Genomic DNA, 47657 nt, shown 5'->3' on the forward strand with positions numbered 1-47657 from the left:
GCAGGATCGGGCCTTTGCCGGCTCATCTTCGCGACCGACCGATGCAACTGTTCACCGCCGACGCTTACCAAGCCCCGCTGGCCGCCCGTTTTGAGGCCCTGGCCCTCGCCCTCCGCGAGTGGGTGCCTGAGGGGCGACTCGAACACATCGGTTCCTCGGCCGTACCGGGTGCAGTGTCTAAAGGCGATCTGGACGTTTGTCTGATCGTGGCCGCCGCGGCTCATGCCGATACCGTGGCCCGGCTGCTGGCCCAGGGCTACACCGAGCAACGCGACACCTTGCGCACGCCCGAGCTGTGCATGCTCAATGCGCCGCAGCAGGCGCCCGAGCATGCAGTCCAGGTGGTGGCAGCGGGCTCGAAGTTCGAGGACTTTCTGCGCTTCCGCGATGCCTTGCGGGCCGACCCAGCCCTGGTCGAGCAGTACAACCTCGTCAAGCGGCGCTCGGTCGGCCTCGGCGAACATGGCTACCGTGAGGCCAAGAGCCGGTTCATTGTCAGCGTGCTCGAGGCCGCGGAGCCCAGCGCAGACCTCTGAGGCGCTACCGCTCGGCTGAGGGGGCAAAACCGGCCTGCAAATCGGCTACGCTTGCGCCTCCATTGAATCGAGACGCCCATGCAAGCCGTACTGCACAGCGACGAGGAAGCCAGCGGCGAAACCCTGACCGCCTGTCTGGAGGTGGCGCGCGCCCAGGCCCAGGCCGATCTCAGCCTGGGCTTTGCCGCCGCCACCCGCGCCTGGGAAATCGCCAGCAGCCAGGGCCAGTTCAGCGAGTACCTGGAAGCCGGCCGCTGGCGCTGCTTCTACCTGTACCGGCGCGGCGAGATGGTCGAGATGCTGAGCGCCGCCCAGCACCTGATGCCGCTGTTCCGCGAGCAGGGCAACAGCGCTTCCCTGTGCGAGCTGCTGCGCTGGATGGCGTTTTCGGCTGCCGAGCAGGGGGACTTCGAATCGGCCCTGGCCCATGTCAATGAAACCTTGGCGCGGGCCCGCGAGCTGGCCGACCCCAAGCTGGTTGCGCTGGCCCTGAACGCCGTCGGTGCCGTGCTCGAACGCATGGGCGACCCCTGGCAGGCCGAACGCTTGATGAACGAAGCGGCCGCCCTGGTGGGCGAGCAGGCCGGCGCGGCCGAGCGCCTGATTGCCCACAACAACCTCGCCACCGTGGGCCTGAGTCACTTCAAGCTTTTGCGCCACAGCGAGAGCGCCGAGCAGCGCCGCGAGGGCCAGGATGCGCTCTCGCGCGCACTGCAGCACACGGTGGCAGCGCGCCCCCATGCCCTGGCGATTGGCGAGCGCTTTGTGCTGGCCATCAGCGACAGCAACCGTGGCGAGATCCTGCTGCACCTGGGCCGCTTGGAGGAGGCCGAGGCCGTCTTGCATGAAGCCCTGGCCGATATCGATGCCCATGGCTATCCGGCGCTTGGCTGGCGCGCCCGCTGTTCCCTGGCTGAGCTGCAGCTGGCGCGCGGCGACGCCGCGGCCGCTCAGCAAGCCTTGGCCACCATCCTGCTGGAGTCGGAGGGCCGGGCGCTCAGCGAGCTGCGCATCCGCCTGCACCATGCCGCTTATCGGGCGGCGCAGATGCAGGGTGAGGCCAGCTTGGCCCTGCGCCACCTGGAGCAGCACCTGTCGCTGATGCGTGGCCGCGCCGTCGCACAGCTGGCCGCCCAGGCTCGCTTCTTTGTCACCCGGGTCGAGGCCGAGCGCTCGCTGGAAGAGCGCCGCCCGGCGACTCAGGGCCTGGCCGAGCAACGTGCCTTGGCCGAGCCGGCCGAACCCGAAGACGCGTCCTGGCGCGACCCCCTGACCGGCTTGGGCAACCGCCTGTGCATGGCGGCGCGCATGCCGGCCCTGGTGCGCGCGGCCGAGTTGACCGCGGCACCGCTGACCCTGGCCTTGATCGATGTCGACCGTTTCACCGCCCTGACCCGCCAGCACGGCCTGGACGTGGGCAACCAGGTGCTGCAGGTGCTGGCGCAGATGCTGCGCGACAACACCCGCGCGCGCGACCTGCTGCTGCGCCTGGCGGACGACCAAATTCTGGTCGCCTTGCCCGACACCGTGGCTGACCGCGCCGTCGAGGTCTGTGAGCGCCTGCGCATGGCGGTGGAGCAGTACCCCTGGGCTCAGCTGGCCGAGGGCCTGGACGTGACCCTGAGCATCGGCCTGGCCAATGCGCCGCCCTATGCCACCGACTTGCTGGTGGCGCGGGCCGAGAGCGCGATGTACCGCGCCAAGCACCTGGGCCGCAACCGCGTCGCCTTGGCTTGAGGCGAGGTTCAGGCGTCCAACGCCTGCACCACATTGCGGCCCTGCGCCTTGGCCTGGTACATGGCGCGGTCGGCGCGGCTGAGCACGCTGTCGGCGCTGGGGTCCGAGGCTTCGGCCTCGGCGATACCGAAGCTGGCCGTCAAGGGCCAGTCCTTGCCTTGCCAGCTGAACTGGCTTTCCTCAAGGTTCAGGCGCATGCGTTCGGCCACCAAGGCGGCGCCGGCGATGTCGGTCAGGGGCAGCAGCACGCAGAACTCCTCGCCGCCCAAACGGCCGAGCACATCGACCTCGCGCACGCAGGGCTTGAGTACCTCGACCAGGCGCAGCAGCGCGGCGTCACCGGCGGCATGGCCGAGGCTGTCGTTGAGTTGCTTGAAGCGGTCCATGTCGATCATCACCAGGGCATAGGGCTTGCCGCGCTGCAGGCGGGCGTGCTCGGTGTCGATGGCCTCGCTGAGGGCGCGCCGGTTCAGCACATCGGTCAGCGGGTCGTGGCGGGTCAGGCGCTGGATGCGGCGGATCAGCTTGGCCAGGATCAGAAAGGCCATGGTGGCGTTGAGCACCAGATTCATGGCCAGCAAGGACCAGAGCCAGGCGATATTGAAATCGCCCGAGCCCAGGATGTCGGTGTTGTTGCCGGGCAGGAGCAGGGACTCCAGCAGCCGGCCCAGCAGCAAGATGCTGATCAGGAACAGCGGGCCCGAGAGCAGCAAGGACATCTGCACTGACACGCGCTGGCGCAGCGCCCACCAGGTGTCCAGGCTGGCCATCAGGGCCAAGGCGAACAGGCTGGCGAACACGCAGCGGGTTTCCATGCGCATGTCACCGGTATAGGGCAGCGTGGCCAGCACCGCCGCGCCGATCAGCAGGACCGCCAAGGCGCTGCGCCAGGCCAGCGGCTGCCGCACCAGGGTCGGCAGCACCGTTCGCAGCACCGCGAGCGAAGCAATCGACAGCACGTCCGAGGCCCAGAAAGTAAGCAGGTTCGGCGCCGTGCTGCGCAGTGCGTGCAGGCTCAGCGAGACCGCCAGCAGGGCATTGACCGCCGCCAGCCCGAAGGAGGCGCGCGGCGCCAGTCGGGCGCCTTGCGCCATTACCGCCCAGAACACGCTGGCCACGCCAAACTCCAGCACCGTGGCGGCCAAGAGGGTCAGGGCATCGGTGGGCGTGTTGCTGATCATGGCTTGAGCACCCGTCCCAGGGCAGCGCCGGGCTCGGCGACGCAGATGCGGTCGCGCCCTTCGGATTTGGCCCGGTAGACCAGCCAGTCCGCCAGGGCCAAGCTGTGTTCGCCCTGCGGGTCGCCACTTTGGCAGGGCGCCACGCCGAAGCTGGCGCTCAACTTCAGGGGCTGCTCGCGCCAGACCAGAGGGCTGCGCCGCAAGGCCTCGCACATGCGCTGCGCCACCCGGCTGGCGTCGGCCAAGGAGGTGTGCGGCAGCAGCACGCAGAACTCCTCGCCACCGAGGCGGCCGAGGCGGTCGAGGTCGCGCATATTGGCGCGCAGCACACCCACCAGATGCAGCAGGGCGGCATCGCCGGCGGCGTGACCGTGGCTGTCGTTGATGCGTTTGAAGTGATCGACATCGAGCACCACCAGGCAGTGACTCTGGCCCCGCTCGGCCTGGGCCTGCAGGGTCTGCAATTCGCTGCCCAGGGCGCGCCGGTTCAAGGCATCGGTCAGCGGGTCGCGCAAGGTCATGTAGCGGATGCGGTCGATCAGCCGCGTCACGACGATGCCGACCAGGCCGATGCCGATGGCCAGGGTCAGCAGCAGATAGGCCCAGGCCAGCCAAGCGCTGGCGTGGTCGCCTTGCACAAAGAAGGGTCGCTGCTCGTTCATCCACAGCAGCGAGACGCTGCGGCCCAGCAACATGGCCGCCAGCAGCAGATAGGGCAGCAGCAGAAAGCGCCGGACCCCGTCGGTCAGGGTGGCGCGACCGCCGGTGTGCACGTCCTTCGCGGCCAGCAAGGTCAGCAAACCCATGCCGGCCGAAGTGGCGGCCAGGGCCGCGGCGCTGCGGCCGCTGGCGTTACCGGCCAGCATGGCCAAGGTGGCCAGGCCGGCGACACTGCCAATGTCCAGCCAGCGCATGCGCAGCCGCATCATGCGGCGTATGCCTAGGGCCATCAGGGTGAAGCCGAGCAGGCTCAGGAGTTTCTGCAACCAGCCCTGCAGCACATCCGGCCACCAGGCCTGGCAATCGAGGCAGAGCAGGGCCGGAATGATGGCGAAATAGGCCGCCGCCAGCAGCAGGGCCGCGGTCGGGGCGATGCGGAACACCCGCGACATGATCAGCCAGACCAGTGCCATGAAGCCGTGGAAGGCGGCACTCACTTGCAGCAGGGTATTGGCATCGAACAGCGACATCGACAGCTCAGAACGGCAAGTGAGGGGCAGCAGGCATGGCCTGCCTCATGATCGCTGAGCCCTGCGGTCGACACAATGGCCCGGCCGCCGAAACTGTGGCCGATTCGCCCGCCTGTTTCAGCGCCGCTCGACCACGAGCGCTTTCAGGTCGCGGGCGGTTCTGAGTTGCTCGGCGGTGCGGCGGGCGTCCTCGCGCGAGGCATAGGGGCCCGCCTGCAGGCGGTGCAGCCCGCTGTCCTTGAAGACCGCCAGCAGGGGCGCCAGCCAGCCCAGCTCCGCCAACAAATCGCGGCGCATGGCCTCGGCGCCGTCCAGGCGCGAGAAGGCACCGAGCTGCACCCAGAAACCGCGCGCGGCGGCTTTGGGGGCCGGTGGCAGTGGCGCTTCCGCCGCAGGCAGGCTGGCCTGGGCAATTTGCTGGGTGGTTTCCTGGGTTGCGGCACCGGCCGCGGCGTAGACCGGTTCCTGGTCCGGCATCGCGGGCGCTTCGGGCGGGCGCTGGCGCTGCCAGGCGCCGCTGCGGATGTCTTCGAAAGTGATGCGCTCCACTTCGACCGGACTCACCCCTCGCAGGATGTCGAGCTTGAGCGCGGCCGTGTAGCTGAGGTCGATGATGCGGCCGCGGTGAAAGGGGCCGCGGTCATTGATGCGCACCAGCACTTCGCGGCCATTGGCCGGATTGCGCACCCGGGCATAGCCGGGGATGGGGATGGTCGCGTGGGCGCCGGTCATGGCGTACATGTTGTAGATCTCGCCGCTGGAGGTGGGCTTGCCGTGGAATTTCTTGCCATACCAGGAGGCCAGGCCGCGTTCGACCAGGGGCAGGTCTTCGGTCATGGGCTCGTAGCGTTGGCCGAAGACCTCGTAGGGTTTGTTGGGCCCGCCCTTGCGGACCGGCTCCAGCTTGGGCGTGGCATCGGGCACCTGGGCCAAGCCGGGCGGGATGATGGCTTCTGGGCCATCTCGTTCGATGCCGCTGGGTGCCGGAGTGGCGCGGGGCTTGGGCTCGCCGGTGCCGGACGGGCCGCTGGCGCAGCCGAAGAGGCTGGCCAGGCTGCAGGCGGAGAGGAGGTGAAGGAGTGCAGAAGGACGCGTTGGCGCCGAGGGGCGTATCGACATGGCCGCCACCCTACACACCGGCGACCGGATTGCCAAGTGCGCAGCAGCGCCGCGACGCCGCCCGGTCGTATGCTTGGCAACCTCACAAGGCAATGCAGGACCTCCCGACATGAGCTTCAGCTACATCTTCCCCCCGGCCGAACAGCCCAGCGTGGCGGTGCGCGGCAGCAGCGCGCGCTATGCCGTCAGCCGCATCTTCTGCGTCGGCCGCAACTACGCCGCCCATGCGCGCGAGATGGGCTCCGACCCCGACCGCGAGCCGCCCTTCTACTTCAGCAAGCCGGCCAGCGCCCTGGTACCTTCGGGCTCCACCGTGCCCTATCCGCCCGGCACGCAGAACTACCACTATGAGATGGAGTTGGTGATCGCCATTGGCGCACCGGTGTTCAAGGTCACGCCAGAAGTGGCGCGCGCCGCCGTCTGGGCCTATGCCGCCGGCCTGGACATGACGCGCCGTGACCTGCAGGCCGAGGCCAAGGCCAATGGCCGGCCTTGGGACACGGCCAAGGGCTTTGAGCAATCGGCCGTCATCACCGAGCTGGTGCGCGTCAGCGACACCGGCGTGCTGCAAGCGGGCGCCATCACCCTGGCCGTCAACGGCGTGCAGAAGCAGCGCGGCGACATCGCCGACATGATCTGGAGCGTGCCCGAGATCGTCGCCAACCTCTCGCAGTTCTACCACCTGCAGCCGGGCGACCTGATCTACACCGGCACGCCGGACGGCGTCGGTGCCGTGCGGCCCGGCGATGAGATCAGCGGCCATATCGACGGCCTGCCGGCCCTGAGCCTGCGCATCGGTGAGCCCGACTAGACTCTCGGTCTTTGTATTTGCCGGAAGCCGCCCGCCATGTTTGACCACAACGAGACCCTGGACCAAGCCCGCCAGCGCAATGTGCGCGACGCCCTGTTCGAGGATGTCGGCGTGTGCGACTGGACGGCCCAACTGGTGCCGGCCGGCCGGCGCGTCAAAGCCCATGTGCGGGTGCGTGAGGACGCGGTGCTGTGCGGCCGCGATTGGTTCGAGGCGGTGTTTGCCGCCCTCGACCCGAGCAGCCGCATCGAATGGCTGTACGCGGAAGGCGCGCGCATGGCCGCCGACACCTTGGTGTGCCAGATTGAAGCAGACGGCCGCCTGCTGCTGACGGCCGAGCGCCCGGCGCTGAACTTTCTGCAACTGCTCTCGGCCACCGCGACGCTGACCCGCGCCCATGTCGACGCCATCGCCGGCGCCAGCAGCAACCCGCGCGGCTGTGTGGTGCTGGACACGCGCAAGACCCTGCCCGGTCTGCGCCTGGCGCAAAAGTACGCGGTCCGCGTGGGCGGCGGGGCCAACCAGCGCCTCGCGCTGTATCACGGCATCCTGATCAAGGAAAACCACATCGCCGCGGCCGGCGGCGTGTCCGAGGCCTTGCGTGCCGCCCAGGCGCTGAACGCTGGGGTGGACATCCAGATCGAGGTCGAATCCCTGGCCGAGCTGCAGGAGGCCCTGGCCGCCGGCGCCGTCAGCGTGCTGCTGGATAACTTCAGCGAGGCCGAGATGATCGAGGCGGTGCGCCTCAATGCCGGCCGTGCGCTTTTGGAAGTCTCGGGCGGCGTGGCCTTGGATCAGCTGCGCTGGATCGCCGCCACCGGCGTGGACCGCATCTCGATCGGCCGCCTGACCAAGGACATCAAGGCCGTGGACTTCTCGATGCGGGTGGACGGCCCCGTCTGACTGGGGCGCACGTGGCTGGCTGGCCCCGTGTTTTCCCATCCCCCCCGTTTTTGCGGATCCCAGGTCTTTTCCACTGCGATATTCTTGCTTCACAGACCGCGGCTGTTTTGCCGCAGTGACGGGTGGCGCGGGACGCAAGCGACCCCGACACCTTCCGACAGAGAAAGAAGGGCTCCGGCATGAAATTCTCGACCTTGGCCTTCGCGGCCGTATTGGCCCTGGCAGGTGGCGCGGCACAGGCCGCCACCTACAACCTCGGTGACATCACCGCCACGGGCGCGCAGCAAAATTCGGCGACCTTCGCCAACGGCGTCAGCTTCAGCGATACCTGGAACTTCACGCTGAGCAGCTACAGCGATGTGTCGGTGCTGATCAGCGCCAACTTCTCGCGCCCCGAGTTCGCCTTCAGCAACTTCCAGGCGACCGTCAGCGGCGGCAACCTGCCCGGCGCTGTACCCCTGAACCTGACCGCGGGCAATTCCTTCCAGATCCTGGAGGGCGCGGGCGACGCCATCGCCGGCAACTACAGCATCACCGTCAGTGGTGTCTCCAACCGCAACAACAGCCTCTACACCTTCGGCATCGACGTGACGCCGGTGCCCGAGCCCAGCAGCTATGCCTTGCTGATGGCGGGCCTGGGTGTGGTCGGCTTCATGGCCAGGCGCAGCCGCAAGGTCTGAACCAGGCCCGGGTGGGCCCAGCACAAAGAAAAGAAAAAGCGGGCAGAGCCCGCTTTTTCATGGCTGAAAGGCGTTCGCGTCGGCTCAGGCGAAGCGGAACACCGCCACCGATTGCGCCAGCTTCTCGGCATGGAACTTGAGGCTCTCGGCCGCGGCCGCGGTCTGCTCGACCAGGGCTGCGTTTTGCTGCGTGCCGGCGTCGATGCTGGACACGGAGGCGTTGATCTGGGAGATGTCCCGGCTCTGGGTTTCGGCCGCCTGGGTGACCTGGGCGATGCGGGCCGAGACCTGGCGGACCTCGTCGACGATGCGTTCCATCGATGCACCGGCTTCGTTGACCAGGCGGTTGCCCACCTCGACCCGTTCGACCGAGTTGTTGATCATGGATTTGATCTCGCGCGCGGCCTGGGTGCTGCGCTGGGCCAGCTGCCTCACCTCGCTGGCCACCACGGCAAAGCCCCGCCCCTGTTCCCCCGCGCGGGCCGCCTCGACCGCGGCATTGAGCGCCAGGATATTGGTCTGAAAGGCAATGCCGTCGATGACGCCGATGATCTCGGCGATCTTGTGGCTGGCGCCGGCGATCTCGTTCATGGTGTGCACGACCTGCTGCACATGCTGGCCACCTTGCTCGGCCACGCTGCGCGCCGAGTCGGCCATTTGAGTGGCGGAACGTGAGTGCTCGGCCGCCTCACGAATCGATCCGGTCATCTGCTCCATGGCCGCGGCAGTCTGCTGCAGCGAGGAGGACTGTTGCTCGGTGCGGCCGCTGAGGCTCTGGTTGCCGACGCTGATCTCCTGCGCAGCCAGGCTCATGCTTTGCACCGCTTGGGCGATACCGCTGGCCAGCTGCGCCAGCGAAAGGCGGGTGTGCTCCAGCTTGTCCATCACGCTGCCCGGCCGGCCCTGCAGCGGCACGCTGAAGTCACCCTGGGCCAGGGCTTGGCAGACCCGCATGAGCTCCTGCGGTTCGGCGCCAAGCTGGCGGCTGATGCGGCGTGCCACCCAGAGGCTGATGGCGATCGAGGCGCTGGCCAGCAGCAGCAGGCCGAGGACGATGCCGGCGCGCGACTGCCGGGCCTCGCGGATGGCGGCTTCGGCCTGGGCCCGCATCTGCTGCGCTTCCTGGTTGACCAGCTGGCGCTGCTGCGCCGTGACCTGGTTCAGGGCCAGCTGTGCGGGCCGGACCTTTTCGACCACCAGTGCTTTGACGTCGTCAAAGCGGCCTTCGTCGATCATGCCGGGCAGCTGGCGCGTCAGCGCCTCCATGGTGGCCGTGCCGGCCTTGAGCTGGGCCCATTGGGCCGCCTGCTCGGGCGTCCAGGGGCTCTGGTCCAGCTGGGCGGCCAATGCTCCCAGTGCGTCGGCCTGGGCTTTCAGCTCGGCCTGCAGCTGGGCTTGGACCTTGATGTCCTCGTTGATGGCCAGGTCGCGCACGGTGATGGCGCGGCCCAGGTTGTTGGCCTCAAGACTGGACACCGAGGCCAGCTTGGCCACCAGGTCTTGGGTGGCCGCTTGCAGCTGTTCGCTGAGGGCGTGCACCTGCCACAAGGCCACGCCTGCCAGAGCCGACAGGCTCAGGATGACGGCGGCGAAGGCGGCGAGCAGCGTGCGTTGGATCGTGATCTCTTTTTTCATTTGAACTCCCTGGATCCGAACGGGCTGCGGGGCGCTATTGCAGGAACAGCTTTTTGGCCTCCGTGCTGAGCAGGTAGTCGAGTACTTTGCGCACCTCCGGTGTGGGCTCACCGACCGTCACCAGCCCCAGGGGGCGCGACAGCGCTGGCGCCTTCAATTCCTTGATCTTGCCCTTGGCCGATTCGGCCGTGCCCGAGCCGACATAGCCGATGGCGGCCTTGTCGCGCGCCACCTCGGCCAGTTCGGCGGCGCTGGTGCGAAGCTCTTTGGCGCCGCTGGCGAAGGCCTGGCCGGCCAGCAACTGCTTTTCCAGCACGCCGCGCGTGCCCGAGCCGGGCGCGCCGGTCACGACCAGCACGGCCAGGTCGGGGCCGCCGACCTCTTTCCAGTTCTGCAGCTTGCCGCTGAGCAGGCCGCGCAGCTGTTCGCGGCTCAGCTCCTTCACCGGGTTGTCGTTGTGAACAATGGGCACGAGCTGATCGGTCAGCAGGGTGTGCAGCTTCAGGCCCGCGGGCGCGGCCACGCTGCCGGCCTTTTTGGCGTCGTCCACGGCCTCGTCCAGCGAGGCCGACACGGCCGCCACCTTGACCTTGCCGTCGAACAGCATCTGCATGCCTTTGCCGGTGCCCACCGACAGCATCTTCAGTTCGATGCCTGTGGCCTCACGCAGCTTGGCCTGGCTGGGCTCGACGATGGACTTGGCCACGGTGGACGAGCCGGCCACTTCCACGACCTGCGCTTGGGCAGTCGAGAGCGCCAGGAAGAGCGCGACAGGCAGGGCGGATGCCAGGCGCATGCCCAGCTTGAGTTGAAGTGCAGACAGCATGCAAAGTCCTCAGAGTGGGGCAAACAAAGGGCGCAGGCCGGAGCGGCGAGGTGTGCGCAATGACACCCATGCCGCGACCTGCGAGCCATTCTTTGGACGCTCTGTGACACAACCGTGACAAGCGCTGGCGCGCGGCCACGATTTACTTGCTTTTGAAGCCTGGGGCTGTGTTTTCAGCCTGGTTCCCGCTCTCGGATCCTTGCTGTCGGTCGCTTCAGGACAGGCCGGCGTACAGCTCGGCGAACTCCAGCGTCAGCTTGTGACGCGGGTCCAGATGGACCATGGGGCGAGAGAGTTCGTGCGACTCCTTGATCTTGACGCTGGCGCTCAAGTAAGGCGTTAGCACCGGCAGGCCTTCGTCGATCAAGGCTTGCACCGTGCGCTGGGGCAGGGCGGCGCGGGCCTGGAACTGGTTGACGATGATGCCCTCGACCTGCAACTCGCGGTTGTGGTCGGCCTGGATTTCCTTGACGTTGTCGAGCAGCTCATAGAGCGCGCGGCGCGAGAACTCGTCGCAATCGAAGGGGATCAGGCAACTCTGGGCCGCGATCAGGGCCGAGCGGGTGTAGAAATTCAGCGAGGGCGGGGTGTCGATCCAGATCTCGTCATAGTCCTCGCTCAGCTCGGCCAGGGCGTCGCGCAGCTTGTAGATCTTGTAGCGGCTCTCGAGCTTGCTGTGCAGTTCGTCCAGCGCCGCGCTGGCTGGCATCAGATGCAGATTGTCCCAGGGCGTGGCGACGATGAAGTCGCTGGTCTTTGGGCTGCGCACGCTGAACTTGAGCGTGGTTTCGAAGAACTCGGCCGCGCCGGCTTGTTCCTCGTCGGCGGCGTCGCCGATCAGGTAGCGGCTGGAATTGGCCTGTCGGTCCAAATCCACCAGCAGGGTGCGCCGGCCTTGGTGCGCGGCCATGGCGGCCAGATTGGCGGTGATGGTCGATTTGCCGACTCCGCCTTTTTGATTGAACACAACACGGCGCATCAGGGACCCCTGCTTGTTGGCGATGGCCATATTGTGCACTGCAGCAAAGTGTGCCGAAAGCGGCTCGCTTCATGGCGCCAGCAACGCCGTACCCCCGCACCCAGGGGGCAACCGGTAGGCGGCCGGTCCGCCACTGGTGCATCACATCAAGCTGTCACAGGCCCTGGACACACTGGCGCCGCGCTTGGGGGCTGGCCCCTGCTTGCGCCCCCTGGCCCAGGCGACCGGGCCCCCACCACTCCACCAGGCAGAACATGAAATCAGCTCGTCCCTTCTCCGCTCCTTCCGCCCTGAGCGCCTTGGTCGCCCTCCTGGCCTTCGCCAGTGCACCGGCCCAGGCCCAGCTCAAGATCACCGAAGTCTCGGCCTGGTCTAGCGGCAATTCCGCCTATGGCGCCGACTGGTTTGAACTGACGAACTTCGGCAATAGCGCCCTGAGCTTGGTCGGCTGGACCATGGACGACAACTCCAACGGCACGGCCAAAGTGGCCCTGACCGGCATCACCAGCATTGGCGCGGGCGAGTCGGTGATCTTCACCGAGAAAGCAGTCACGGCCAGCTTTCTGAACACTTGGTTTGCGGCCCAGGCGCCAGCGGGCCTGCAGATCGGCTTGTATGTGGGGGCCGGCGTGGGCCTCAGTACCGGCGGCGACGCGGTCAATGTGTTCGACACCAGCGGCGCTTTGCAAGCCCGAGTGGAATTCGGCGCTTCCGGCACAGCAGCGCCGCTTCGGACCTTCGACAACGCGGCCGGCCTGAACAACAGCCCCATCAGCCAACTCAGCGTGGTCGGCGTCAACGGCGCCTTCCTCTCGGCCGATGGTCAGGAGATCGGCTCACCCGGCCTGATCGCCGCTGCCGTGCCGGAACCCGAAAGCTATGCCTTGATGCTGGCCGGTTTGGGCCTGCTGGCCGCCGTCGCACGCAAGCGCTCGCGCTGATAGCCAGCCCGCCTCGCCCGCTCACAGTCACGGACTTCTCATCCTTATGAAAATCAAACACTTGCTTCTCGCGATGCTCGCCGCCTCTTGCGGCCTGGCTCAAGCCGGCAACAGCCTCAACCTCGCCAACTACCAGGTCAAAGCCAGCTATGCACTGGACCTGCTCGGTGGCACGACAGCAGGCCAGATCTCCGGCTTGGAAGCGTCGGCTGTCAGCTATGCCCGCGACCGCGGCACTCTGTTTTACGTAGGCGATGAAGGCAGCGGCGTGGTCGAGATCTCGCTGACCGGCCAGACCCTGGGCAAGATGGCCTTCAACTGGAGCGGCACCGGCAGCACCAAGCACGACACCGAAGGCCTGGCCTATCTGGGTGACGGCGTGCTGGCCCTGAGCGAAGAGCGCCTGCAGGATGTTTACCGCTTCAGCTTTGTCGATGGCGGCAGCGCCCAGTTGAAGAACGCCTTTGTCTCGATTGCCAACAATGCGGTCGGCAACAACGGCATCGAAGGCCTGGCCTACGACGCCCGCAATGGCGGCAGCTTCATCACCGTCAAGCAGCAGACACCGCAAAACCTGCTGATCGGCAGCCTGAGCTTCGCCGCGGCCACCGGCAACCCGCCGTCCACCTCGGGCGATGGCTCCACCCCGCCGGGCGGCGGTGTGGCCGCCATGAGCAGCCTGTTCGACCCGAGCAGCTTGGGCCTGAGTACGCTGTCGGATGTGGCCAGCCTATCGGGCGTGGACAGCCTGACCGGCACGGCCGGCGCAGACAACCTGCTTTTGCTCAGCCTGGGCTCACGCAAGCTGGTCGAGGTCAACCGCCAGGGTCAGGTCTTGAGCAGCTTCGATCTCAGCAATGTGCTGCCGAACAACGGCATCGAAGGTGTGACCATCGACGAGAATGGCACCATCTACCTGGTCGCCGAACAGGATCAGACTGGTTCGGCCCTTCCGGGCGTCAAGTCCCAGCTGATCGTGCTGACGGCCATGGCGCCTGTGCCGGAACCAAGCAGCTACGCCTTGATGGCCCTGGGCCTGGTGGGCCTGCTGGGCGCGGTCAAGCGTCGTCGCGACGCTTGATGCCTTGATGTGATGTGAATGGGGGGCTGCGGGAGCAGCGCCCCGGAATGTGCCGCCTTAGAGTTTGCGATTTTTTGTAGCGAGCGGCTGTCAGGCTAGGCTGAGCCCGGACGGATCCAGTCCTGAGGACTGGATCTGACTGGCGAAGGACTCGGCCTCTGGCCGAGGCGGACGGAGCGCAGGAACCGGAACGTACTTTCTGTACGTGAGGATTCCGACAACGAAGTTGCGGCGAGACTCATATTCGCAGAGCGAATGTGATGTCGGAGCCAACACCGGACCAACGACGGATGACAGTCGCGCAGTAAAAAAGGCGCGAACTCTTAAATGCGGTAGCCGATCCAGGCCAGGGCGGTGCTACCCGCGCCGATGAACAGGGCGGCGGCCACCCACAGCGATCTCAGCACCCGGCGCGGCCGGCGTTCCGACGCGCTCCAGACGGGCAGGTCGGGCAGGTCTTCGGCAAAGGCCTCGCTGCGGTAGAGAAAACTGGGGGCGGTGGGACCGCTGGTGTTCATGGCTGGCTCCTGGCTTCAGCGTCGCTGGGGTGTTGTGGACTCAAATATCGCCGCTTGTGGCCGGTCTGCCATTCCTCATGCGGGTTTGATTTGTTTCAAAACTTGTCAAACTGCACGCATTGCCGGCACCCAGCGGCCAAGTCGGAGGCAAGACCTGCCCCCACAAGGTGCGCCAACTGCACCGTTGCAGGGCCAAGAAGGCAAATTTCGATACCGGGCGGCGCAGCTCACGCGTCCGCGACAATCGGGGCTGAGTCATCCCCTCGAAACAACAAAAAGGACCGAGCAACATGGGCGCACAGTGGAAAGCAAAGCACAAGGACCTGGCGTCCAATGCCAAAGGGCAGATCTTCGGCAAGCTGTCCAAGGAAATCCAGTTGGCCGCCAAGAGCGGTGCCGACGTTGACCTGAACCCGCGACTGCGCATGGTGGTCGAGCAGGCTCGCAAGGCCTCGATGCCGCGCGAGACTCTGGAGCGTGCGATCAAGAAGGGCGCCGGCTTGCTCGGCGACGCGGTGCACTACGAGCGCGTCACATACGAAGGCTTTGCCCCGCACCGCGTGCCGGTGATCGTCGAATGCCTGACCGACAACGTCAACCGCACCGTGTCTGAGATCCGCGTGCTGTTTCGCAAGGGCCAGCTCGGCGCGGCCGGTTCTGTGTCCTGGGACTTCAGCTATCTGGGACTGATCGAGGCGAACCCGGCCCAAGCAGGCGCTGATGCCGAACTCGCCGCCATCGAGGCCGGCGCCCAGGACTTCGAGCTCGGCGAGGCGGATGAAGATGGCGAAGTGGCTCCCACGGTCTTCCTCAGCGATGCGGCCGATCTGGACCTGGTCTGCCGTGCCCTGCCGCAGCATGGCTTCAATGTCGTCTCGGCCAAGCTGGGTTATCGGCCCAAGAACACGGTCAGCCTGAGCGGTGCCGAGCTGGAAGAGGTCGAGGCTTTTCTGGCCGCCATTGATGCGCACGATGATGTGCAAGAGGTCTACGTCGGCCTGGCGGGTTGACGCCGCTTGAGGCTCCCGGCTCTCAGGCAAACCAGTCTTCGTCTGGGAGCTTGGCGAACACCCGCTTCAAACCTTCGCCCCAGCCGCGGCGCAGCTTGTTGAAGTAGGGGTCGTCGGCGGTGACGCGGTGCGGTGCGGCCGGCGCGAAGCTGTTGGCGCGGTAGAGCAGCATGTCGATGGGCAGGCCGACCGAGAGGTTGCTGCGTATGGTCGAGTCAAACGAGATCAGCGTGCACTTGGCCGCTTCCTTCAGCGAGGTGCCGGTGTTGATGACGCGGTCGATGATAGGCTTGCCGTACTTGGACTCACCGATCTGGAAGTAGGGCGTGTCTTCGCAGGCTTCGATGAAGTTGCCCTGGGCGTAGACATGGAAAAGCCGAGGCTCCTCGCCGCGGATCTGGCCGCCGACGATGAAGTTGCCGCCGAAGTCCACGCCCTGGCCCAGGCTTTGCGAATTGGCGTCGCGGGCGACGATTTCCTTGACCGTGCGCCCCACCAGTTCGGCCACGTCGTACATGGACTTGCGGTTCAGCAGGTGCTCACCTTCATGCTCCAGGCGCTGCCGCAGCAAGCTGATCACGCTCTGCGTGGTGGCCAGGTTGCCGGCGCTCAGCAGCACGATCAGGCGCTCTTCCGGCGCTTCGAAGACATTCATCTTGCGGAAGGTGGCGATGTGGTCGACGCCCGCATTGGTGCGCGAGTCCGAGGCGAACAAGAGGCCGGCGTCGAGACGCATGGCAACGCAGTAGGTCATGGGGCAGCCGGGGGAATGTTAGGTTCAGGAGCACGGGAGCGCTGCGATTATCTCCGCTGCTTTTGCGCCCCGCCGCCGCTCATTGCTGAGGCGCCGGCGCGACCGACACCTGCACATTGGCTCGCAAGGCCTCGCTGCCGCCACCCAAGCGCATGCCGCGTACCGGGCAGGCGTCCAGGTAGTCGGCACCGATGGCCAGCTGGACATAGCGGCCGCCGGCCAGGCATTGGTTGCTGACATCAAAGCCCAACCAGCCGCCGCCCTCGGCGGCGCTGCCTGGCAGGCGCACCTCGGCCCAGGCGTGGCTGGCCACATGTTCGGTGTCCGCCGCCAGATAGCCGCTGACATAACGCGTTGGCACGCCGAGCAGGCGGGCGCAGGTGGCGAAGACCTGGGCATGGTCCTGGCAGACGCCCAGGCGCGCGGCAAAGGCCTCGGCGGCCGGCGTGGCGGCGTCGGTCGAGCCGGGGGTGTAGGGCATGTGGACGGCCAAGGCCTGCAGCATGGCCATCAAGCCGTCGCGCGCGTCGGCCGCCACGGCGGCCGCGTGGGCCGCAGCAAAGTCACGCAAGGCGGCATCTGCCTGGGTCAGGGGCGAGTCGCGCAGGAACACCTCGGGCGGGAAGCGGCCGTCCTGTGGGTCGGGCGTCGGCGGGCTGTCGTCGGTCTCGACCACGCCGCGAGCGTAGAGGTGGATTTCGCTGTGCGGCCGGTCCAGGGCCAGCACATGCATGACATTGCCGTAGGCGTCCAGGCATCGGCTGGCCGCGCCCGGCAGGCTCAGGTCCCAGCTGAGCACCTTCTGCCGCGCACCCTCGCTCGGCGTCAGACGCAGATACTGGGTGCTCCGCTGCACGGGGTGCTGGTAGCGGTAGACCGTTTCGTGGTGGATGGCGAGGTGCATGGTGGTGAGTGGTGACTGGTGACTGGTGAGTCGTGAATCGTGAATCGTGAATCGTGAATGGGTGGTGGTGAGTGGTTCGCTGAACATGCGTGACCTGGCAGTCAGCCGATCACGATTCACGACTCACCAGTCACGATTCACGATATCCCCTGGCATCAGTTCGCCTCCAAATACGCCGCACGAATCGCATCGCTGAGCTCGGCCGACTCCTGCAGAAAGCCGGTCAGCCAGCGGTGCACGCCGGTGGCGAGGATTTCGCCGACCTCACCATACTCCAGGCTCAGGGCCAGGCGGCCGGCCAGTTGCTTGACCTGGCGGCCGGCGTCCAGCGAGCCGCTGCGGGCCTCGATCTGCGGCAGGATGGCGCGGATCTCGTCGCAGCAGGCGCGCAGCGAGCGCGGCACATCGGGGCGCAGGATCAGCAGCTCGGTCACGCGCCGGCTGTCCAGCGCGTCGCGGTAGACGGCGTGGTAGGCCTCGAAGGCCGAGAGCGAGCGCAGCAGCGCGCTCCAGGCGTAGAAATCAGGCGCGCTTTCTTGCGGCACATCCACGGGCATCAGGCTGTCGACCGCCGGCTCGATCAGCTGCGACTTCACATCGAGCAGGCGGGCGGTGTTGTCGGCCCGTTCGATGAAGGTGCCCAGGCGGATGAAGCAGTAGGCATCGTTGCGCTGCAAGGTGCCGTAGGTGGCGCCGCGGAACAGGTGCGAGCGCTCCTTCACCCAGTCGAAGAAGCTGGAGACGCTGGCGATGCCGCGCTTGGGGAACTCGCGTCCTTCCAGCCAGGTGCTGTTGATGGCCTCCCACATCTCGGCGGTGATCTGGCCGCGCACCGCATGGGCGTTCTCGCGCGCCGAGCGCAGGCAGCTGAGCACCGAGGCCGGGTTGTCCAGGTCCAGGGCCATGAAGTTGAACAGGCGCTCGGCCTCCAGCGGTTGCTGGCTGGCGGTGAAGGCTTCCAGCGTGCCGGTGACGGCCAGCGGTGCCGCCAACTCGGTCATGGCGCCACGCGACTGAGGCAGCAGGGACAGGGAATGGGTGACGTCCAGCATGCGCACGAGGTTTTCGGCGCGCTCGACATAGCGGCTCATCCAGTAGAGCTGGGCGGCGGTTCTAGACAGCATGGTGGGCTTCTCGGTGAATCATGGCTGCAGCGAACAATTCGGGACGCAGAGTGCGCAGAGCTGCGCAAAGAGCGCAGAGGTCGCTTCGCGCTCCTTGCACTTCCCCTGTGTTCTCAGCGACTCTCTGCGGCTCTCTGCGAGCTCTGCGGTCAGGAATTTGGGCTGTGTCCTCATCGATCAGGCCTCCAGGATCCAGGTGTCTTTGGTTCCGCCACCCTGGGACGAATTGACCACCAGGGAGCCTTGCTTCAAGGCCACGCGGGTCAGGCCGCCGGCCACCATATTGACCTCGCGGCCGGTCAGTACGAAGGGCCGCAGGTCGATGTGGCGCGGCGCGATGCCGGCCTCGACGAAGGTCGGGCAGCTGGACAGGCAGAGGGTGGGCTGGGCGATGTAGTTGGCCGGGTTGGACTTGACCCGTTCCTTGAATTCGGCCACTTCGGCCGCCGTCGAGGCCGGGCCGACCAGCATGCCGTAGCCGCCGGCGCCATGCACTTCTTTCACCACCAGCTCGGCCATGTGGTTCAGCACATGGTCGAGATCGGCCGGCTTGCGGCATTGCCAGGTCGGCACGTTGTGCAGGATGGGCTCTTCGCCGAGGTAGAAGCGGATCATGTCCGGCACATAGGGGTAGATGGACTTGTCGTCCGCCACGCCGGTGCCGATGGCATTGGCCAGGATCAGGTGACCCTGCTTGTAGACGGACAAGAGGCCCGGAACGCCTAACATCGAATCGGCACGGAAGGCGAGCGGGTCGAGGAAGGCATCGTCGATGCGGCGGTAGATCACGTCCACCCGCTTGGGGCCGACCGTGGTGCGCATGTAGAGAAACTCGTCCTTGACGAACAGGTCCTGGCCTTCAACCAGCTCCACACCCATCTGCTGGGCCAGGAATGCATGCTCGAAGTAGGCGCTGTTGAAGGGCCCCGGTGTCAGCACCACCACGGTCGGGTTCTCGGCCACCGAGGCATGGCGCAAGGTGTTGAGCAGCAGGGTGGGGTAGTGGGCCACCGGCGCCACCGGGTATTTGGCGAACAGCTCGGGGAAGAGCCGCATCATCATCTTGCGGTTTTCCAGCATATAGCTGACGCCGCTGGGCACGCGCAGGTTGTCTTCCAGCACGTAGTAGCCGCCGTCGGAGTGGCGGATCAGGTCGACGCCGGTGATGTGGGCATAGATGCCATGCGGCAGATCCAGGCCCTGCATGGCCGGCTGGTACTGGGCGTTGGCGAAGACCTGCTCGGCCGGCACCAGGCCGGCTTTGACGATCTCATGGTCGTGATAGATGTCCCAGAGGAAGCGGTTCAGTGCATTGACGCGCTGGCGCAGGCCGGCTTCCAGCATGCGCCACTCCTCCGCCGGCACGATGCGGGGCACGGTGTCGAAGGGGATCAGGCGCTCCGCGCCGGCCTCGTCACCGTAGACGGCGAAGGTGATGCCGACCTTGTGGAAGAGCAGGTCGGCCTCGGCCCGTTTCTTGGACAGGGCCTCGGGGGTCTGGGCATGCAACCAGTGCGCGAAGGACTGGTAATGCGGCCGCAGGGCGCCGCTGGGCAGCAGCATCTCGTCGTAATGGCCCGGGGCGGGCAGGGTGAGGGCGTGCATGGTGTCTCCGTGGCCAGTGCTGGCGATGAATGCAAGGGCTGTGCCTGATCCGGCTTGCGGCGCTGCTGCGGCCTGCTCCGGCCCAGCATGAACCTGTTTGGTGCCGGGCGCCAGCGAGACCGGTTTTGGTGCATCTGCCTTGCGACAGATTGGTGCGCGGCTGGCGATATGCTTGCCGCGCCAGCCGCGGGCTGGCTGTCCATCAGTCGGGGAGCGTCGTCGCATGCGCATGTCATTGAAGTCAGTTTTCGGCTCTGGGGCTCTGGTCCTTGTGCTGGCGATCTCGGCCGGACCTTCGAGTGCCCAGGCGCTGGCGGCGGACGCGGCGGCCTCGGCGGCGCCGACCCACGCACCGGTGCAGATCCTGAATCGCCGCATCGCCGAGTACCGTGCGCCGTTTTTGGGCGTCAGCCCTGCCGAGCGGGCGCGCCGCACCCATCTCTATATGAACGAGGTGCTGGCCCGTTCGGGGGCCGGCGTGGTGCTGGTGCGCAAGGAGGGCCAGGGTCAGGTCTTGATGCTGGACGGTGAGATGGCCTTGATCCTGACGCCCGAGGATGTCGACGTGGCCAGTGGCGCCACGCTCGACAGCACCGTGGCCCATGCCAAACGGCAGCTGGAGCTCTTGATTGCCGAGACGCGCGAAAGCCGTGACCAGTCGCGCCTCTGGCACGCTGCTCTGATCAGCTTGGCGGCCAGCCTGGTGTTTGCCGCCCTGGTGTGGGCGGTGCGGCGCGGCCAGCACGCGCTTGATGCCCGCCTGGCCGCCCAGATGGCGCAGCGCAGTGGTGCCTTGCACCTGGCTGGCACGCCGCTGCTGCAGCGGGACAAGCTCTTGAGCTTCAGCCACTGGCTGGTGATGGGCCTGAGCTGGAGTCTGATTGCCCTGCTCAGCTACCAGTGGCTGAGCCTGGTGCTGAGCCAGTTCCCCTACACACGCCCCTGGGGCGAGCAACTCAGCGCCTACCTTCTCCAGGTGCTGGTGAAGATCGGCGGCGGCATATTGCGCGCCTTGCCCGACCTCTTCATCGCCCTGATTATTTTTGGCATGGCGCGTGCGGCGACCGGCATGCTCAAGCCGGTGTTCGACCGCATCGAGACCGGTGAGGCCAGCCTGGGCTGGATGGACCGCGACACGGTGCGGCCCTCGCGCCGCATCATCAACACCGGCATCTGGTTGTTTGCTCTGGTGATGGCCTATCCCTACTTGCCCGGCTCGGGCAGCGAGGCTTTCAAGGGCATGTCGGTGCTGCTGGGTCTGATGATTTCATTGGGCGCCTCCAGCATCGTCGGCCAGGGTGCCAGCGGTCTGATCCTGATGTTTTCGCGGACCATACGTGTTGGGGAATATGTGCGGGTGCAGGAGCATGAGGGCACCATCACCGAACTGGGCATGTTCACCACCCGCATCCGCACCGGCCTGGGGGAGGAGCTGACCCTGCCCAATTCCCTGGTCATGGGCTCGGTCACCAAGAACTATTCCCGTGCCGTTCATGGCAGCGGTTATGTGGTCGACACCACGGTGACGATCGGCTATGACACGCCCTGGCGCCAGGTCGAGGCCATGTTGCTGGAAGCGACGCGCCGCACACCGGGCGTGCTCGACATGCCGCCGGCGCGGGTGTTCCAGACCGCCTTGTCGGATTTCTACCCGGAGTACCGCCTGGTCTGCCAGGCCGTGCCCAGCCAGCCACGCCCGCGTGCCGAGGTGCTCAGCAATCTGCACGCCCACATCCAAGATGTGTTCAACGAGTACGGCGTGCAGATCATGTCGCCGCACTACCGCAGCGACCCGGCCAGCCCCAAGTTCGTGCCGCGCAGCGCCTGGTTCAGCGCGCCGGCTAAATCCGAGCCCAGGCCTTAGGTGGCCTGAATGCCGCGTGGCTCGTCCTGCAGCACGCTGTAGATGGTGTCGTCGTCACTGACCAACAGCTGGCGCGCCAGGCGCTGGCGGCCCAGACTCAGCGCAGCGCCGACGGCCACCAGCAGGGTGACGCCATAGAGGCCCATGAAGCCGGGATAGAGCAAGACGATGGCCAGGGGCTTGGCCACGCCCAGGAAAGCCGCGAACAGCCAGGAGGCGCTGCTGATACCGCCCAGCAGCGCCGGCAGGCCGGCGGCCTTTTGTGGCTCCTCCTGAGGCGAGGCCAGCAGGGGGAAGGCCCAGCGGTGCAGGGCCCAACCATTGAGAGTCAGCACCAGCACCACGCTGAGCTTGGCCAGCAGCTTGGGCTTGTCCAGCATGACGGCCGGGTCGAAGCCGGTGTCGATGCCGATCAGCCCCAGGCCGGAGATCCACAGTGCCAGCAAGGCCCAGCTGACCACGCGCGTGGATTTCTGCAAGAGCAGCCGATCGACACGCTTGGGCATGAAGATGGCGACATCGCCAAGAACCACGCCGGCAGCTGCAGCAAAGCAGGCCAGCACATGGGTGTAAAGCGCAAACAAGCGCAGCAAGGCCGATGTTTCAAGCAGTTCCACGTACGACGTCCTCTCTATCGTGCTGAAAAGTCCGGTGGGTGCGCAGGGCGCTGGACCCCAAAAAACCGTGACTTTGATCACACTTTGTGGGCGCGAGTCTAAGTTCGCTCTGTGACACCCGCATATCAGGGCTTGCCAGGGGTGTCAGATGTTGCTATAGCGCCGCCTGCAAATATCGATCAAGTGAAAAATCTGCTTGACGCCGTCGATTACATAAGTAAACATTAGCCATCGTTTACAAAAGTAATCAATCCTCATGAGCCCGCCAGACCAAGCCGCGACGACGAGTATTTCCGAGGCCGAAGCCCAGGTGATGGAGGTGCTCTGGCAGCGCCATCCTCAGAGCACGGATGAGATCGCTCAAGCCCTGGTCGAGCGCCAGGACTGGCAGCTGGCCACCATCAAGACCCTCGTCAACCGCCTGTTCAACAAAGGCGCCATCAGCGCCGAGAAAGACGGCCGCCGCTATCTCTACAGCCCCGTGCTGCAGCGCGAGACCTGGCTCAGCGCGCAGAGCATGGGTTTGCTGGACCGACTGTTTCAGGGGCGCCTGACCCCGCTGGTTGCGCACTTCTCGGCCCAGCGCAAGCTCGATGCCGCCGAGTTGAAGGCGCTCAAGCAGCTGATCCAGGACTATGAAAATGACTGAGGCCCAAGACCTGAGTTCGGTGTCCACGTGGCTGTTGCACGGGCTGGGCGTGCAAACGCTGATGCTCAGCGGCGTGGTCTTGCTGCTGTGGCTGCTTCGGCCGGCAATGCTGTGGCTACTTGGCGCCGGTGCCAGCTATGCGGCCTGGCTGGCCCTGCCCTTGGTCTTGCTGGCGCAGGCCCTGCCCAGTTCCGAGGCATGGAGTCCGACCGTGGTGCTGCGCCTGAAGGCCCAGGCCTTGGGTACCTGGAGCGAGGCTTTACCGGCATGGGCTGGCCTGCCCGAGGGCGCCGCAGCCGGCGCGAGCTTGGGGCTGCCAGCTTGGCTGTGCCTGATCTGGTTGCTCGGAACCCTGCTGTGCCTGGGCCTGCTGGCCCTGCGCCATGCCCAGCTGCTGCGGCGGCTGCGCTTTGATGCAACGACGGGTTGCTGGCGCTCGCCGGCCGGCACCGGCCCGGCCCTGGTGGGGCTTTTGCGTCCGCGCCTGTGTCTGGCCGAGGATTTCGAGGCCTGCTTCAGCCCGGCCGAGCAGGCCTTGATCTTGGCCCACGAGGGTGTGCACCTGAGCCGGCGCGACAACCTCAGCCAGCTGCTGGCCAGTCTGCTCTGCTGCCTGCACTGGTTCAACCCCCTGGCCTGGTGGGGCCTGCGCCGCCTGCGTGCCGATCAGGAGCTGGCTTGCGATGCCCGCGTGCTCCTGCAGCAACCGCGCAGCGCCTTGGCGCTCTACGCCAGCGCTTTGCTCAAGGCCCAAGACCTGCAGTCCCTGACGCCGAATTCCCATGGCAGTACCTTGGCCTGTAGCTGGCAGGCCCAACACCCTTTGCTGGAGAGAGTTCATATGCTGAAAGACCACCACCGCCTGCCCCAGTGGCGACGCCGCCTGGCCCTGGCCCTGACCTTGGGGCTCAGCCTCGGCAGCGCCGGCCTGGTTCATGCCCTGAAACCCACGCCGGCTCCGGTGGCCACGAAGCCGACCGTTCCACCGGTGCAGGAGGGCTATCACTTGGTGGAGACCGATGTGGACTTGAGTGTCAATGGCGAGTTGCGTCGAGCGCTGCGGGTGACGTCCTACCAGTCCAAGTCCAACTTCTTCTTCAGTAAAAAAGCAGGCGAGAAGACCGAGGAGGATGTTTGGATGATTCGTCTGGAACCCACGACCATGGCCGATGACAAGTTCCGCTTGGACTTGGTCATCCTGCGTAGCGATTCCAGCGTGCCCTATGCCTCGGGCGAGGATTGGCACGGCAATCTGCGAGTGGTTGCAAAACCGGCCCTGATCGTCAAGGCCGGCGAGCCGGCCCGCATCGAAGTCAACGACGACAAGGATGGCCAGGTGCTGCGCCTGGATATCAACAGTCATTGGGTTGTCGCTGAGAGCCTGACGATCCTCAAACAGGTGATCGATCGCCCTCAGCCCTGAGTACCTTGCGTCAGGCCCTCAGCCGCTGATGAATGCCGCCCCCAGTGAAGCGCGTGGCTTGGATGGCAAGGCCTTGGTGCCGGCTTTGATCCAAGCCTGCAGGCTGGCGCCGAGGCTGTCCAGTGGATGGCCGCCGGGCAGCGTGGCGGGGCGCCGTGCGAGGGCGCGTTCCAAGCTGGCTTGGGCAGCCTGGGTCTCGCCTTGCAGCAGCTGGGTGTAGGCCAGGTCCAGATGGGCCGACCAGTTGAAGGCGCTGGCCGGGTCGGTGCTGGCTTCCAGTGCGGTCACGCGCTTGTCCTGCAAGCTGCGACTGCGGCTCAGTTCGCCTTGGGCGCGAGCGAGTTGCGCTTCCACCATCAGCAGGCGCGACTTGCCATGGGCTTCACGCCGGTCGCTGGCTTCGATGGACTGCATGCAAAGCTCGGCCAGCGCAGCCTCGTCATAGGCCAAGGCCAGCTCAGCCAAGTCCAGGGCGATGCCGCTGCGCTGTCGGGCGGTGAGGGCGCTGTTCTGGCGCAGCCGATCAAGCAAGTGCATCAGTTCCTGCCTTAGCGGAGCCGGCATGGCCTGCTCGCCGCGCAGCTTGTGCATCCCCGCAGACTGCAATTGGTGGCGGGTCTGGGCCAGCAAAGCCATGCTGAGCAGGCGCAGCTGTGAGCTTTCGGGCCAGGCCTTCTCGTGCGCGGCTTTGTCGATCAAGGCCTGCAGCTCGCTGTGCGCCTCGCCGTACTGGCCACGTGCCAGGAAGTACTCGTTGATGAAGCTGCGATGCTCCAGAAAGCTCAGGGCATTGCCCGGCCCCAGCACGCGGTTCATGTCTTCCACCAGGGTGCGGTGGGTGCTGAGCGCACCCTCGAACTGGTTCAGGCGCAGCAGGTCGGTCAAGTGGTTCTGGCGGATGACCAGCATCTGCATGGCCAGCTTGGGGTCGCTCGTGCCCCAAAGGTCGCGTGTACCTTCCAGCGCGGCCAGTGCCTCGCGCGGCCGGCCTTGCTCATTGCGCAGCACGCGCAGATTGTTCAGATAGTCGGCGCGCTCCAAGGCGCCACCCGGGTGCAGGCGCTGCTGCAGGGCGCCGCTCTGGGTCAGGATGCGTTCGGCGTCATCCAAGCGGCCCAGGTGCATGGCGTTCGCGGCCAGCACTTGCAGAGTCAGGCTGTGCGGCTCGGAGACCTCGCCGAAGGTTTTGACGATGGCGCCGAGCTGGGGTTCCAGCAGCTTCATCGATTCGACATGGTGGCCGCTGATCTGCCACAGCCAAGCCTGCCCCAGCTGGGCTTTCAGAGCCTCGGGCGTGCCCTCCCCATGGCGTTCCAGTGCCAGCTTCAGCCATTGCTCGGCGAGGGGGAATGCGGCATCGAAATGGTTGAGTGCCGCATAGGTGTTGCTGAAAACCTCGAGGAGGCGCAGCCGGGTGTCCGGGTCATCTGCGAACTTCTGCGGCAGCTCGGCGCGGCTTTCATTGAGCAGCTGCAACACGGTCGGCCATTGGCCGCCATGGGCCTCCGGTGTGGCCGACGCCAGCAGATCCGTCAGGTAACGGGTCACATGGTCGGACTGGCGAGCCGAGCGCTCGGCGCGCTGCCATTGCCAGGTCGCTGCACCCAAGCCCAGGCTCAGGCTCAACACCACCATGCCCGTGGCGCTGGCCAAGACGGCATGGCGGCGCAGCAGCAGGCGACTGCGATGGCGCCAGTCCTCACGCCGCACACTGACCGGCCGATGCCCCAGCCAGGCCTGCAAATCGTTGATCAGCTCGCGCACGCTGCCGTAGCGTTCGGCCGGCCGCTTGCGCAGGGCTTTGGTGACCACGGCCTCCAGGTCGCCTTGGGCCAGCTTGGCATCAAGCGGTGGCCCCGGGCTGAGCGGGTCTTGCAGGTCTCCGCTGTGCTCGCCGGCCGGGAGCAGGCGCCGGGGCTCGTCGTGCAGCAAAGCATGTTCGCTGGCGGCCCGCTTGCTGCCGCGCGGAGCGAAGGGCAGGCGGCCGCTCAGCAGCTCAAACAACATCACCCCGAGGGCGAACACATCAGCGCGGGTGTCGATGGCTTCGCCCAGCACTTGCTCCGGCGCGGCGTAGTTCAGCGTCAGGCTGAGGCCGGCCTGGCGGGTCAGGTCGTGGTTGCCGTTGTCTTCCAGCAGCGAGGCGATGCCAAAGTCGAGCAGCTTGGGTTGGCCATCGGCCATCACCAGCACATTGGAGGGTTTGAGGTCTCGGTGCACCACCAGTTGGGCATGTGCATGGTCCACGGCTTCGGCCACGCGAATCAGCAGCTGCACGCGTTCACGCACGCTCGGGCAATGCTCGCGAACATGGGCGTCGAGCGCTTGGCCGGACACATGTTCCAGCACCAGATAGGCCTGGCCCGCTTCGCCGATGCCGGCGTCGAGCAGACGCGCGATGGCCGGGTGGTTGAGGCGCCCCAGCAAGGCGCGCTCACGAGCAAAACGGGCGCCCAGCTGACGGGCGTCGAGATCGCTGCGCAGCAGCTTGATCGCGGCCTTCGCCTGATACAACCCATCGGCGCGCTCCGCCAACCAGACCTCGCCCATGCCGCCTTGGCCAATCCGTTCGAGCAAGCACCAAGCGCCCAGCCGTGGTCGCGGCGGTGGCAGTGGCAGTGGCAGCGGGGTGGTGGGGGTGGCCGCGTGCGCTGACTCAGATGTGACCGGGGTCTCGGTAGGCGACTCGGGCGCCACCGCTGTGGCGGCCTGTCGCGTCACATTGGCGCTGGGCAGGGTGGCGTCATTGGCGAGCAGGTCGGCCACTTGGCGGGCCAAGGCGGCGTCTTCCTGATGAAGGCGTTCCAGCCATGCACTGCGGGCGGCGGCGCTGAGATCCAGGGCCTCATGGAGCAGAGCGGATAAGCGTTGCCACTGAGCGCGGTCTGCAGACATGGTGATGGTGGAGCGGGGACCTTGCGTGAATCAGCAGGCTCGGCACCATCAGGCAGCCGGGTGGCTTTGACAAATAACCTGAAGCGCGCCGGGAAATAAAGCATTTACTGGCGGCGCTTGGTAGTCGCCACACCGCCAAGCCGAATGCTTGCAAGTGTATCGCGGCGCTACTTGCAGAAACGATAAGGAAATGGTGTCTTCGTTTTCAGTTCGCGCAAGCTCATGAATTACATGGACTTTTCCTGAAAGTGACCGCTGGTGATAAGGCGTTACTTGGCGCAGAGTCCGGTCGGGTGCTAACTGGCGCCAGCATATGCCAATGCCGCCAAAGTTCGTGCTCTGGCGCGCTCAGCAGATCAAGGGCTAGGTGGGGCGGGCGTCACAGGGGCTGCGCGCCCTGCGTCAAAGTTGCTATGACTGCAGTGGATGTGAGCCGGCTTAAATGGTCGGTTTCATCGAAAGGATCCGATCGGTCTTCAGCCGCAAGTGGCGCCAAAGTGCCCATAGCTGACCAACGTATGCCGATCGCGAGTTGCAGCAGCCAGCCTTAAGGAGTCGAAGTGCCCAGGTTGTCGGCGCTCAGAGCAACGCGATTTGAGATAAGGAGACTGATCTAGGTGAGCCAGGCTCCGGGCCCCGCTCCCACTCCGGCTTCCATTCCAGCAGCGCCTGCTCCCATGTGCCCGAAGTGGACTCTGTTATCTCAAGGCTGTGAAGCGCGTCTGCGGGCTCGGCCGCCTCAACGCACCGCTCAAGCAGCAGCCCGGTTTGGGCGGCTGCCGGCTTCATGGGCACCCTATTCGGGCGTGAAGTGAAGTCTGAATCGCCCCAGACGATTCATGAATTTGATGAGGCATTGCATTTCGCGACTGCATAGCGTAGCGATACAGGTCAATTTCAACGTTGATTCCGTCCCATGGGAAGAAGGCATGTCCTCTGCCTCAAAAGGTGCGTGAGCGATTGACCCTAGCCTATGTATCCCTTTGGACAGTCGCAAACAAGTGCTTTGGCAGCCACACTTTGCCACCATGCAAATCGGATCACACAGAACACGTCAGCGTTGCCTTGGCATAGATAGGCATCGTGAATGCACCTCGCCAGGAGGCGCTCAGCGCCTGCGAAACCGAAATCACAAGAAGTGGCGAGCAAGCGCAGATGCACTCAGTCGTTGGTTCAACTAGTGGTGGTGGCTGAGCCGTGAACCGGATTGCCTTACTGCTCACAGCTTGCTTGCTAGTCTTTCAGGGACAACTTTGGCTTGGGAAGGGAAGCATCCCTCGAGTGAGGCAATTGCAGGAAACACTTCAGCAAGCTGAGGCTGACAACGAACAAGCAAGAAAGCGAAATTCCAAAGTGGCGGCCGAAATCCGCGATCTCAAGGATGGGCTTGAACTGATCGAGGAAAAGGCTCGAATGGACTTGCGATGGATAAGGTCTGGTGAACTCTTTGTTCGCGTTTGCCAGCGCAGAGGACCCAGCACCCAAGAAGGCACCGCCGGTAGGACGACTTCAGCCATTGCGCCAGAGACCTGCAAGAAGTGAGGTGGCAAGGCCGCTCCACCGCGCAAAACGGTCTGCCAATTCTTGGGTCTGGCTGAAATGCCTACACACGTAGCTCAAGTTCACCCTTCGGCGACGCATTCACATGCGCAAAAGCACGCAGTTGCTTGAGCCACATACCCAGCGACTCGCTTGACTGGATTCGAGCAACGCAGCTGTCTGGAAATCGATGGAAATCACCGTCAGCACAATGGCAAAGATGTACCAGAGCCGCAGAAAAACCACCTATATCGCACCAATCAAATCCGTATGCGATATACGTTAGCAAACCTTCGTTCTAGCTGACGCTTTCTTTCACGCGCTGAGCCTACGAAGATGAAATTCTGGAACTCGTGTTGGCGCCACATATGGGGCAGAGGTATGCGCCACGAACTGGGGCGCGAGCCCAGGCCCCCACCGCAACTGAGAATACCGACTACCCCACCACCGCCATGGGCTCTGCGCGGAAAGCTGCTACCTGCCTGCGATGAAGAGGGATGCCTGGACCAGCTGGACCTGACCTATCTGGCGCTTGAGGTCGCTTGTGACTGGCTTCAGAAGTGGGATCAACAATCACACATCAGGATTCAAGCACTGGCGAGACTGGCAGGAGCATGGCACCGAAGCGGCACTTCGACCCACATTCACCGCAGTGCGTTGCAGCGATTGAGGGCATTGCAACAAGCAGCCCAATGTGGCGTTTTGAGCGCGGATATGGATGACCCAGAGGGCAACTTTGTGATGGAGGTAGTACTCCGCGCCGCTCTAAGGTGCCCGACACTGCTGCGCGGGCGCCTCTTGAGGGAACGACTTAAGCATTGGAACTTCGGAAACGTAGCGTTTTGCGACGGTCGACCAAGCTTTAGCCTGCCTGTGCTTGTGACCCAGACTCCTGCTTGGACGCACTATCCAAAACTAACAGTCGCGTATGGAATTCGACGAATGCATTGCAGTGAATGCGACCTCCGCTTTGACATCGACAACCTAGCGCACTGCGCGAAATGCGCCGCATGGACGTGCTATCGCTGCTACTCAGAGCTAAAAATTCTGGTCCGAGCCTCGCCTGGCGACTACCTGCAGCTCGCATTACATCAATGTCGCTGCGGAGCAGTGCTCCGACACATTGACGATTGGCTCAGCGCCATTCGACTGATGGAGTCACTGCCCATGTCCAGGCACGATTGCGCGCCGCTCCTCGAAGTACCAACTACCCCTCAGGACAATCGACGGCGCTGATGTCACTTCGCATACTGAACTTCCGAGCCCACGAGCCTCCGCGCTCGCTCAAAAAGTTCTGAATGCGCCTAGTTCTTTCTTCTTGCGTTATCCGAAGGTTTTTCACCAGTCCCCGATTTGGATCGAATGGACGGGCCTTCCAGATAGTCCTAATCCTGTTCCCGCTGCTCACGGCTTGCACGCCTAAGGCCATAGCGCCCGAGCGCATCTACAGTCAAAGCCATGCGTTGCTCATCGCCACCACGACCTACCAGTCTTGGCCTGCGCAGCCTCAAGCTCAAGCCGATCTGGAACTGGTAGCGAAGGCCCTGTCTGTCCAAGGATTTGTGACCCATACGCTGATCAATCCCAGCTTGGCATCATTGACTGGAGAACTAAAGCGCTTTGGCACCGAGTTTGGTAGCGAACCCTCCAATCGGATCGTGGTCTATCTTGCCGGCTATGGGATCACTCATGTCTCTCCCGCAGGGCGAGGAAAAGGCTTTCTGGCGCTGACAGATACCGCAGCGGAAACAAGAGGCAGTGGAACGGTACCGGCGAGTCGCCCGAGTGGACTGGTTTCACTGTCCGATACTCCTCGCGAAGAAGTCACGTGGGGAAACGAGTGGCCCCGCGCCATCAGCTTGAATGAACTGGACGATTGGCTCAAGAAGCTCCCCGTCCGTCATGGCATGCTGATACTCAACAGTTGCTTCAACGGCTCTGTGTTTCATGGTTACGGAGATGTACCTGAAGAGTTGCCGGAGGTCATTCGCGCCCCGGTGCGTCACTATCTGATCGCCGGCGACAGCTTCCAATGCGAAGCGGCTCCTCGCCTCTTTGCCCAAACGCTTGCAGAGACGATCTCAAGCCCTCGAACTGACCTAGATCGCAACGGGCTGGTAGCAGCCAGCGAGCTCGCAATTCGTGTGCAAACGCTGGTGGCCGATCGGTCACTGGGACAGCTAACGCCCAGAGCTGGCAGGTCAACCGACAACCGATTTTCCCAAGGTGAGATGCTCTTCAATTCTCCATCGAAGCCCTCGCAGCTACAGGGAGACGTCAAGGAGTCGCCCAAGTGAATTTCAGCGCCATCACAACTAGCGAAGAATATAAACGGCACCTTCGGCGAGCATTTGGGTCTTCCGCTTGGAAGCGGACCTGCAGACTTGTGACACTGGCGCTTCTAGGCGCTCATACGGAATTCAACCTTGCAAGTAGCATTCAAGACTGCCCGACCTGCCCCGTCATGGTTCAGGTTCCCCCGGGTAGTTTTTCTTTGGGTTCGAAAGCAGATGAAGGCGAGAGCGATGAGTTTGTGTTCGAAGACGGGTTGCCGGATCCAGTTCAAATCAAGCATCGGTTTTCGTTGAGTCGCACGGAAGTCACTCGCGGGCAGTTTTCAGCTTTCGTTCGGTCCACTGGTTACCAAACCACTGCGGAGAAGAGCACCGGATGCTCAGTGTTTCTGCCCAGTACAGCGCGCGATCATCAATCCGTCTGGAACTGGAGATCCCCAGGGTTTCGCCAAACAACACAACACCCGGTGGTCTGCGTGAGTTGGTTGGATGCACAGGCCTATGTTGCCTGGCTCCGGCGAACAACCGGCAAACCATACCGTTTACCCAGCGAGGCTGAGGTCGAATACGTGACACGGTTCAGTGGCGAAACAAGTCGGAGCGCCGCCAATGCTTCAGGTGAACTGTTGTGCAGTGCGGGCAACGTGGCCGATCGCGGTCTGTTGGTCCGGCAGCAAGGTTGGGTCGTAGCCCCCTGCAATGATGGGCAGACCTTTACCGCGCCTGTATCAAGCTATCCAGCAAACGCCATGGGCTTGCACGATCTACTGGGTAATGTCCGGGAATGGACGGCAGATTGCTACCACTCCCGGCATGGAATCTATACAACCGGGCCAGCTGGTGGAAAACGTCTCAGCAATACCGGATCTGCTCGTCAAGAGAACTGCCAGCGACCTATCTCGCGCGTGATCAAAGGGGGATCCTGGGCTGACGAACCTAGGAACCATCGACCAGCAAAAAGGTGGCAAGCGCCCCCTCAGTACCGCGACAACGACACGGGCTTCAGGGTCGCACGAGACGAGTGAGGAGACTTAGAGAATAGTTCTGAGCACAGTGGCGCCCCTTACCTCGCCTCCGGGTCAGCGCAAGTACTCATACAGCCACGCCCACCCACTGGGCTTGGCTCCGTTCGCGAACTTCGAAAGCCGGTCAAGAGCCTCGGCATCTGGCGAAGGTATGTTTCCATCCTTGTGAGCCGCGTGAAACGCAGAGGCAAAGCTTCGGCCTGCGTAGTCGATCGTATAGACCTTGCCCTTCACAGCGCCGTCCAGCAGCTGAGTTACAAGAGCCCGCGCATCCAGTGGCAGCCTGCAAACATCGTCTGACGCAAACACCAAGGCAGTCACACGGCCGGCGTCAGCTCTGAATTGATCAGGGCGTCCGCGAGGGTAATCTGGAACCTGTCCGCTTTCGGTCGCATGCAAAGTTAGGTCGGCGGTGCGGCCCTGACCATCCAGCAGACGCAGCAAGGCCACGGGCCTGAGAGTGAACGACTCCTCCGTCCGGTTTTGCATCACCAAGCCTACTTTCAGCACTCGGTGAATTCCAGCATTTGAGTAGTCGCCGCCGCAAGCGCCACCTTCTTCCTCTGATTTCCTCGCTGCGGCCAACTCTTCCTGACCTCGAAGTTCTCTTTCGAAGGGCTCGTCGGGTGCCATTGATGGCTCTAAGGGAAAAGTCCGCAGGCGAAAGCTGCGTCGCGGTTCGAGCGGCGCACTTCGATCCTCACTCACTTCGACACTCCGAATTTCCAGCAAGACCTGGTTACTCGCCATCGAGCCTCGTATAGCCATAAGTGCGATACAAGCGCCGACGGCGAAAGCTGCGCCGAGCGCCACTGTTCCAACCGCTGCAGTTTTTCTACGCACCCCTTCCTCCATCGATTTGTACTCCCAGCACTGAAGCTGCGTCCCAAGAACTCTGCGACTGGCAGCCTCGTAGACATCAAGCTCAAAAACTGTCTGCGAGCCCGCACCGTGTTGGCTTCAGTCAGCGTTTGACCATGAATCGCCCCGCGGGGAACCGCGCGCCTTGCAGTTGTGCAAGAGCGAGCTGGCTCGCGCTTTCAGAGAATCCGCAGCGGCTCTAGCCCTGCCGACTTGATCACCCGGCCTGGGCGCGCGCTGACATCTCAGCGGTCCGGCTCTGCGTTGGGATAAAGGGAAGCACATTCACATCGGCCGCATATGCCCGTGCACAAAGCTCAACACTGCGCAGTCCCGGAGGAACGTAGCGCAAGGCCAAAGCATTGCTTGCCACGGCTGCGTCACACATTTCGGCATTGCGCATCGTTCGCGGCACCGCGCGAAGTGCCAGACCATGCTGGCTTACCGCCAACGCACAGAGCGCGCGGTCCCGCAACTCAGCCGGGACGTCTGCCAGATTGGCACCATCGCTCCGCACCGCAGCTTCGCAAACATCCGGACTTCGATACTGGACGGGAACCTCAGCCAACGGGAATCGAATCAAACGCGACAGCCGGCTGTAAACACGCGACACAAGGCCCGCATCAAAGTCTTCATCGGCATTGAAGGCAAGAGGGTAAGCGAACACCATCGGCCTGCCCGCATCGAGACTGAGCTCGATCATCACGTCCTCGAGATCCACCTGCTCACGCAACTCCCAGAGCAAATACGGCGCATCCAAAACTGCCTGTCTGCACAAAGCTGAGCTGCGACGCAAGGCCGGCAGCTCCGTAATCAGTTCCGGCTGGAACGCCAGAGCCTCTTGGGCAAGAGCAGGGTCAAACTCTTGGTCGTCCAACTCCAGCAAGACCCGGGGATTTACAGCCACAGCCCGGTGAATGAAGTCCCGGGTCCGGATCTCTCTGGGGACGATGCCCCAGTACCACGGGCAATCCCTCAAAGCCAACAGGCAAAGAGAGGGCGTCAGTGCATTACCGACGATGCTTATGAAGGCTGAAGGATTGACCAACAACGCATCGAAAATGCAATCCGGGTCTGACTTGGATTCAGCACTCAACCCATGCCAGTAGTGGCGCACCGTCTTGATGGCTCGGCGTTGCAGAGCCAAAGAATGGTGCCGAATAGGCACACTGAGCAATGAGCTGTGTTCATGCTTTGCTGCCAAGTCCATCAATCGATCATCGAGCAGATGCTCTGGCACATGAACCACTGCTTCGCCATCGCTGCGTACAGCGCAGACGGCGAGCTCGCGCGTGATCCTCCCAGCAGGAATCCAGCGCAGGGCGCACCCATGTGACTTCACTGCAGCCATGTAGAGGCGGTACGACAGAAACGGCGCTGGCACATACTGCAAGGCCGAGCCGTCCTTCTGAACAGCCCAAAGGCAAAGCCGCTCGGAGATCCTTCGCTGCGGCACATGCTGAAGCATGTTCGGGTCTCCAAGCACGGCGGCACGGCAGACTGCGGGCGTCTTTGCGAACACTGGATAGTCGGCGAACAGCTCCGGCTTGATCCCCAAAGCTTCAAGGTACAACTGTTCGTCAGCTTCGTCCTCTTGAGCTTCCAGGATGCATCCAGGATCGCCGCGTACCGCACGCTGCAATAGCGTACGGCTCCGCCACTGTTTCGGTACGCTGCTCCAGCGCAGCCACCCCTGGTCCAAGACTTCTTGCCACATGGAAAGGGTTTGCAGCGGCAAAGGCACAAAGCAAATTGCCGTCGAGTTCTCGAGCAGCGCCGCTTGGCACATCAGCGACGTGCGATGCGTCATGGGCACATGTTCAAGCAGGCGTCCTTCGCGCCGGACCGCAACCAAGCAACGTCGCAAGGTCCGTTGCTCAGGGGCCATACAGCTCAGGACGGCAGGCTCGCATTCAATCGCAGCATCCAGGGCACTGTTGGTATGGCGGTGAGCAGGCACATGCTTCAGGGACACGTTCCCCTGTGCCAGCGCAGCCTCCAACCAAGACTGATCCACATACTCGTCAGGCACGTGGCAGTAGTTGGCTGCTGAAAGGCGCAATGCCAGTTCGGACAATTCGCGTGTCCGAAGATGCTTAGGCAAGTAGGCGAAGGCGCCTGCATTGGACGTCACAAAATCCCTACAGTTGCTCGAGGTCAGCAACTCAAGGGGAACGCTTGTCAGGTCTTCCGCGTTGTTTTCCACCGCGAGCCGGCAGCGCCGCAAGGTACGAAGGTGTGGCGGCACACGAGCAAGCCGCGCATAACCTCGAGAGGTATCGAAAGCCAAGTCCACCAATTCCTCCGTCAGCAGATCGGCGTCCAGTTCATTGAAGGCTTGGGCGTCCCGCTTGATCAGTTGGGTGAGGAAAGCCTTAGTCAGCCGTGCCTTGGGCACATGTTGGAGCACTCGCTTGTCTGTGCGAATGCAATCGATGACGTCTTCGTCATCTCCGTCCAGCAGCATCTGTAGGTGCTCCAGATTCTCTGTGATCATTGTTGCCTCAGTCTGTGAGTTCATGTGGATGACGACGGCCAGCGGTCCAATAGGCTGTTGCCGTCGACGATCGTCAAAAAAGCCCGGTTCACCAACGACCATTGGCCCGAATGTTCAGCCAGCGCATCACCTGCTCGCGGCGCAGCATCAGCAAGGCTTGAACCTGTGTGTTGTGCGCTTGGCAACTCAGCACCAAGCCGTAAGCCAAGTCCGGATCTGAGGGAGCCGTTTGCACCGCCAACTGCATCAACTGCGCGCGATTGCTCGGAACGGGCAGCCATGATTTGCCCGCCTGTGCGATCAATGCCTGAGCGAGATGAATTCCTTCAAAGGCGCCGTAGTCCGTGGCACACCATTCCAGGTGTGTTCTTACGCCACCGCCTTGGTGCCACCCGCCGCCACGCATCGGTTCGATCTGAATCTGCCCTTGCGGGTAATAGGACGGTTGAGCGATTGCAGCGGCGAACGGGAAGAGCACGCCTGCGCAGATAGCGCTCATCAGGAAATATGCCGAACGCTTGGAAGTACGAATCATGTGAAGGACCCACTGAAGCAGTAGTAGTCCTCACGCAACGGCACCCAGAGCTCAACGTTGACCGACTTTGATCGATTGAACCTTTAGGGTAGTGCTGCGCTCAATGGATCAATTCAAGAGTGCTCTGCTCTTCAACGTCCGGTTCTCATGAGCAAGTGAACTCACGGGATATTTGGAACTCGCGTTTGATCGGTAGCGCAGGTTGACCAAGCTCCAATCCGTCAGATTCAAGGCAGTTTTCAAGAGTGACAATGGGGCATTGAGCGCCTTCAATTGAATGAGGTCGAGATGCCTGCAAGTTCCCCTGGCCAGCGTTCTAGATTAGCCAGCTTGATCCTGGCAGCCCTTGTGACTGCTTGCGCAAGCCCGGTCGGGCAAGAGTCAGCGAGCACTGGAATCGCCGCGTCAAGAAAGGCTCACCCCATGGACCCTCGCAGGTTGAAAGGAGAGTCCGGGCGCTTGGTGGCCCCGTTCGGCAAGCGAAAGGCCTTGTTCCTTTGTGCGACGCCCAGTTGTGCGAGTTCAAGTACGCCCTTGCACGAATTGATGGCTTCGCACATGGGGGGATTTGAGGTGCAAGTCATCTCGGCAGCCGACGCCGAGCGCCCGGACTGGATGCGCGCTGTGGAGAGCTTCGCGACAGAGCTTGATGCCGATACCTTGGCCTACGTCTTCATGCAAGGAGCGATGACATCGACGTCAGAAGGGCCGGCACTGCAGTTGCCTGAACTGGTCCGATTGAAAGAGGTGGGTGCCGAGGCGTCGGAACTAAACGCTCTAAAGCCTTTCACCCTTGCTACCTCCAAGGTCCGGATCCGGCCGCTCCATTGGAAAGAACCCCGGGAATCCACCGAAACCAAGTTGGAAGCCGAAGTCGAGTCCGGTTTTACCTATCGCCAGGCCCCACCGCCTCAACTCTCGATTTCAGTCTTGCTTCGGGCAATCGGCATGGCGCGGCAGGGGATTATGGTGATCGACGGCTTCCCCTTGAGTTGTGCATCTGATGACATAGAAGGACGGGCAGATGCCACCATGCCGTGGCTCCTTGAAACCCAATGGCTGGCGCAGGTCGGCGCGATGACACGCCAGCCGTCGGTCAGTCTGGTCGAGGCCGCGCATGGGGAACGTAGTTGTACTTCTATTCGAAACGATACGTGGCAGTGGTATGCACCTTCCACAACACCATCTCGCGTTGCCAGCACGGCGATGCCCGCGGCGATGACGGCTTGGCTCGGCGCCAGCCCACAGCTCGACGACTTCCTCAAATTCATCGACCCACAGGATACGGGGCCTCGTCTGCCCTTGTGGAGTTCGAAGGGAATTCCAGGCTTCTTGGCAGCCAAAGACGCGCTTCCTGCGAATGGGTTGAACCAAGGCAAGGCGAGCAACACCGAGACGAGCGCCGAGTCGTCCCAAAGCCATCACCTCCTCAGCCATTTAGGAGCGCTTTGCAATTCATCGCCTAAGCCCGGCACTAGATCAAGGCGCTATCGCTACGACGAGGATTTCAATTGGTATAGCAGCAATGCCGATGTGTTGAGCAGCCGAACCTGGTCCTGGTTGAGGTGCCACGAGGAGCGATCTTTACAAGCACATGGAATGTGGGCGAGGGGTGCGGGTGACCCGGCCATCGCTCGCGAGGCAGTGGAGAGTGATGTACGTCTCGGCGCCTGGCATCTTGAGCAACGCAGTTTCGCTGCGGCGGAAGTGCATTACAAACGCGCAAAGGAGTACATAAACCGAGTTCCCCGCAGGCTGAGCCGTGATGACGAGGGAATGGTAGTTGATGCTGTGTTTGGGCATGCCAACAGCTTGCTCGCATTAGGGCGCGCAGCCGAAGCTCGATCTAGCCTAGAAAGCGCTATGGTCCTAGACATCAGATCCAGTGAGCTTTACAGGCACTTGAGCCTCGCAGCAAATGAGATGGGGGACGTTGCAGCCTCGGCCGAATACCTGGAATTGGCCGAGAAATGGTCTATTGATCATGCCCGCACAAGAATAGGCGCCGCCCCCCCCTTCCGCAGCGACCGCAGCTTTGCGCCGAGTCTTCATGCGCTGCTCAAAAACACCCCGCTGCCCCAGCCTTCAGCACGGTTTATTCTTGAGAACATGGCCCCACACTTTGCAGGACTGACGCATCTGGGAGATGTGGCAGATCTAGTCGGCCAGGCTCTTAAAGATGCCGGTTTCAATGGTCGCAGTTATTACACCCTTGGCGCTACGTCTCAAGACACAAAGGCCAAAGCAAGCCTGAACAATTTGCCTTCAGGGTTTGCGGTAGTGACGCAGCTCGAGCGCGTCGATGCGCGAGGCTGCCCGCATCCGGACCGTTTCAAGTTGGACATTCAAGCCTCAGAGGTCGTTTCCCCCAAGACTCTTGTGGAGCGACTACGTTCCTTGGCACTGGGGCCAGACCCCGCCTGGTTTCGCCTCATCGTGTTCAGCGTGGCTAACTTTGACATTGAACGGGACCCCAAGTGGCGCATCGTGGGCACCAAGCGGAGCACACTCAGTGCGGAAGAAGCGCAGGATTTGCTGAAGGGTGGCGCTGCCAGCGCTAGCGGCTTGCCCGGTCAGTTCATAGCTCGGGATGTCCGTGACGCCCGAGGTCGGGTGATTCAGCGGAGGCACGAACTACAGGTGCTTGTCTACGAATTCCACCGGCCAAAGTCTGAGAGCGGCCGCTCCCCCTCCGTACAGTTGATTTCGAGCGGAAGAACTCCGGCTGACTTACATTTGATCAGGTCCGGCATCCAGCCCCATTCCACGGGTGGCGGTCAAAAGCCTTTGGTTCTCGGCTTGCCGAAGCGAGCTTTTCAGGGGAAGTGCGAATCATAGAACGCACCGCGTTTGTCACTGCGATGTGCAGCCAAGACGCACATCGACTAGCTGCTCGCTCTTCTTCTTCGAATTGCCTCTCGCCCACCCAGCCAACCGCCCAACGCCGGCACGAACAGCCAGAGAAACAGGGACAGCGGCAAGTGGCGATTGAAGTGAGATTGATCCCCCCAAGACTCAGAGAGCCATCGATCGCCTCCCCCTAAGAGGTACAACAAGCCAGCGGAGAGCGCAACGCCGGCCACTCTGCCAAGTGCCGGAATCCAAAAACTTCCTTGTTCGCGGAGCTGCAAACTCAGCTGCAGATAGTCAATCTCTGATGCACTGAACAATGCGGGCTGCGAAAGTGCGTGGCGCATCTTTTCCAAATGCACATGCTGCAGGAGCCACACCTTGACCTGGCCGTTGGCCTTCCAACTCGTCAGGTGTGGCAAGAGGTATGCATGTCTCCACTGCAGCAAGTCTTCGTTACGCTCCATCCATTCGCGAAGATCGATGAAATGGTTGAGCAACGCCTCATGTGCCACCTCCCCGTGCTGCCCAGAACGCACCACCAAGCGCTCCTGCACCCATGGCTCGATCAGGCTCTGCTCCGCTTCGCTGAGCAGCAATGGCGCTCGCACATAGTCATTCCCCTGGCGGCCGTTGCTGGTGGCCTTGCGCGCCATGCGCGCCAACAAACCCAGCACCTGAGAGGCGGTCTCGGGGCTGCGACTCAAGATCTCGCTCGCCTTGGCATTCACCGCCCCGTGTATTCGCCCGAAGTCTTGCGCCTCGTAGTCCGCCAGAAGCAGCTTGATGGGTGCCTTGTTGTGCTCGGCGCGCTTTTGCGCCCGCTGGTACAACGCGTCCAGTGCAAACTGCAGCAGGGGGATGGATGTCGCGTCTTTGGCATCGGCCCGCAATGCATCCAGCAACTGGGGCTCTCGCTCGATGCCCGCCAACTGGCAGGGGCGCTCAATCACCTCGAAGACGAAGCGCCGCTGCTGCTCCTCATCGGGCGTCTTGAGCACCACGTCCTCGGTAAACACCGCTTGCAGCGCAGGCTTGAGTCGGCCGACATACTCTTCTCGGAGCGTGGCCAGCACCCACACGCCAACGCGCTGCAGTTGCTGGAGCAGTTGCTGGAGCCGCTGCAGCAGTTGGTCAATCTGAGCCCGTTCCTCGCCAGCACTGCCAACTTGGCTGACAAGTTCTTCCATCTGGTCGATGGCCAACACCCAGTGCCGTCCGGCGCGTTGATCCTCCAGCAAGCGCACACTCAGCTCGTTCCCGAGGGCTTGTAGGCTGTTGGAGGGTAGAGGGTCCCCCCCGAGCAGCGCTTGCCAGTGCTGAGCCAAGCTGGCGGCCCAGGCGTCTTCGGTCGGGTCGGCCAGGCTCGGGGCTCGCCACACAGGGCTCACGGGGTGTTCCGCGTCGCTGCTGAGTTGGTGGGGGCGGGGCAGGAAGAGAGTCTGTCCTGCACCTGCATACAACACCGTCCCCAGCACGCCAGCCCTGAGCAGGGAGCTTTTTCCGCTGCCGCTGTAGCCGTAGATCAGCACACCCGGCAACTGCTGAGTCGCCGGATCGGCCGGCAGGTGCGCCAGCACCTCCTGGATCTGCTCTTCGCGCCCGAAGTACTGCGCCCGGTGCTCGATGTCGAAGGCCTCCAGCCCTCGGAAGGGATTGCCCTGGAAGGGCGCTCGCAGGCCCGCCAGCATCTGGCGCTTTCGCGGAGACAGCACAGGCAGTTGCTTGAGGGCGTCCAGCACGTCTTGCAACTGCCGCACCGGCACGATCACGCCTTGGCGAACCTTGTCGCCCAGCCCCGCTTTCTCCAGCTCCGCCAAGTTGCCCTGCGGAACCAGGATGCGGCCTGTCTGCGCTTGACCGTGCTGCTCAAAGTAGTCCAGCGCGGCTTGCACCTTGGCAGGCACACCTCCCACAGCGCGCACTTCCAGCAAGGGGTTGCGGTAGCCGTCCTGCAATTGCTTGGCGGTACCGAACAGCTCCCCCGTGGCTGCCACCAGCGATTGAGGCTCGTCAGCGCGGTGCCCCGCACTCAAGCGGTCCATCAGCAGCATCACCGTGAAGGCCAGGTCAGCGCTGGCGCCCTGCGGCGCAAGGGCCTGATCCGCCAGCGTGTAGCGCAGCCTCAGCGGCTGGCTCATCTCGTCTTTGCCCGGGTAGTCGCTGGAGCGCAGCACGCGCCACACCAGAAGCGCCGCCTCCCCGCAGGAGCGCACCAAGTCATCTTGCTTGGCGTTCAGCGAGCCTTCCAGACGATCCGGGGCCTCTCGCAACTGCGCTCGGTCAATCACCAGCCCCTGCGTGTCCTGGGTCGTGCGCTCCAGCAACAGCAGTACTTGTCCTGTCGGATTCCCTGGCATCGGCCCCACTCCTTTCACTCGTGCGCCTCTATCCGCACCGGATCGCACTGGACCTCATTTTGCCCAAGCAAGTGAGCGCAAGAACTGAACCTGGGGTCAGTCCGCCAAACCTCCATGGCGTCCTGTTTGCTGTACCTGCCGCGTAGATCTATTGAGTTTGCGACGTTGCCCTGTTGGGGCTTGTCGGCTCAGCGATGCGCACTACGCATTGCGCCGGTTCAAAACTTTTTTGGGCGGCATGTGTCCAGTTTGACCGCCCTCGCGGCGTAGTTCTTTCAACAGCACCACTTCTCTTCTTTCATTCATTCACTCACTCACTGACTTCAAGGAACCCTCTTTATGAACAAGCTCTTCTTCGTCATCGCTGCCCTGGCTGTCGCCTCTGCCGCTTCTGCCGCCCCCAACACCAACACCTCGCCCAAGTCCCACACCCAAGCCACCGCCCTCACACCGAGCTCGGCGTCGACCACCGGCTTGTACACACCCACCGCGCCGGCCCAGTACCGCCAGGCCTATGGCGACTCCCGCCCAACAGAGACCCGCCCCTTCAACACTGATCGCGATGTGCAGGCCACAACCAAGTTCTCCAACAACAAGCGCTAAGGACTCAACAGTCAACAACCCTTCTGCAGCAGCTGTCCTGTTTAGCGAACCCAAAGCGTAGTCATTACAGCAGCCTCACTTCGAGCCTGCGCCCCAACCCAAACCTCAGAGAGATCTCCCCATGAACACCACCCGCATCAAGCAACTCCTCGCCGCCACCGCCATCGCCACGCTCGCCGCCCTGCCGGGCGTCAGCAACGCCGCCACCTACTACAACCCCTACAACGGCCTGTGGTACGGCAACGTCTGCCAAGGCGCCTACGGCTGGGTCTGGATCGGCTACCAGCCGATCGGCAACAGCTGCTACGACCCGCGCATCGGCTGGGGTGTGGTGAACGGCTAATGCATCCCGCAGGCCTGCAGCTGGATCCGGCTGCACCTGATTGAACAGGCCTCTGTCCTGTTTGACAGGCTCGCAGCGTAGTTCTTTCAGCAGCACCACCTCCCTTCTTTCATTCATTCACTCACTCACTCACTCACTCACTCACTCACTCACTCACTCACTCACTTCAAGGAACCCTCTTTATGAACAAGCTCCTCTTCACCCTCGCCGCCCTGGTTGTCGCCTCTGCCGCTTCTGCGGCCCCCAACGCCAGCACCTCGGCCCAGTCACATACCCAAGCCACCGCACACACACCGAGCTCGGCGTCGACCACCGGCTTGTACACGCCCACCGCGCCGGCCCAGTACCGCCAGGCCTACGGCGATTCCCGCCCAACAGAGACCCGCCCCTTCAACACTGATCGCGATGTGCAAGCCACGACCAAGTTCTCCAACAACAAGCGCTAAGGACTCAGCTCCACAACACAAATCCGAAGCACAAGTCCGGCTTGGCACGCCAATGACGCAGCTCTGCTGAACCGTGTCTTCGGCTCAGCACCTGCTGACTTGCTGTGTCTGTCCTTCCGCGGCCTTTCTCTTTCGGGGCTGCGTGTTCCCCCACCGCGGCAAGTTGACCTGCCGCATTCAAACCTCTATTTAACTCAGGAGCCTGTTCCCATGAAAGCCATCATCCTCACCGCCGTCACTGTCGCTGTCGCCACCTTGTCCGGCAATGCCTTGGCGCAATCCCACTACTCGGACAAGCGCTCTGGCGATACCACCCAGCGCACTTACAAGGCCGACACCACTCAAACAGTCCACGGCCCCGCCGTTGTCACCCAACAAGGTGGCAATGGCACCTATACGCAGACCAATGTCGTGCATGGCGGCGAAACGATCAAGTTCCCGGTTCGCGCCGGCGACACAGTGACCAAGGCGCCCTTGCCGCGCCGCTAAGCCTAGCGCAGCCACTAAGAAGCGCCGACGTTCGATCTTAGTTTTCAGTCAGCTGAACGCCCGGTTTTCTTGACCAATTTCGTGTACCTAACGTACCTCATGTGGAGGCGCTGGACCTCTACCTCGACCGCCACTGAGGCATCTGCATATCTTCAAAGGGACTCCATCATGAACAAGATATTCGCCGCCGCTACTGTCGGCTTTTCGGTCGCCGCTTCCTCGCTTACCCCAATCGAGGCCCATGCTGCGACTGTCTCTGAACACATGAACTGGTGCACTCGCGACATGGGTACCTACGAGGCAGCCCGTGAGGCCACAGACATCATTCGCAATTACGTGAGCCAAGCATTGATTGCTGCTGAACGTTACGAGCTTGCCGCCGGTACGTATGCCGTCCTCGAGCAGTACAAGATGGTTGGCGGTGTACTCGAGAACACGCTCAAGCGCCCGGCCGTCATCGCGTTCGCGCGAGCCGTTGCGCTGATCAATCCGCATGACGGTGTGACCCTCGCACTCACTTGCCAGCGCCACAACCCGCCGGTTTACGACCAACTCAACGATTACTACCGCCAGGACGTGTACTACTGGCTGACCGGTGGCGCAACACAGGCATTTGGCTATTCGGCCCCGTACAGCGAGCCCCCGCTGCGTTGATTGCCAACTAGCGATGAAGAAGCGCCATCGTTGCTGAGTTGGCGCACCTTCACGTGAGCAGTTCACCTTTACAGCGCCCGCTCCTGCGGGCCACTCTTCTTGACCTCAGCCACCTTTGCCGTTGCTGCTGTAGATCCGCTCGTCCTTCTGATTCGGTACGAATTCAAATCGCACCAAGCACAGAAAAAACCAATTGCGTTGACGGCACCGGTTTGCGCGCGGAGATGGTCGTGGCGCTCCTCGGCATCAAGAAGGGTGCTCAGAAACACTTCAGCGACAAGATGAACGAAGTCAAACATCAACTCGAGTTTGGCTCGCAGTGCAGCAACTGGTATGGGCAAGCACTTCGGTCGCGCAAGTGAGATTCAAAAGATCTTTGGGTCCACTGCCGCGAACTTTAAAAAGATGCGACAGAGTGGCTTCGCTGCGGCGCTCTAGTGCTTTGAGTCCAAGGGCTTGGGGCCGGATTACTTTGCTTCTGTCGGTTCGTAAGAACGGAACTTTTCATGACTACCCGCAACATCAATTCGCTGGATCAGTTCCTCGAGCTGGCCGCGACCCGTATTGCCGTCGAGCAATCAACTCAAGTCGCAGAGCAGGAGCTGGCAACTCTCAGCACCCAAGAGCAAGATCAACTTTTTCGACGCATGTGGGCGGCAACGGTGAGTACTGCCGAAGCTGTCCGCGCCGAGGAAGAACAGTCGGCTGCAGCCGAAGAGCTTCAAACACATGATAGCGAATCCATGGTCGAAGTCGCCATTGCGCTAGGCTGGCTGTTCTCGGGCTTGGCTTACCACTTCGGGGCCAAGCTGGACGAGTTGATCCGGCCCGCACCGCGCCCGGAGTTCTCTCGCTTGACGCTCGGTGCGAGCTCGCTGCCAAGCGAGCAAGCAGAGTTGGACATCAAGTTTGCCAACGGCATCGTCTGCCGCCCCGACATGGCATTCCCGCGCCAACCGGGTGATAAACCGCTGGGCTGGTTGTTCAAGTGCCCTGAAGACGGCAAAGTGCCTGACGGGCAGGGTGGCCTGCGCGACGCTCGGTCCTGCGAGTGGCGGCTGGTGTTCCGCTGCGGCGACCAGTGGATCGATGACCCAGTGATCGGCAGCTTTGATGCTAACGGCGAGATTGAAGTGCCGTTCACCGATAACGCAGTGTTCTCTGTCGATTTGGTGCCGGTGGCGGTTGAGCCATTGGATTCAAGGGTACGGTTCATGGCATGAAGCATCTTCAAGACGCCTTGGCCGTCAACCTAAGTACGCACCTGCGCACGGCATTGAGTACTTCCTCTGCAGAGGATCGTACGGGTCTGGTGGCAAGTGCTTTTGCTAACTGCATCAAGCTCATTGTGGACAAGGGCTTGAGTGACCCTACCGCCCCGCTAGAGGGGTGGCTCTTGACATGCCCGGCCAACTTCCTGGTCAATGACAAAGGAACGATGACTGATGCGCACACGGCGGTTGGCGTTTGGTCTTGCGCGTTTACGTAGATGGAGTAAAAACAGAACGCCACGCCGTGAATTTACCTCCGTTCAACAAACAGGGCGAGATCGAGGTCCCGTTTCCGGACGGGAGTACCTTCAGTGTGGCGCTGATGCCCGACGAGCCCCAACCAGCCGGCAGTCCGGGAACGTTTGGCGAGGCAAAGAACTGACGGACTGTTGACTACTTGCCAGGCAGGAACATGGGGCAGGCCAGCGGCAAGTTGAGTCCCTCGGCGCCCCATTCCTTGAGTTCGACTTGGGTGGGGTTTCGACCTATTCTTTCGCAGAGCCAACGGGCAATTCCTGAGGGGGTCTGCCACTTGCGAAGTGTGAGATCCGAGCCTACTGAGAACACTGCGTCACCGCCTGTAGAGAACGCAGCGCTACGTACGAAGTTTCCATTCCCGCGCAACGGCTCCCCGATGAGTTGGCCCGTCTTCACATCATAAAAGCGCAGGGTTCCGTCCATACCGCCCGAAACGAGCCAATGCGCATCAGGTGAAAATGCGACGCTAGTGACCTCACCTCTGTGGCCTTGCATCAGCTTCCCAATGGGCGTGCCGGCTTGCGTATCCCACAAGCGCAAGCTGCCGTCGGCATAAAGTGACATCAGCCGTCGGCCATCGGGCGAGAACGCCACCGAGCTAACCTCATCATCATTCGCTTGCATGGGCGCTCCGGCAGGCCGACCCGTGTGCACTTGCCAGATGCGCAGTGTCCCGTTACCACTGCCAGATACAAGACGCTGGCCATCAGGCGAAAACGCTACGCTCGATCCCAGTTTCTCATCCCAGGACAGTGGATAAGGAAGGCCGATTGCTTTCCTAATCTGATGGCCATTTCGTGCGTCCCACACACGCAGTTCGCCGTCTGCTCCACCAGTCGCCACTGTGTAGCCATCCGAAGAAAAGGCCACGCTTCTCACCTCGCCAGCATCCCCCCAATGGCGATCTCCAATGAGTTCGCCAGTCCTAGAGTTCCAGAAGCCAATGGTTCGGGAGTCAGCAATTGCGACCCACATTCCGTTTGGAGACAGTGCGAACTTATTTGGATCACCATAGCCCCCAGACAGGTTGAGTGGCGGACCAACGGGTTCTCCGGTTTGGGTGTTCCACACGCGCAAGTTGTCCATATCCCCGGCAAGCACCCATCGACCATCCTGCGAAATAACTCCGGCCTCTCTCTTGTAGCTTTCCCCTTGAACACCGCTTAGTTGTTGAAAGATCTTGGGGGGCTCGGCTGATTGCTCTGCCTTGACATCCCAAAGCCGCAGGGTGTTGTCATAGCTTGCGGAGACCACTCGCTGACCGTCTTGCGAAAACGACACGCTCAGGACCGAGTCTTCATGCCCTCGCATCGGCTCCCCGAGAGAACGGCCGGTTTTGGCGTCCCAAAGTAGCAGTGTGCCGACCACGCTACCCGAGACCACTCGCTGGCCGTCCGGAGAAAACGCCACGCTGGTGACCTTTTGGTCATGGCCCCGCATCGGCTCCCCGATCGGTTGACCTGTTCGCACATCCCAAATCCGAAGGGTCTTGTCGTGATCGGCGAACAAGACCTGCTTCCTATCGGGCGAAAACGCAAGGCTATTGACGCGCGCCCTAAGTCCCTGGATCGGCTCGCCGATGAGTTGGCGAGTTCTGGCGTTCCAGATGCACACGCTCGCATCCGCCCCCCCTGACACCAGTCGCTGACCATCTGGAGAAAACGCTACGCCAATGACACGGCTCTCATGCCCCCGCATTGGGTCCCCGATAGGCTTACCAGTCTTGGCGTCCCAGAGTTGCAAAGTCTTGTCGTCACTGCCGGAGACAACTAGCCGCCCGTCAGGAGAAAACGCCACGCTCCTGACCTCACCTTCATGCCCCCGCATTGGCTCCCCGATCGGCTGACCTGTTTGCACATCCCAAATCCGAAGGGTCCAGTCGCTACTGCCTGACGCCACACTCCTGGCATCCGGCGAAAAGGCTACAGCGTTTGACGGACTTTCCCCACTCCAGTGTCGACGCCCCTTCGAGGTAAACATCCAGGGCATCGCCCAGCGATAGTGCTTTCTTTCGCCAATTTGTCCTCCTACCGGTCGGCCCGACTTTGCGTCCCAGAGACGAAGGTACCCATCAGCGCTGCCGGACACCATAGTCCGACCATCAGCAGAAAACGCCAGGCTCTGCACGGCCCCCCTGTGCCCCTCCAACGTGGCAATCAAAAACCATGAGCGCTGCGCAAGATCGAGCATTGAAGCGCCTGTTAGCGGGTCATCAGGAAGGATGCGGTGGGAAAGGACGCGCTTGAGTAGCCTTGAATAGCTGAGGTCGGCGCGCGCCTCACTGACCCAGCGGAGCGCGAGTTGCTCCTTTGCAATCAATAAAGCACGTCGTGTAGCCTGCCAGGCTTCGGACCGTTGCCGCTCAATTTCAGAAATGGCCTTTACCAACTCTTCGTTCTTCAAGCTCAATCGTCGCGCAACAGATTCAGCAACACTGTTCGCCTGCTGCGCCTTGTCCTTTTGAAGGAGTGCTTGTGCGGCGTTGGCATCAGCCAGACGCGTTTGTTGACCTAGAGAATCATTGGCTTTGGAAAGTCTTGACCGGGACTGGAATGTCAACAGCGTCATGCCGATTAACGAGGCTGTCCAATAACCCGATATCCCCAACCACCCGCACTACTCTGGGCGTGTGAATGTCGGCGAAGGCGAG

40 protein-coding genes are annotated in these 47657 nt (G+C 63.0%); 21 read left to right on the plus strand and 19 right to left on the minus strand.

The window, feature by feature from the left end:
* Positions 1-41: 41 nt before the first annotated feature.
* Positions 42-536 (plus strand): GrpB family protein, encoded by a 495-nt coding sequence (locus LNV28_RS23495; protein WP_263518032.1) that lies wholly within the window; start codon positions 42-44, stop codon positions 534-536.
* A 78-nt stretch (positions 537-614) separates the two neighbouring features.
* The gene (locus LNV28_RS23500) at positions 615-2273 is read left to right on the plus strand and encodes a tetratricopeptide repeat-containing diguanylate cyclase (protein ID WP_263518031.1); all 1659 of its coding nucleotides are present in this window, start codon (positions 615-617) and stop codon (positions 2271-2273) included.
* An 8-nt stretch (positions 2274-2281) separates the two neighbouring features.
* On the opposite strand, the gene LNV28_RS23505 is transcribed toward LNV28_RS23500, so the two are convergent.
* The 3 genes from LNV28_RS23505 to LNV28_RS23515 all read right to left on the minus strand — a co-directional run bounded on the left by LNV28_RS23505 (position 2282) and on the right by LNV28_RS23515 (position 5763).
* Positions 2282-3454, minus strand: a complete 1173-nt coding sequence (locus LNV28_RS23505; RefSeq protein ID WP_263518030.1) for a GGDEF domain-containing protein — start codon at positions 3452-3454, stop codon at positions 2282-2284.
* Positions 3451-4644, minus strand: a complete 1194-nt coding sequence (locus LNV28_RS23510; protein ID WP_263518029.1) for a GGDEF domain-containing protein — start codon at positions 4642-4644, stop codon at positions 3451-3453. Before LNV28_RS23510 ends, LNV28_RS23505 begins: the two co-directional genes overlap by 4 nt.
* A 117-nt stretch (positions 4645-4761) precedes the next feature.
* Complete coding sequence (locus LNV28_RS23515) at positions 4762-5763, minus strand: septal ring lytic transglycosylase RlpA family protein (protein ID WP_263518028.1); 1002 nt, start codon at positions 5761-5763, stop codon at positions 4762-4764.
* A 109-nt stretch (positions 5764-5872) separates the two neighbouring features.
* Between LNV28_RS23515 and LNV28_RS23520 the strand changes: the two genes are divergently transcribed.
* The 3 genes from LNV28_RS23520 (at position 5873) to LNV28_RS23530 (ending at position 8157) form a co-directional block, all read left to right on the plus strand.
* Positions 5873-6574: a fumarylacetoacetate hydrolase family protein gene (locus LNV28_RS23520; protein WP_263518027.1), complete on the plus strand. Its 702-nt coding sequence runs from the start codon at positions 5873-5875 to the stop codon at positions 6572-6574.
* 36 nt (positions 6575-6610) lie between these two features.
* A complete protein-coding gene (nadC, locus tag LNV28_RS23525) occupies positions 6611-7477 on the plus strand; it encodes a carboxylating nicotinate-nucleotide diphosphorylase (protein WP_171826669.1) in 867 nt (288 codons plus the stop codon).
* A gap of 179 nt (positions 7478-7656) precedes the next feature.
* Positions 7657-8157 (plus strand): FxDxF family PEP-CTERM protein, encoded by a 501-nt coding sequence (locus LNV28_RS23530; protein WP_263518026.1) that lies wholly within the window; start codon positions 7657-7659, stop codon positions 8155-8157.
* 84 nt (positions 8158-8241) lie between these two features.
* Here LNV28_RS23530 and LNV28_RS23535 read toward each other — a convergent pair whose 3' ends face one another.
* From LNV28_RS23535 to LNV28_RS23545, 3 genes are all read right to left on the minus strand, one after another.
* A complete protein-coding gene (locus tag LNV28_RS23535; RefSeq protein WP_263518025.1) occupies positions 8242-9792 on the minus strand; it encodes a methyl-accepting chemotaxis protein in 1551 nt (516 codons plus the stop codon).
* Between the two features lie 34 nt (positions 9793-9826).
* On the minus strand, positions 9827-10618 hold the full coding sequence (locus LNV28_RS23540; protein WP_263518024.1) for a substrate-binding domain-containing protein: 792 nt from the start codon (positions 10616-10618) through the stop codon (positions 9827-9829).
* A gap of 214 nt (positions 10619-10832) precedes the next feature.
* Positions 10833-11597 (minus strand): ParA family protein, encoded by a 765-nt coding sequence (locus LNV28_RS23545; protein ID WP_263518147.1) that lies wholly within the window; start codon positions 11595-11597, stop codon positions 10833-10835.
* Between the two features lie 254 nt (positions 11598-11851).
* Between LNV28_RS23545 and LNV28_RS23550 the strand changes: the two genes are divergently transcribed.
* A complete protein-coding gene (locus LNV28_RS23550; RefSeq protein ID WP_263518023.1) occupies positions 11852-12538 on the plus strand; it encodes a lamin tail domain-containing protein in 687 nt (228 codons plus the stop codon).
* A gap of 46 nt (positions 12539-12584) precedes the next feature.
* A complete protein-coding gene (locus LNV28_RS23555) occupies positions 12585-13619 on the plus strand; it encodes an SdiA-regulated domain-containing protein (RefSeq protein WP_263518022.1) in 1035 nt (344 codons plus the stop codon).
* A gap of 323 nt (positions 13620-13942) precedes the next feature.
* Here the strand turns inward: LNV28_RS23555 and LNV28_RS23560 are convergent, their stop codons facing one another.
* Positions 13943-14137: a hypothetical protein gene (locus LNV28_RS23560; RefSeq protein WP_263518021.1), complete on the minus strand. Its 195-nt coding sequence runs from the start codon at positions 14135-14137 to the stop codon at positions 13943-13945.
* 290 nt (positions 14138-14427) lie between these two features.
* Here LNV28_RS23560 and LNV28_RS23565 point away from each other — a divergent pair, with 290 nt between their 5' ends.
* On the plus strand, positions 14428-15147 hold the full coding sequence (locus tag LNV28_RS23565; RefSeq protein WP_263518020.1) for a YebC/PmpR family DNA-binding transcriptional regulator: 720 nt from the start codon (positions 14428-14430) through the stop codon (positions 15145-15147).
* Positions 15148-15169: 22 nt separating this feature from the next.
* Here the strand turns inward: LNV28_RS23565 and LNV28_RS23570 are convergent, their stop codons facing one another.
* The 4 genes from LNV28_RS23570 to LNV28_RS23585 all read right to left on the minus strand — a co-directional run bounded on the left by LNV28_RS23570 (position 15170) and on the right by LNV28_RS23585 (position 19534).
* A complete protein-coding gene (locus LNV28_RS23570) occupies positions 15170-15901 on the minus strand; it encodes a proteasome-type protease (protein WP_263518019.1) in 732 nt (243 codons plus the stop codon).
* A gap of 79 nt (positions 15902-15980) precedes the next feature.
* Positions 15981-16805 (minus strand): transglutaminase family protein, encoded by an 825-nt coding sequence (locus tag LNV28_RS23575; RefSeq protein ID WP_263518018.1) that lies wholly within the window; start codon positions 16803-16805, stop codon positions 15981-15983.
* A gap of 155 nt (positions 16806-16960) precedes the next feature.
* Positions 16961-17929 (minus strand): alpha-E domain-containing protein, encoded by a 969-nt coding sequence (locus tag LNV28_RS23580; protein WP_263518017.1) that lies wholly within the window; start codon positions 17927-17929, stop codon positions 16961-16963.
* Between the two features lie 177 nt (positions 17930-18106).
* The gene (locus LNV28_RS23585) at positions 18107-19534 is read right to left on the minus strand and encodes a circularly permuted type 2 ATP-grasp protein (protein WP_263518016.1); all 1428 of its coding nucleotides are present in this window, start codon (positions 19532-19534) and stop codon (positions 18107-18109) included.
* A 229-nt stretch (positions 19535-19763) separates the two neighbouring features.
* Between LNV28_RS23585 and LNV28_RS23590 the strand changes: the two genes are divergently transcribed.
* Positions 19764-21398, plus strand: a complete 1635-nt coding sequence (locus LNV28_RS23590) for a mechanosensitive ion channel family protein (protein WP_263569049.1) — start codon at positions 19764-19766, stop codon at positions 21396-21398.
* Here the strand turns inward: LNV28_RS23590 and LNV28_RS23595 are convergent.
* The gene (locus LNV28_RS23595; RefSeq protein WP_263518014.1) at positions 21395-22015 is read right to left on the minus strand and encodes a hypothetical protein; all 621 of its coding nucleotides are present in this window, start codon (positions 22013-22015) and stop codon (positions 21395-21397) included. The two genes, LNV28_RS23590 and LNV28_RS23595, sit on opposite strands and share 4 nt — an antisense overlap.
* 256 nt (positions 22016-22271) lie before the next feature.
* On the opposite strand from LNV28_RS23595, the gene LNV28_RS23600 reads away from it, so the two are divergent.
* Both LNV28_RS23600 and LNV28_RS23605 read left to right on the plus strand, forming a co-directional pair.
* Positions 22272-22664, plus strand: coding sequence for a BlaI/MecI/CopY family transcriptional regulator (locus LNV28_RS23600; RefSeq protein WP_263518013.1), 393 nt, complete (start codon positions 22272-22274; stop codon positions 22662-22664).
* A complete protein-coding gene (locus LNV28_RS23605; protein ID WP_263518012.1) occupies positions 22657-24087 on the plus strand; it encodes a M56 family metallopeptidase in 1431 nt (476 codons plus the stop codon). Before LNV28_RS23600 ends, LNV28_RS23605 begins: the two co-directional genes overlap by 8 nt.
* Positions 24088-24105: 18 nt before the next feature.
* Here the strand turns inward: LNV28_RS23605 and LNV28_RS23610 are convergent, their stop codons facing one another.
* A complete protein-coding gene (locus LNV28_RS23610; RefSeq protein ID WP_263518011.1) occupies positions 24106-26982 on the minus strand; it encodes a serine/threonine-protein kinase in 2877 nt (958 codons plus the stop codon).
* 1197 nt (positions 26983-28179) lie between these two features.
* Between LNV28_RS23610 and LNV28_RS23615 the strand changes: the two genes are divergently transcribed.
* The 3 genes from LNV28_RS23615 to LNV28_RS25250 all read left to right on the plus strand — a co-directional run bounded on the left by LNV28_RS23615 (position 28180) and on the right by LNV28_RS25250 (position 31840).
* The gene (locus LNV28_RS23615; protein WP_263569050.1) at positions 28180-28524 is read left to right on the plus strand and encodes a septum formation initiator family protein; all 345 of its coding nucleotides are present in this window, start codon (positions 28180-28182) and stop codon (positions 28522-28524) included.
* Between the two features lie 1460 nt (positions 28525-29984).
* Positions 29985-30818, plus strand: coding sequence for a hypothetical protein (locus LNV28_RS23620; RefSeq protein ID WP_263569051.1), 834 nt, complete (start codon positions 29985-29987; stop codon positions 30816-30818).
* A 167-nt stretch (positions 30819-30985) separates the two neighbouring features.
* Positions 30986-31840 (plus strand): formylglycine-generating enzyme family protein, encoded by an 855-nt coding sequence (locus LNV28_RS25250; RefSeq protein WP_411970017.1) that lies wholly within the window; start codon positions 30986-30988, stop codon positions 31838-31840.
* A gap of 54 nt (positions 31841-31894) precedes the next feature.
* On the opposite strand, the gene LNV28_RS23625 is transcribed toward LNV28_RS25250, so the two are convergent.
* The 3 genes from LNV28_RS23625 to LNV28_RS23635 form a co-directional block, all read right to left on the minus strand.
* Positions 31895-32473 (minus strand): hypothetical protein, encoded by a 579-nt coding sequence (locus LNV28_RS23625; protein WP_263569052.1) that lies wholly within the window; start codon positions 32471-32473, stop codon positions 31895-31897.
* Between the two features lie 445 nt (positions 32474-32918).
* Positions 32919-35198, minus strand: coding sequence for a DUF4116 domain-containing protein (locus LNV28_RS23630; RefSeq protein WP_263569053.1), 2280 nt, complete (start codon positions 35196-35198; stop codon positions 32919-32921).
* Between the two features lie 88 nt (positions 35199-35286).
* A complete protein-coding gene (locus LNV28_RS23635) occupies positions 35287-35733 on the minus strand; it encodes a hypothetical protein (RefSeq protein ID WP_263569054.1) in 447 nt (148 codons plus the stop codon).
* A 534-nt stretch (positions 35734-36267) separates the two neighbouring features.
* Here LNV28_RS23635 and LNV28_RS23640 point away from each other — a divergent pair.
* Positions 36268-38571 (plus strand): hypothetical protein, encoded by a 2304-nt coding sequence (locus tag LNV28_RS23640; protein WP_263569055.1) that lies wholly within the window; start codon positions 36268-36270, stop codon positions 38569-38571.
* Between the two features lie 47 nt (positions 38572-38618).
* Here LNV28_RS23640 and LNV28_RS23645 read toward each other — a convergent pair whose 3' ends face one another.
* On the minus strand, positions 38619-40943 hold the full coding sequence (locus LNV28_RS23645) for an ATP-binding protein (RefSeq protein WP_263569056.1): 2325 nt from the start codon (positions 40941-40943) through the stop codon (positions 38619-38621).
* A gap of 339 nt (positions 40944-41282) precedes the next feature.
* On the opposite strand from LNV28_RS23645, the gene LNV28_RS23650 reads away from it, so the two are divergent.
* The 5 genes from LNV28_RS23650 (at position 41283) to LNV28_RS23670 (ending at position 43478) form a co-directional block, all read left to right on the plus strand.
* Entirely contained in the window at positions 41283-41546 is a 264-nt protein-coding gene (locus tag LNV28_RS23650; RefSeq protein WP_263569057.1) for a hypothetical protein, read from the plus strand.
* 121 nt (positions 41547-41667) lie between these two features.
* On the plus strand, positions 41668-41889 hold the full coding sequence (locus LNV28_RS23655) for a hypothetical protein (protein WP_263569058.1): 222 nt from the start codon (positions 41668-41670) through the stop codon (positions 41887-41889).
* A gap of 182 nt (positions 41890-42071) precedes the next feature.
* The gene (locus LNV28_RS23660; protein ID WP_263569059.1) at positions 42072-42335 is read left to right on the plus strand and encodes a hypothetical protein; all 264 of its coding nucleotides are present in this window, start codon (positions 42072-42074) and stop codon (positions 42333-42335) included.
* A gap of 210 nt (positions 42336-42545) precedes the next feature.
* Positions 42546-42824, plus strand: coding sequence for a hypothetical protein (locus tag LNV28_RS23665; protein ID WP_263569060.1), 279 nt, complete (start codon positions 42546-42548; stop codon positions 42822-42824).
* Positions 42825-42992: 168 nt separating this feature from the next.
* A complete protein-coding gene (locus tag LNV28_RS23670) occupies positions 42993-43478 on the plus strand; it encodes a hypothetical protein (protein WP_263569061.1) in 486 nt (161 codons plus the stop codon).
* Positions 43479-43546: 68 nt separating this feature from the next.
* Here the strand turns inward: LNV28_RS23670 and LNV28_RS23675 are convergent, their stop codons facing one another.
* On the minus strand, positions 43547-43777 hold the full coding sequence (locus LNV28_RS23675; protein ID WP_263569062.1) for a hypothetical protein: 231 nt from the start codon (positions 43775-43777) through the stop codon (positions 43547-43549).
* Between the two features lie 207 nt (positions 43778-43984).
* On the opposite strand from LNV28_RS23675, the gene LNV28_RS23680 reads away from it, so the two are divergent.
* Positions 43985-44701: a hypothetical protein gene (locus tag LNV28_RS23680; RefSeq protein ID WP_263569063.1), complete on the plus strand. Its 717-nt coding sequence runs from the start codon at positions 43985-43987 to the stop codon at positions 44699-44701.
* A gap of 441 nt (positions 44702-45142) precedes the next feature.
* On the opposite strand, the gene LNV28_RS23685 is transcribed toward LNV28_RS23680, so the two are convergent.
* Positions 45143-47575, minus strand: coding sequence for a WD40 repeat domain-containing protein (locus LNV28_RS23685; protein ID WP_263569064.1), 2433 nt, complete (start codon positions 47573-47575; stop codon positions 45143-45145).
* Positions 47576-47657 lie beyond the last annotated feature (82 nt).

Source organism: Paucibacter sp. DJ2R-2, from assembly GCF_025717675.1.
Taxonomy (GTDB): Bacteria; Pseudomonadota; Gammaproteobacteria; order Burkholderiales; family Burkholderiaceae_C; genus Paucibacter_A.

Excerpts from the sequence above, each read along its gene's own strand:
- LNV28_RS23675 (WP_263569062.1), bottom strand. The coding sequence starts at position 43,777 with ATGTTTGACTTCGTTCATCTTGTCGCTGAAGTGTTTCTGAGCACCCTT.
- LNV28_RS23535 (WP_263518025.1), bottom strand. The coding sequence starts at position 9,792 with ATGAAAAAAGAGATCACGATCCAACGCACGCTGCTCGCCGCCTTCGCC.
- LNV28_RS23655 (WP_263569058.1), top strand. The coding sequence starts at position 41,668 with ATGAACACCACCCGCATCAAGCAACTCCTCGCCGCCACCGCCATCGCC.
- LNV28_RS23685 (WP_263569064.1), bottom strand. The coding sequence starts at position 47,575 with ATGACGCTGTTGACATTCCAGTCCCGGTCAAGACTTTCCAAAGCCAAT.
- LNV28_RS23610 (WP_263518011.1), bottom strand. The coding sequence starts at position 26,982 with ATGTCTGCAGACCGCGCTCAGTGGCAACGCTTATCCGCTCTGCTCCAT.
- LNV28_RS23585 (WP_263518016.1), bottom strand. The coding sequence starts at position 19,534 with ATGCACGCCCTCACCCTGCCCGCCCCGGGCCATTACGACGAGATGCTG.
- LNV28_RS23570 (WP_263518019.1), bottom strand. The coding sequence starts at position 15,901 with ATGACCTACTGCGTTGCCATGCGTCTCGACGCCGGCCTCTTGTTCGCC.
- LNV28_RS23605 (WP_263518012.1), top strand. The coding sequence starts at position 22,657 with ATGACTGAGGCCCAAGACCTGAGTTCGGTGTCCACGTGGCTGTTGCAC.
- LNV28_RS23520 (WP_263518027.1), top strand. The coding sequence starts at position 5,873 with ATGAGCTTCAGCTACATCTTCCCCCCGGCCGAACAGCCCAGCGTGGCG.
- LNV28_RS23560 (WP_263518021.1), bottom strand. The coding sequence starts at position 14,137 with ATGAACACCAGCGGTCCCACCGCCCCCAGTTTTCTCTACCGCAGCGAG.
- LNV28_RS23680 (WP_263569063.1), top strand. The coding sequence starts at position 43,985 with ATGACTACCCGCAACATCAATTCGCTGGATCAGTTCCTCGAGCTGGCC.
- LNV28_RS23635 (WP_263569054.1), bottom strand. The coding sequence starts at position 35,733 with ATGATTCGTACTTCCAAGCGTTCGGCATATTTCCTGATGAGCGCTATC.
- LNV28_RS23665 (WP_263569060.1), top strand. The coding sequence starts at position 42,546 with ATGAAAGCCATCATCCTCACCGCCGTCACTGTCGCTGTCGCCACCTTG.
- LNV28_RS23645 (WP_263569056.1), bottom strand. The coding sequence starts at position 40,943 with ATGCCAGGGAATCCGACAGGACAAGTACTGCTGTTGCTGGAGCGCACG.
- LNV28_RS23650 (WP_263569057.1), top strand. The coding sequence starts at position 41,283 with ATGAACAAGCTCTTCTTCGTCATCGCTGCCCTGGCTGTCGCCTCTGCC.
- LNV28_RS23530 (WP_263518026.1), top strand. The coding sequence starts at position 7,657 with ATGAAATTCTCGACCTTGGCCTTCGCGGCCGTATTGGCCCTGGCAGGT.
- LNV28_RS23555 (WP_263518022.1), top strand. The coding sequence starts at position 12,585 with ATGAAAATCAAACACTTGCTTCTCGCGATGCTCGCCGCCTCTTGCGGC.
- LNV28_RS23550 (WP_263518023.1), top strand. The coding sequence starts at position 11,852 with ATGAAATCAGCTCGTCCCTTCTCCGCTCCTTCCGCCCTGAGCGCCTTG.
- LNV28_RS23505 (WP_263518030.1), bottom strand. The coding sequence starts at position 3,454 with ATGATCAGCAACACGCCCACCGATGCCCTGACCCTCTTGGCCGCCACG.
- LNV28_RS23495 (WP_263518032.1), top strand. The coding sequence starts at position 42 with ATGCAACTGTTCACCGCCGACGCTTACCAAGCCCCGCTGGCCGCCCGT.
- LNV28_RS23660 (WP_263569059.1), top strand. The coding sequence starts at position 42,072 with ATGAACAAGCTCCTCTTCACCCTCGCCGCCCTGGTTGTCGCCTCTGCC.
- LNV28_RS23670 (WP_263569061.1), top strand. The coding sequence starts at position 42,993 with ATGAACAAGATATTCGCCGCCGCTACTGTCGGCTTTTCGGTCGCCGCT.
- LNV28_RS23545 (WP_263518147.1), bottom strand. The coding sequence starts at position 11,597 with ATGCGCCGTGTTGTGTTCAATCAAAAAGGCGGAGTCGGCAAATCGACC.
- nadC (WP_171826669.1), top strand. The coding sequence starts at position 6,611 with ATGTTTGACCACAACGAGACCCTGGACCAAGCCCGCCAGCGCAATGTG.
- LNV28_RS23500 (WP_263518031.1), top strand. The coding sequence starts at position 615 with ATGCAAGCCGTACTGCACAGCGACGAGGAAGCCAGCGGCGAAACCCTG.
- LNV28_RS23590 (WP_263569049.1), top strand. The coding sequence starts at position 19,764 with ATGTCATTGAAGTCAGTTTTCGGCTCTGGGGCTCTGGTCCTTGTGCTG.
- LNV28_RS23575 (WP_263518018.1), bottom strand. The coding sequence starts at position 16,805 with ATGCACCTCGCCATCCACCACGAAACGGTCTACCGCTACCAGCACCCC.
- LNV28_RS23625 (WP_263569052.1), bottom strand. The coding sequence starts at position 32,473 with ATGGCACCCGACGAGCCCTTCGAAAGAGAACTTCGAGGTCAGGAAGAG.
- LNV28_RS23580 (WP_263518017.1), bottom strand. The coding sequence starts at position 17,929 with ATGCTGTCTAGAACCGCCGCCCAGCTCTACTGGATGAGCCGCTATGTC.
- LNV28_RS23510 (WP_263518029.1), bottom strand. The coding sequence starts at position 4,644 with ATGTCGCTGTTCGATGCCAATACCCTGCTGCAAGTGAGTGCCGCCTTC.
- LNV28_RS25250 (WP_411970017.1), top strand. The coding sequence starts at position 30,986 with ATGGTTCAGGTTCCCCCGGGTAGTTTTTCTTTGGGTTCGAAAGCAGAT.
- LNV28_RS23630 (WP_263569053.1), bottom strand. The coding sequence starts at position 35,198 with ATGATCACAGAGAATCTGGAGCACCTACAGATGCTGCTGGACGGAGAT.
- LNV28_RS23515 (WP_263518028.1), bottom strand. The coding sequence starts at position 5,763 with ATGTCGATACGCCCCTCGGCGCCAACGCGTCCTTCTGCACTCCTTCAC.
- LNV28_RS23540 (WP_263518024.1), bottom strand. The coding sequence starts at position 10,618 with ATGCTGTCTGCACTTCAACTCAAGCTGGGCATGCGCCTGGCATCCGCC.
- LNV28_RS23600 (WP_263518013.1), top strand. The coding sequence starts at position 22,272 with ATGAGCCCGCCAGACCAAGCCGCGACGACGAGTATTTCCGAGGCCGAA.
- LNV28_RS23565 (WP_263518020.1), top strand. The coding sequence starts at position 14,428 with ATGGGCGCACAGTGGAAAGCAAAGCACAAGGACCTGGCGTCCAATGCC.